51 protein-coding genes and 2 pseudogenes (1 of these 53 running past the window's edge) are annotated in these 56,107 nt (G+C 72.4%); 23 read left to right on the forward strand and 30 right to left on the reverse strand.

Going from position 1 to position 56,107, the window contains the following annotated elements; all coding sequences use genetic code 11:
- Positions 1-125 precede the first annotated feature (125 nt).
- Positions 126-383, reverse strand: coding sequence for a hypothetical protein (locus ACH4ZA_RS12995; protein WP_398429372.1), 258 nt, complete (start codon positions 381-383; stop codon positions 126-128).
- Positions 384-715: 332 nt separating this feature from the next.
- Between ACH4ZA_RS12995 and ACH4ZA_RS13000 the strand changes: the two genes are divergently transcribed.
- Positions 716-1,234 carry a hypothetical protein gene (locus ACH4ZA_RS13000; RefSeq protein WP_319282026.1) on the forward strand — a complete coding sequence of 173 codons (519 nt, stop codon included), beginning with the start codon at positions 716-718 and terminating at the stop codon, positions 1,232-1,234.
- Between the two features lie 268 nt (positions 1,235-1,502).
- On the opposite strand, the gene ACH4ZA_RS13005 is transcribed toward ACH4ZA_RS13000, so the two are convergent.
- Positions 1,503-2,075 (reverse strand): dihydrofolate reductase family protein, encoded by a 573-nt coding sequence (locus tag ACH4ZA_RS13005; RefSeq protein ID WP_319282024.1) that lies wholly within the window; start codon positions 2,073-2,075, stop codon positions 1,503-1,505.
- A gap of 120 nt (positions 2,076-2,195) precedes the next feature.
- On the opposite strand from ACH4ZA_RS13005, the pseudogene ACH4ZA_RS13010 reads away from it, so the two are divergent.
- Positions 2,196-2,369: pseudogene (locus tag ACH4ZA_RS13010) on the forward strand (IS5/IS1182 family transposase); the annotation flags it as partial.
- An 82-nt stretch (positions 2,370-2,451) separates the two neighbouring features.
- Here ACH4ZA_RS13010 and glnA read toward each other — a convergent pair.
- Positions 2,452-3,861, reverse strand: coding sequence for a type I glutamate--ammonia ligase (gene glnA, locus ACH4ZA_RS13015; RefSeq protein WP_319282022.1), 1,410 nt, complete (start codon positions 3,859-3,861; stop codon positions 2,452-2,454).
- A 197-nt stretch (positions 3,862-4,058) separates the two neighbouring features.
- On the opposite strand from glnA, the gene ACH4ZA_RS13020 reads away from it, so the two are divergent.
- On the forward strand, positions 4,059-4,529 hold the full coding sequence (locus ACH4ZA_RS13020; RefSeq protein ID WP_319282020.1) for an RDD family protein: 471 nt from the start codon (positions 4,059-4,061) through the stop codon (positions 4,527-4,529).
- A gap of 124 nt (positions 4,530-4,653) precedes the next feature.
- Here the strand turns inward: ACH4ZA_RS13020 and ACH4ZA_RS13025 are convergent, their stop codons facing one another.
- The 4 genes from ACH4ZA_RS13025 to lipB all read right to left on the reverse strand — a co-directional run bounded on the left by ACH4ZA_RS13025 (position 4,654) and on the right by lipB (position 7,774).
- A complete protein-coding gene (locus ACH4ZA_RS13025) occupies positions 4,654-5,358 on the reverse strand; it encodes a DUF4191 domain-containing protein (RefSeq protein WP_306952972.1) in 705 nt (234 codons plus the stop codon).
- 78 nt (positions 5,359-5,436) lie between these two features.
- Positions 5,437-5,646, reverse strand: coding sequence for a hypothetical protein (locus tag ACH4ZA_RS13030; protein ID WP_319282015.1), 210 nt, complete (start codon positions 5,644-5,646; stop codon positions 5,437-5,439).
- A 272-nt stretch (positions 5,647-5,918) separates the two neighbouring features.
- The gene (gene lipA, locus ACH4ZA_RS13035; RefSeq protein ID WP_319171038.1) at positions 5,919-6,884 is read right to left on the reverse strand and encodes a lipoyl synthase; all 966 of its coding nucleotides are present in this window, start codon (positions 6,882-6,884) and stop codon (positions 5,919-5,921) included.
- Positions 6,885-6,976: 92 nt separating this feature from the next.
- The gene (lipB, locus tag ACH4ZA_RS13040) at positions 6,977-7,774 is read right to left on the reverse strand and encodes a lipoyl(octanoyl) transferase LipB (RefSeq protein WP_319282012.1); all 798 of its coding nucleotides are present in this window, start codon (positions 7,772-7,774) and stop codon (positions 6,977-6,979) included.
- A 245-nt stretch (positions 7,775-8,019) separates the two neighbouring features.
- Between lipB and ACH4ZA_RS13045 the strand changes: the two genes are divergently transcribed.
- Positions 8,020-9,603: a regulator gene (locus tag ACH4ZA_RS13045; RefSeq protein ID WP_398429375.1), complete on the forward strand. Its 1,584-nt coding sequence runs from the start codon at positions 8,020-8,022 to the stop codon at positions 9,601-9,603.
- 519 nt (positions 9,604-10,122) lie between these two features.
- On the opposite strand, the gene ACH4ZA_RS13050 is transcribed toward ACH4ZA_RS13045, so the two are convergent.
- Positions 10,123-11,541: an NAD(P)/FAD-dependent oxidoreductase gene (locus ACH4ZA_RS13050; RefSeq protein ID WP_398429377.1), complete on the reverse strand. Its 1,419-nt coding sequence runs from the start codon at positions 11,539-11,541 to the stop codon at positions 10,123-10,125.
- Positions 11,542-11,702: 161 nt separating this feature from the next.
- Positions 11,703-12,596, reverse strand: coding sequence for a TIGR01777 family oxidoreductase (locus ACH4ZA_RS13055; RefSeq protein ID WP_319282006.1), 894 nt, complete (start codon positions 12,594-12,596; stop codon positions 11,703-11,705).
- 72 nt (positions 12,597-12,668) lie between these two features.
- Here ACH4ZA_RS13055 and ACH4ZA_RS13060 point away from each other — a divergent pair, with 72 nt between their 5' ends.
- Entirely contained in the window at positions 12,669-13,169 is a 501-nt protein-coding gene (locus ACH4ZA_RS13060) for a GNAT family N-acetyltransferase (RefSeq protein WP_319282004.1), read from the forward strand.
- A 101-nt stretch (positions 13,170-13,270) separates the two neighbouring features.
- On the opposite strand, the gene ACH4ZA_RS13065 is transcribed toward ACH4ZA_RS13060, so the two are convergent.
- A complete protein-coding gene (locus ACH4ZA_RS13065) occupies positions 13,271-14,455 on the reverse strand; it encodes a MarP family serine protease (RefSeq protein WP_319282002.1) in 1,185 nt (394 codons plus the stop codon).
- 221 nt (positions 14,456-14,676) lie between these two features.
- On the opposite strand from ACH4ZA_RS13065, the gene ACH4ZA_RS13070 reads away from it, so the two are divergent.
- Together ACH4ZA_RS13070 and ACH4ZA_RS13075 are read left to right on the forward strand one after the other, a co-directional pair.
- Positions 14,677-15,528: a peptidoglycan recognition protein gene (locus ACH4ZA_RS13070; protein WP_398429378.1), complete on the forward strand. Its 852-nt coding sequence runs from the start codon at positions 14,677-14,679 to the stop codon at positions 15,526-15,528.
- Between the two features lie 75 nt (positions 15,529-15,603).
- On the forward strand, positions 15,604-15,855 hold the full coding sequence (locus ACH4ZA_RS13075; RefSeq protein ID WP_319282434.1) for a hypothetical protein: 252 nt from the start codon (positions 15,604-15,606) through the stop codon (positions 15,853-15,855).
- A gap of 37 nt (positions 15,856-15,892) precedes the next feature.
- Here the strand turns inward: ACH4ZA_RS13075 and ACH4ZA_RS13080 are convergent, their stop codons facing one another.
- From ACH4ZA_RS13080 to ACH4ZA_RS13120, 9 genes are all read right to left on the reverse strand, one after another.
- Positions 15,893-16,414, reverse strand: coding sequence for a DUF4240 domain-containing protein (locus ACH4ZA_RS13080; RefSeq protein WP_319282443.1), 522 nt, complete (start codon positions 16,412-16,414; stop codon positions 15,893-15,895).
- Between the two features lie 78 nt (positions 16,415-16,492).
- On the reverse strand, positions 16,493-17,476 hold the full coding sequence (locus ACH4ZA_RS13085; RefSeq protein WP_398429380.1) for a helix-turn-helix transcriptional regulator: 984 nt from the start codon (positions 17,474-17,476) through the stop codon (positions 16,493-16,495).
- A gap of 81 nt (positions 17,477-17,557) precedes the next feature.
- On the reverse strand, positions 17,558-20,263 hold the full coding sequence (gene aceE / locus ACH4ZA_RS13090; protein WP_398429381.1) for a pyruvate dehydrogenase (acetyl-transferring), homodimeric type: 2,706 nt from the start codon (positions 20,261-20,263) through the stop codon (positions 17,558-17,560).
- Positions 20,264-20,590: 327 nt separating this feature from the next.
- Positions 20,591-21,214, reverse strand: a complete 624-nt coding sequence (locus tag ACH4ZA_RS13095; protein ID WP_319282437.1) for a GntR family transcriptional regulator — start codon at positions 21,212-21,214, stop codon at positions 20,591-20,593.
- A 120-nt stretch (positions 21,215-21,334) separates the two neighbouring features.
- A complete protein-coding gene (locus ACH4ZA_RS13100; RefSeq protein WP_319282439.1) occupies positions 21,335-21,490 on the reverse strand; it encodes a hypothetical protein in 156 nt (51 codons plus the stop codon).
- A gap of 141 nt (positions 21,491-21,631) precedes the next feature.
- Positions 21,632-23,401 carry a 2-oxoglutarate dehydrogenase, E2 component, dihydrolipoamide succinyltransferase gene (sucB, locus tag ACH4ZA_RS13105; protein WP_398429383.1) on the reverse strand — a complete coding sequence of 590 codons (1,770 nt, stop codon included), beginning with the start codon at positions 23,399-23,401 and terminating at the stop codon, positions 21,632-21,634.
- A 66-nt stretch (positions 23,402-23,467) separates the two neighbouring features.
- Positions 23,468-24,856, reverse strand: a complete 1,389-nt coding sequence (gene lpdA / locus ACH4ZA_RS13110) for a dihydrolipoyl dehydrogenase (RefSeq protein ID WP_319282584.1) — start codon at positions 24,854-24,856, stop codon at positions 23,468-23,470.
- Between the two features lie 300 nt (positions 24,857-25,156).
- Entirely contained in the window at positions 25,157-26,692 is a 1,536-nt protein-coding gene (locus tag ACH4ZA_RS13115; RefSeq protein WP_398429385.1) for a leucyl aminopeptidase, read from the reverse strand.
- A 313-nt stretch (positions 26,693-27,005) separates the two neighbouring features.
- The gene (locus ACH4ZA_RS13120) at positions 27,006-27,803 is read right to left on the reverse strand and encodes an adenosylcobinamide-GDP ribazoletransferase (protein ID WP_398429387.1); all 798 of its coding nucleotides are present in this window, start codon (positions 27,801-27,803) and stop codon (positions 27,006-27,008) included.
- Between the two features lie 180 nt (positions 27,804-27,983).
- On the opposite strand from ACH4ZA_RS13120, the gene ACH4ZA_RS13125 reads away from it, so the two are divergent.
- Entirely contained in the window at positions 27,984-28,748 is a 765-nt protein-coding gene (locus ACH4ZA_RS13125) for a hypothetical protein (RefSeq protein WP_319278897.1), read from the forward strand.
- Positions 28,749-29,002: 254 nt separating this feature from the next.
- On the opposite strand, the pseudogene ACH4ZA_RS13130 reads toward ACH4ZA_RS13125, so the two are convergent.
- The 3 genes and pseudogenes from ACH4ZA_RS13130 to cobT form a co-directional block, all read right to left on the reverse strand.
- Positions 29,003-29,674 (reverse strand): annotated as a pseudogene (locus ACH4ZA_RS13130) (hypothetical protein); the annotation flags it as partial.
- Complete coding sequence (locus ACH4ZA_RS13135; RefSeq protein WP_398429389.1) at positions 29,671-31,398, reverse strand: phosphatidylglycerol lysyltransferase domain-containing protein; 1,728 nt, start codon at positions 31,396-31,398, stop codon at positions 29,671-29,673. The pseudogene ACH4ZA_RS13130 and the gene ACH4ZA_RS13135, both read right to left, overlap by 4 nt.
- 60 nt (positions 31,399-31,458) lie before the next feature.
- Positions 31,459-32,655 (reverse strand): nicotinate-nucleotide--dimethylbenzimidazole phosphoribosyltransferase, encoded by a 1,197-nt coding sequence (cobT, locus tag ACH4ZA_RS13140; RefSeq protein WP_398429390.1) that lies wholly within the window; start codon positions 32,653-32,655, stop codon positions 31,459-31,461.
- Between the two features lie 148 nt (positions 32,656-32,803).
- Here cobT and ACH4ZA_RS13145 point away from each other — a divergent pair, with 148 nt between their 5' ends.
- The gene (locus tag ACH4ZA_RS13145) at positions 32,804-33,706 is read left to right on the forward strand and encodes a class I SAM-dependent methyltransferase (protein WP_319278893.1); all 903 of its coding nucleotides are present in this window, start codon (positions 32,804-32,806) and stop codon (positions 33,704-33,706) included.
- Positions 33,707-33,757: 51 nt separating this feature from the next.
- On the opposite strand, the gene ACH4ZA_RS13150 is transcribed toward ACH4ZA_RS13145, so the two are convergent.
- Complete coding sequence (locus ACH4ZA_RS13150; protein WP_398429391.1) at positions 33,758-34,966, reverse strand: bifunctional adenosylcobinamide kinase/adenosylcobinamide-phosphate guanylyltransferase; 1,209 nt, start codon at positions 34,964-34,966, stop codon at positions 33,758-33,760.
- Positions 34,967-35,139: 173 nt separating this feature from the next.
- Between ACH4ZA_RS13150 and ACH4ZA_RS13155 the strand changes: the two genes are divergently transcribed.
- Entirely contained in the window at positions 35,140-35,352 is a 213-nt protein-coding gene (locus ACH4ZA_RS13155; RefSeq protein WP_319278890.1) for a hypothetical protein, read from the forward strand.
- Between the two features lie 97 nt (positions 35,353-35,449).
- Here ACH4ZA_RS13155 and ACH4ZA_RS13160 read toward each other — a convergent pair whose 3' ends face one another.
- Entirely contained in the window at positions 35,450-36,151 is a 702-nt protein-coding gene (locus ACH4ZA_RS13160; protein ID WP_319278889.1) for a methyltransferase domain-containing protein, read from the reverse strand.
- 83 nt (positions 36,152-36,234) lie between these two features.
- Positions 36,235-36,828: a DUF3043 domain-containing protein gene (locus ACH4ZA_RS13165; RefSeq protein WP_319278888.1), complete on the reverse strand. Its 594-nt coding sequence runs from the start codon at positions 36,826-36,828 to the stop codon at positions 36,235-36,237.
- A 299-nt stretch (positions 36,829-37,127) separates the two neighbouring features.
- Between ACH4ZA_RS13165 and ACH4ZA_RS13170 the strand changes: the two genes are divergently transcribed.
- The 5 genes from ACH4ZA_RS13170 (at position 37,128) to ACH4ZA_RS13190 (ending at position 42,813) form a co-directional block, all read left to right on the forward strand.
- Positions 37,128-37,925 (forward strand): PspA/IM30 family protein, encoded by a 798-nt coding sequence (locus tag ACH4ZA_RS13170; protein ID WP_107444392.1) that lies wholly within the window; start codon positions 37,128-37,130, stop codon positions 37,923-37,925.
- A 34-nt stretch (positions 37,926-37,959) separates the two neighbouring features.
- Positions 37,960-38,238, forward strand: coding sequence for a hypothetical protein (locus ACH4ZA_RS13175; RefSeq protein WP_319278886.1), 279 nt, complete (start codon positions 37,960-37,962; stop codon positions 38,236-38,238).
- Positions 38,239-38,412: 174 nt separating this feature from the next.
- The gene (locus ACH4ZA_RS13180; RefSeq protein WP_398429394.1) at positions 38,413-39,792 is read left to right on the forward strand and encodes a histidine kinase; all 1,380 of its coding nucleotides are present in this window, start codon (positions 38,413-38,415) and stop codon (positions 39,790-39,792) included.
- Positions 39,789-40,469, forward strand: coding sequence for a response regulator transcription factor (locus ACH4ZA_RS13185; protein WP_319278883.1), 681 nt, complete (start codon positions 39,789-39,791; stop codon positions 40,467-40,469). Before ACH4ZA_RS13180 ends, ACH4ZA_RS13185 begins: the two co-directional genes overlap by 4 nt.
- A 112-nt stretch (positions 40,470-40,581) precedes the next feature.
- Positions 40,582-42,813, forward strand: coding sequence for a PQQ-binding-like beta-propeller repeat protein (locus tag ACH4ZA_RS13190; RefSeq protein WP_398429396.1), 2,232 nt, complete (start codon positions 40,582-40,584; stop codon positions 42,811-42,813).
- An 87-nt stretch (positions 42,814-42,900) separates the two neighbouring features.
- Here ACH4ZA_RS13190 and nadA read toward each other — a convergent pair whose 3' ends face one another.
- Positions 42,901-44,094: a quinolinate synthase NadA gene (gene nadA, locus ACH4ZA_RS13195; RefSeq protein ID WP_319278881.1), complete on the reverse strand. Its 1,194-nt coding sequence runs from the start codon at positions 44,092-44,094 to the stop codon at positions 42,901-42,903.
- A gap of 282 nt (positions 44,095-44,376) precedes the next feature.
- Between nadA and ACH4ZA_RS13200 the strand changes: the two genes are divergently transcribed.
- Positions 44,377-44,733, forward strand: a complete 357-nt coding sequence (locus tag ACH4ZA_RS13200; RefSeq protein ID WP_018848827.1) for an iron-sulfur cluster assembly accessory protein — start codon at positions 44,377-44,379, stop codon at positions 44,731-44,733.
- Positions 44,734-44,918: 185 nt separating this feature from the next.
- Here the strand turns inward: ACH4ZA_RS13200 and ACH4ZA_RS13205 are convergent, their stop codons facing one another.
- On the reverse strand, positions 44,919-46,979 hold the full coding sequence (locus ACH4ZA_RS13205) for a hypothetical protein (protein WP_398429398.1): 2,061 nt from the start codon (positions 46,977-46,979) through the stop codon (positions 44,919-44,921).
- 171 nt (positions 46,980-47,150) lie between these two features.
- The gene (locus tag ACH4ZA_RS13210) at positions 47,151-47,360 is read right to left on the reverse strand and encodes a hypothetical protein (RefSeq protein WP_319278879.1); all 210 of its coding nucleotides are present in this window, start codon (positions 47,358-47,360) and stop codon (positions 47,151-47,153) included.
- 130 nt (positions 47,361-47,490) lie between these two features.
- Here ACH4ZA_RS13210 and ACH4ZA_RS13215 point away from each other — a divergent pair, with 130 nt between their 5' ends.
- Positions 47,491-48,465 (forward strand): carbohydrate kinase family protein, encoded by a 975-nt coding sequence (locus ACH4ZA_RS13215; protein WP_319278878.1) that lies wholly within the window; start codon positions 47,491-47,493, stop codon positions 48,463-48,465.
- Between the two features lies 1 nt (position 48,466).
- On the opposite strand, the gene ACH4ZA_RS13220 is transcribed toward ACH4ZA_RS13215, so the two are convergent.
- Positions 48,467-49,921 (reverse strand): cysteine desulfurase/sulfurtransferase TusA family protein, encoded by a 1,455-nt coding sequence (locus ACH4ZA_RS13220; RefSeq protein ID WP_398429400.1) that lies wholly within the window; start codon positions 49,919-49,921, stop codon positions 48,467-48,469.
- Between the two features lie 296 nt (positions 49,922-50,217).
- On the opposite strand from ACH4ZA_RS13220, the gene coxB reads away from it, so the two are divergent.
- From coxB to ACH4ZA_RS13240, 4 genes are all read left to right on the forward strand, one after another.
- Positions 50,218-51,177 carry a cytochrome c oxidase subunit II gene (gene coxB / locus ACH4ZA_RS13225; RefSeq protein ID WP_319278876.1) on the forward strand — a complete coding sequence of 320 codons (960 nt, stop codon included), beginning with the start codon at positions 50,218-50,220 and terminating at the stop codon, positions 51,175-51,177.
- Positions 51,174-52,910: a cytochrome c oxidase subunit I gene (gene ctaD / locus ACH4ZA_RS13230; RefSeq protein ID WP_319278875.1), complete on the forward strand. Its 1,737-nt coding sequence runs from the start codon at positions 51,174-51,176 to the stop codon at positions 52,908-52,910. The genes coxB and ctaD overlap by 4 nt, the downstream gene beginning before the upstream one ends.
- Entirely contained in the window at positions 52,907-53,305 is a 399-nt protein-coding gene (locus ACH4ZA_RS13235; protein ID WP_319278874.1) for a cytochrome c oxidase subunit 4, read from the forward strand. Before ctaD ends, ACH4ZA_RS13235 begins: the two co-directional genes overlap by 4 nt.
- A 131-nt stretch (positions 53,306-53,436) precedes the next feature.
- A complete protein-coding gene (locus tag ACH4ZA_RS13240; RefSeq protein WP_319278873.1) occupies positions 53,437-54,687 on the forward strand; it encodes an Ig-like domain-containing protein in 1,251 nt (416 codons plus the stop codon).
- Between the two features lie 51 nt (positions 54,688-54,738).
- Here the strand turns inward: ACH4ZA_RS13240 and ACH4ZA_RS13245 are convergent, their stop codons facing one another.
- Positions 54,739-55,143 carry a hypothetical protein gene (locus ACH4ZA_RS13245; protein ID WP_319278872.1) on the reverse strand — a complete coding sequence of 135 codons (405 nt, stop codon included), beginning with the start codon at positions 55,141-55,143 and terminating at the stop codon, positions 54,739-54,741.
- Positions 55,144-55,321: 178 nt separating this feature from the next.
- Here ACH4ZA_RS13245 and ACH4ZA_RS13250 point away from each other — a divergent pair, with 178 nt between their 5' ends.
- A complete protein-coding gene (locus ACH4ZA_RS13250) occupies positions 55,322-55,942 on the forward strand; it encodes a heme-copper oxidase subunit III (protein ID WP_057579930.1) in 621 nt (206 codons plus the stop codon).
- A 62-nt stretch (positions 55,943-56,004) separates the two neighbouring features.
- Positions 56,005-56,107 carry the beginning of a c-type cytochrome gene (locus tag ACH4ZA_RS13255; protein WP_319278871.1) on the forward strand. Its footprint extends 710 nt past the window's final position, so the window shows 103 of its 813 coding nt (coding positions 1-103); its start codon is at positions 56,005-56,007; its stop codon lies off the right edge, out of view.

Consider the following 56,107-nt stretch of genomic DNA (forward strand, 5'->3'; position numbering starts at 1 on the left):
GATCGTCGAGCAGCGGCGACGGCCGGCGCCGCGCACCGCTCGCGGCATCGGGCGGCCGGGTCACCGCCGTGTCGCGGTACGACGCGGTGCGCGCACGCCCGCACCACAGCCGACCGTGTGCCGTATCAGTACGCAGCCCGGAAGCGCAGGTACCCCAGCAGCAGGAGCACGCCGATCACGCAGGCGAGGACGAGCGTCGTCGACAGCCAGGACGAACGGCGGCGCGCCGCCGGGCCGGGGTCGGCACGGAACGGCACCGGCTCCGGGGGGTTCTCCTTCCACCGGGCGGCCAGCATCCGGGCCCGCGCCGAGGGCTCCTTGTGCGTCGCGGCGTCCGCCCATCTGAGGTCGAACTCGCGCGCGGTGTCGTCCGGTTCGGGCATGCCCGCAACTCCCCCCGTCGAACAGCAGTGCCAGAAACCATACGACGACGCCCCCGCCCGGAAAAACCGGAAACAGGGGCGCCGCAGTCGGCCCGCCCGACGGGCCGGGGCCGTCCGACGGGGCAGGGCCGGTCGCACGTCCGTTGCATGGAGATCGTGTGGTGACGGTGGAGGGCGAGGACTTGGTGTGATGGCCGCCGGTGAATGCCAGCAGCCGGCAGCCGATTTCAGGCCGTTCCAGGGCCGCAATCCGGCCAAGCCTTGACCGTCGCGGCGTCCTCGTTGAAGATCTTTCCTGGCCCTCGACAGCGGGGGTGGAAAATGGGGGAAAAATGAATAGGTTTGGAAAGTCGATATTTTTCGGCATTTCGGGCGCCGTGCTTGCGGTTTCCGGTCTTGCCGCCCCGGCGGCGGCTTACGGCCCGCAGGGCGGAAGCGGCGCCGATACCGTGGTTGCGGCCACTGACGGCCTCGTGGTCGGGCAGCCCGTCGTCCACAAGAGGGGTGACGGCTTCGTCCCGCCGGCGGAACTGGGTAACCCCTCCGAGTGGGGCGTCGTCAAGCTGGAGATCAACGAGTCGGCCGTGCAGCTGAAGCGTCCGGCCGCGCTGAATGAGAATACCTGCAAGGACGTGACTCATGGCAGGTGGTGCTATGGGCAGGAGGTCACGTCGGCTGGAACCGGCAGGAAGTGCTACTCCAACTACAGTGCGGACGTGAAGCACAAGTCGACGGTCAGGGTCATCAACATCGACCATTCGAGTGGCTGGGTGAAGAAGGGCGAGGTTTCCTACGCCCACCACACGCAGGGTGCGGCGTACACCTGCTACGCATACTACGACAATGCATAAATCTGCCTGTGGCAACGAGGACTGACCTCCCTCGGGTGAGCCATTTGCTCCACCAGTGAGTTGCTTTCCCACCGTGCCGCACTCGACCTGCTCCTGGTCGAGTGCGGCATCGTGCTTCTTTCGTGTCTGTGAGCTTTTTCAGAGTGATCACTGATCGCATGACGGCTGGGCCGAAGCACGCTGGTTGTCACATCAGGCGGGCTTGCCGGTGCCGTTGGCGACGACGCACCTCGACCCGACACGGCCGAGCAGGTGCTCGTCGACCGGCTCAGCGACGGACGCGGTAGCGGATGTGAGTGGCCTCCGGCGTGTCGATCACCCGGATGATCTCCAGCTCGATCTGCGACGGCAAGACGTCGAACAGGCGACGGCCGGCACCGAGCAGCACGGGGATCTGATGGATCTGCACCTCATCCAGCACCCCGGCCTCCAGCGCCCGCTGCGCCGTGTACGCGCCACGCACCTGCACGTCCTTGTCCCCGGCGGCGGCCTTGGCCTGTGCCATCGCGCTTTCGATCCCGTCGGTCACATAGGTCACCAACGGATAGCCCCAACGGGCGGCGGGGCCGGGCGGGCGGTGACTGGGCACGAAGATCGGAAGACCACCGTGATCACCGCCCCAGTGATCCATGAGCTCGGCAGTGCGTCGTCCCGCGAGCACCGCACCGGCTGCGTTCCATTCGTCCTGGAATCGCGCGGCCGGGCCGGACGGCGGGCCGGACTCGTCCTCCGGGCCGGCCCACTTGTGCAGTCGCTCACCGTCGTCGCCGCCCAGGAAGTCGTTCGGATCGGCGATATACCCGTCGAGTGACATCGACATGTCGAGCACTGATACGGACACTGCGACCTCCTGTGGGTTCGATCCAGACCGGTTCACCTGTGCTGTAGACCCGGCACGGCGGCATTACTCATCGGGCGTCGCAGCGGCAACAGCTCACGTGAGCCTGCTCGCCTCTTGAGCCGCCATCGTCGTCCAGGTCTCGACCGGCCAGCCGGCCGGGTTCGGTGGCCTTCGCCCGCCCTGCCGGGCCGGGCCCACGCCCTGACCGCGGTCCGCACCCACCGGTTCACCCGCGTCTGCGAACGCCGGGGCGTCCCGATCCTCGCGGACCGGGACGAAACAGGCCGTCGGCCGTGCCCTTCCGGCGAGGAAGAGCACGGCCGACGGCCCACTCACGGCCCAGGGGAGCGGTAACCCGCTCTGACCTGGGGCTTTATCACACGTCGAAGTACAGCTCGAACTCGTGCGGGTGCGGGCGCAGCTGCAGCGGGGCGATCTCGTTCGTGCGCTTGTAGTCGATCCACGTCTCGATCAGGTCGGACGTGAAGACGTCGCCGGCGAGCAGGAACTCGTGGTCCGACTCGAGGCGGTCGAGGACGGCCGGAAGCGAGGTCGGAACCTGCGCGACGCCCGCGTGCTCCTCGGGAGCCAGCTCGTAGAGGTCCTTGTCGATCGGCTCGGCCGGCTCGATCTTGTTCTTGATGCCGTCCAGACCCGCGAGGAGCAGCGCCGAGAAGGCGAGGTACGGGTTGCCGGAGGAGTCGGGCGCGCGGAACTCGACGCGCTTGGCCTTCGGGTTGGAGCCCGTGATCGGGATGCGCATGGCCGCGGAGCGGTTGCGCTGCGAGTACACCAGGTTGACCGGAGCCTCGAAGCCCGGCACCAGACGGTGGTAGGAGTTCACCGTCGGGTTGGTGAATGCCAGCAGCGACGGCGCGTGCTTGAGGATGCCGCCGATGTAGTAGCGGGCCATGTCCGACAGACCCGCGTAGCCGGTCTCGTCGTAGAACAGCGGGGAGCCGCCGCTCCACAGCGACTGGTGGACGTGCATGCCCGAGCCGTTGTCGCCGAAGATCGGCTTCGGCATGAAGGTCGCGGTCTTGCCGTTGCGCCAGGCGACGTTCTTCACGATGTACTTGAAGAGCTGGAGGTCGTCGGCCGCGGCGAGCAGCGTGTTGAACTTGTAGTTGATCTCGGCCTGGCCGGCGGTGCCCACCTCGTGGTGCTGGCGCTCGACCTGGAGGCCGGACGCGGCCAGCTCCAGGGAGATCTCCGCGCGCAGGTCGGCGAAGTGGTCGACCGGCGGGGTCGGGAAGTAACCGCCCTTGTAACGGACCTTGTAACCGCGGTTGTCCTCGAGCGCACCGGTGTTCCAGGCGCCGGCCTCGGAGTCGATGTGGTAGAAGGACTCGTTCTCCGAGGTCTTGAAGCGCACGCTGTCGAAGACGTAGAACTCGGCCTCGGGACCGAAGTAGGCGGTGTCGGCGATACCGGTCGACGCCAGGTAGGCCTCGGCCTTCTTCGCCACGTTGCGCGGGTCACGGGAGTACTGCTCGCCCGTGATCGGGTCGTGGATGAAGAAGTTGATGTTGAGCGTCTTGTCGCGGCGGAAGGGGTCCACGCGCGCGGTCGACAGGTCGGCGCGCAGCGCCATGTCGGACTCGTGGATGGCCTGGAAGCCGCGGATCGACGAACCGTCGAAGGCGAGCTCCTCGTCCGGGTCGAACGCCTCGACGGGCAGCGAGAAGTGCTGCATGACGCCCGGCAGGTCGCAGAAGCGGACGTCGACGAACTTGACGTCCTCGTCCGCGATGAACTTCTTGGCCTCGTCGGCGTTCTGGAACATCCAGCTCCTCCTACTCCCGGCCGTCGAGCCGGGGTGGTAGTTCGTTCGTGCTGCCAGTGCGGTGGCACACGCTGTCGTCGACCCTAGGGACGGGTGATTTCTCGGGCGTGACCCGTTTGTTTCGCACAAGTTAACCGGACCTCGCCCGGTCCACCCCACCTGTCCGCATCACGAAACGCTGGCAGTACCGTGGACGCGTGGACAACAGGCAAGCACTCGGATCGTGGCTCTCCGGACCCCGTTCGGCCATGGAGGACGCCGGCGCCGACTTCGGATACCGGGGCGAGCGGCTCGGTCTGCCGGAGGAAGGCCCGGGCTCGATCGCCCGTCCCGGCCGGCGGCTCGGCGCGCTGGCCCTGGACTGGGGGCTCGGCCTCCTGATCGCATACAGCTTGATCACGGACGGCTATCGGCCGCCCGCCACGGGCAACTGGGCGCTGCTCGTCTTCTTCGTGATGAGCGCCCTGACGGTCGGCACGGTCGGTTTCACCCCGGGCAAGCGCCTCTTCGGCCTGCGCGTGGTCTCCGTCGACACCGGCGCCGTCAGCCCGCTGCGTTCCGTGGCGCGCACGGTCCTGCTCTGCCTGGCCGTGCCGGCGCTGGTCTGGGACCGTGACGGCCGCGGTCTGCACGACCGGCTGGCCCGCACGGTCGAGGTCCGCCTCTGAGGCGTCGCCCGCACGCGGCGGCACGGCACACGAGCAGAGCGCTGAAGCGGTACGAGGAAGGGGCGCCCGGATCATCCGGGCGCCCCTTCCTCGTAGCGTCGTGCGGGCGCGGGGCCGGCGGGGCTCAGCGGGCCTTGCCGCCGCCGCCCTTCGGCAGCCGCATGCCCTTGGGCATCGGGCCCTTCGGCAGCGGCATGTTGCTCATCAGGTCGCCCATCGCGCGCAGCCGGTCGTTGGTGGCGGTGACCTGGGGTCCGGCGAGCACGCGGGGGTACTTCAGCAGGGTGGTGCGGAGCTTCTTCAGCTCGACCTGGCCCTCGCCGGCGCCGACGATCACGTCGTGCACGGGGACGTCCGCGACGATGCGGTTCATCTTCTTCTTCTCGGCGGCCAGGAGGCTCTTCACCCGGTTCGGGTTGCCCTCGGCGACCAGGACGATGCCGGCCTTGCCGACGGCCCGGTGCACCACGTCCTGGCTGCGGTTCATCGCGACGGCGGGAGTGGTCGTCCAGCCCCGGCCGATGTTGTCGAGGACGGCCGCGGCGGCGCCCGGCTGGCCCTCCATCTGACCGAAGGCGGCCCGCTCCGCCCGGCGTCCGAACACGATCGCCGTCGCCAGGAAGGCGAGCAGGAAGCCCAGGATGCCCAGGTAGACCGGGTGGCCGAGCAGGAAGCCGATCGCGAGAAAGACGCCGAAAGTGAGGAGGAAGACGCCCGCGAGCACCAGGCCGATCGTCTTGTCGGCCTTGCGGGTCATCTTGTACGTCAGGGCGATCTGCTTCAGTCGCCCGGGGTTAGCGGCGTCCGCCGCGCTGTCACTTCTCGCCATGCCACGAAGTCTACGTGCCCCCACGAGCGCCTACGACGGCAGGAGGCGGGTGTGGGCGCGGGGACCGCGGGCAGGAGCTCAGGAGCGGACGGAGGTGACGGACGTGACGGTGTCGAGGATGCGCTGCGCCTCGACGCGGTCCTTGGCGCGACGGCGGTCCTCCAGTACGGAGGTCCAGGCGTTGCGGCGGGCCGTGCGCTGTCCGCTGCTCATGAGCAGCGACTCGACGGCGCGCAGTGCGGTGGTGAAGGACGGGATGGCGGTGGCGCTAACGGGCGCGGCCTGCATGGTGGAGGTTCCCCCTCGTACGGCTCGGACTCGGGTCTACGTGGTGTGATACCAGCGTCACTGATTGGTGTTACCAGGGCGTGACCGGCCGGTCAAACGCGAATGAAGCCTCGGGGCGGGGGGCCGAAACGCTGACGCGGCCCCGGCGTACGCCCTCATCTGCGAGGACGGCCGGGACCGCGTCAAATCGGTCACTACTGGCGAGTAGGCTCTTGTGCGCGAATTCACACACTCGGCTTGCGCCCGTACGGCGCAAGAGAGGTGACGTCGCGTCAGACCGCCTGGGTGGCGATGAAGGAACCGCGCTTCTCGACGGCCATCTGGTAAAGGCGTCCGGCACGGTAGGAGGACCGTACCAGCGGACCCGACATCACGCCGGAGAAGCCGATCTGGTCGGCCTCCTCCTTCAGCTCCACGAACTCGTGCGGCTTGACCCAGCGCTCGACGGGATGGTGGCGCACCGAGGGCCGCAGGTACTGCGTGATGGTGACCAGCTCGCAGCCCGCGTCGTGCAGCTGCCGCAGCGCCTCGCTCACCTCCTCGCGGGTCTCGCCCATGCCGAGGATCAGGTTCGACTTCGTGACCAGCCCGTGGTCGCGGGCCGCCGTGATGACGCCCAGCGAACGCTCGTAACGGAAGCCCGGCCGGATCCGCTTGAAGATCCGCGGGACGGTCTCGACGTTGTGCGCGAAGACCTCGGGACGCGCGGAGAAGACCTCGGCGAGCTGCTCCGGGACGGCGTTGAAGTCCGGGGCCAGCAGCTCGACCTTGGTGCGCCCCGCCTCCCGCTCGGCCGTCTGCAGGTGGATCTGCCGCACGGTCTCGGCGTAGAGCCACGCCCCGCCGTCCGCCAGGTCGTCACGCGCGACGCCGGTGATGGTGGCGTAGTTCAGGTCCATGGTGACGACGGACTCGCCCACGCGCCGCGGCTCGTCGCGGTCCAGCGCCTCGGGCTTGCCGGTGTCGATCTGGCAGAAGTCGCAGCGCCGGGTGCACTGGTCGCCGCCGATGAGGAAGGTGGCCTCGCGGTCCTCCCAGCACTCGTAGATGTTGGGACAGCCGGCTTCCTGGCACACCGTGTGCAGGCCCTCGCTCTTCACGAGATTCTGCATCTTCGTGTACTCGGGACCCATTTTCGCCCGGGTCTTGATCCACTCGGGCTTGCGCTCGATGGGGGTCTGGCTGTTACGGACCTCCAGGCGCAGCATCTTGCGTCCGTCGGGTGCGACTGCGGACACGTCGGCTCCCTGCCTGTCTGCTTAGACTTTCGATTCTTCGGCGTACACCAGGGTACGCCCGTGCTTTTCGAGCCCCGCCGGGCCCCGTGGGGTCAGGCGGTCGCCTTCTCGATCTCGCGCGGTTTCAGCTCGGCGTTCTCCAGGACGTCCCGCAGATGCCGCTCCACCACGGGCAGCACCTCCTCGATCGTCACGTCACGGCCCAGTTCGCCGGCGAGCGAGGCGACGCCCGCGTCCCGGATGCCGCACGGGATGATCCGGTCGAACCACTTGTTGTCCGGGTTCACGTTGAGCGCGAAGCCGTGCATGGTGACGCCCTTGGCGACCCGGATGCCGATCGCCGCGATCTTGCGGTCCTCGCGCCGCTGGCCGGCGTTGGACGGGGCGTACTCCGGCCCGTTCAGCCGCGGGTCGAACTCCTCGTCCGTGAGCCGGGGGTCGAAGTCCAGCGACAGGCCGCCGAGCGAGGGGCGGGTCTCCACCGGGTCGCCCAGCACCCACACCCCGCTGCGGCCCTCGACCCGGGTGGTCTCCAGCCCGAACTCGGCGCAGACGCGGATCAGGGCGTCCTCGAGGCGGCGTACGTGCGCGACGACGTCCACCGGACGCGGCAGCTTCAGGATCGGGTAGCCCACCAGCTGGCCCGGGCCGTGCCAGGTGATCTTGCCGCCGCGGTCCACGTCGACGACCGGGGTGCCGTCGAGGGGGCGTTCGGCGGCGGCCGTGCGCCGGCCGGCGGTGTACACGGCCGGGTGCTCCAGGAGCAGGACGGTGTCCGGGACCTCGTCGGTGAAGCGCGCCGCGTGCACGCGGCGTTGCTCGTCCCACGCCTCCTGGTACTCGACGGCGTCCTCGCCGAACCCCATCCGGACGAACCGCAACTCGCTCACGGCAAGCGCCTCCCTGAAAGTCGTCAGGCGCGTGACGCGCCCAAGCCACTGTACGACCGCGCGCCACCCGTCAGCCGCAGGGCCAATCCTCACACGATCGGATGAATGAACCTCGAGATGTGCGATCGCCTGCTTACGCTCCGCTACATTCGCGCCGTTCGCGAGGCCAAAAGGGCTGATCACACGCATCAGCGCACTTCATCCGGGCACGTCGGAGGCCCGGAAGGCAGGAGACCGCACCGCAGATGACGGAACGACCCGCGCAGCGCACGCCCAACCGACAGCTCGCCGCGCTCATCGCAGAAGCGGGATTCTCCAACGCGGGACTGGCCCGTCGCGTCGATCAGCTCGGGCTCGAGCACGGGCTGGACCTGAGATACGACAAGACGTCCGTCACCCGGTGGCTGCGCGGGCAGCAGCCCCGCGGCACCACCCCCGCCCTGATCGCCGAGGTCTTCACCCGGCGTCTGGGCCGCCGCCTGACCGCCCAGGATCTCGGTCTGGACGCCTGCGCCCCCGTCTACGCGGGTCTGGAGTTCGCCGGCACGCCCGACGAGGCCGTCGACATCGTCGGCGGGCTGTGGCGCAAGGACTCCGGCAGCCACGCCGAGCTGCGCAAGATCGCCTTCACCCCGGCGGGGCTCGTCGTGCCGAGCCGGGACTGGCTGATCGGGCGGGCCGACGAGAAGGTCGCCCGCAGCGAGCCGATCGCCCGGGTGCCCGTCCAGGGCCGCCCGGCCGCGCGGCCCGCCACCGCACCGCAGCACCCCTCCCAGCACCCTTCCCAGCAGCTCTCCCCACCCCTCTCGGCGCCGCTCGCCTCGCCGCATCCGCCGCTGCGGACCCCGGCGGCGGCCGTCCCGCCGGCGTCCGGACCGTCCGCCGTGCCGCGCCGGCGCGGCCAGGGCGCCGAGCGCGGCCCCGGCCAGCGGGTCACCGGCGGCGACATCTCCGCGCTGCGCTCGGTCGGCGAGCTCTTCCGCTCCCTCGACGACCGGTACGGCGGCGGCCACGCCCGGCAGGCCCTCGTGCGCTACCTGGAGCACGAGTGCGAGCCCATGCTGCGCGGCACGTACGGCGAGCAGACCGGCAGGCGCCTCTTCGCCGCCGCCGCCGACCTGACCCGTCTCGCCGGCTGGACCTCCTTCGACATCGCCGCGCACGGCCTGGCCCAGCGCTACTTCGTGCAGGCCCTGCGCCTCTCGCAGGTGGCCGGGGACCGGGCCTACGGCTCCTTCGTCCTCGTCACCATGAGCCGCCAGGCCGTCTACCTCGGCCACGGCCGGGAGGCGGTGCAGCTGGCGCGGGTGGCCCAGCAGGGCGTGGGCTCGGGGGCCCCGCCCGTCGTGCAGGCGCTGCTGCACGCGGCGGAGGCGCGCGGACACGCGGTGCTGGGCGAGGTGCGCGCCTCCACCGCGGCCCTCGTGCGGGCCGAGCGGGCGCTGGAGGCGGCCAAGTCCGGTGACGAGACGCCGTACTGGGCGCGCTTCTTCGACGAGGCGCAGCTGGCCGACGAGTTCGGTCACTGCCATCGCGACCTGCAGCAGTTCCGGGCGGCCGCCCAGCACGCCGAACGCTCCCTGCAGCTGCGTCCGGCCGCCCACGCCCGCAGCCGGCTGTTCTGCCGCGTCGTCCTCGCCTCCGCCCGCCTCGGCCTCGGCGAACTCGACCAGGCCTGCCAGTTGGCGGCGGAGGCCGCCGGTCAGGCGGCGGAGATGCGGTCGGTCCGGGCACTGGAGTACGTCAGGGACTTCGAGCGGCGGCTGGAGCCGTACAAGGACGCCTCTCCGGCGCGGACGTACCGTGACAAGGTGGCGGCGCTGGGCTGACCACCCCCGGGGGCTCTGCCCCCGGCCCCCGTTTCGGGCCTGGACGGCCCTCGTCCTCAAACGCCGGACGGGCTGGGGATGTGCGCCCGGCCGGGGCTGGGGTGGGCGGAGCCGCGGGGTCGAGCGCCCGGGGGCTCTGCCCCCCGGCCCCCGGGCCCCCGGTTCGGTCTGGACGGCCTTCGTCCTCAAACGCCGGACGGGCTGGGGATGTGCGCCCGGCCGGGGCAGGGGGTGGGGTGCGCGGCCGGGGCAGGGGGTGGGTGGGAGGAGGGAGGTGGGTGGAGCCGCCTGGGTCGAGCGTCCAGGGGCTCCCCCTGGGGGCCCTGCTCGGGGGGTCTCTCCCCGGGGGTCCCTGGGATTCCCGGGCTCCTCCGGGGGCCCTGGGCGGGCCTTTCACCGGGGGCCCTGGGCCCCCGGGTCCCGGTCGGTGGGCCGGGGGGCTTGGGCAGGGGCTTTGTGTTGGTCGCGCGGTGGGTGTGCGGGGTTGGATGGAGGTGGGAGCCCTCGGGGGCCGGGTGTTCAGGCTGCTGCCTGCTCCTCGGGGGCTGTGGGGCGCGGGTCGGCCAGGGGCAGTGAACCTGCGGCGCGCAGGTCGGAGACGATCGCGGACGCCGCCCGGCGCGCCGAGTGCAGCGCTCCCTGCACGGTGCTGGTGTCCCGGTGGTCGCCGCACACGTACAGGCCCGCCAGCAGCCGTACCGGACGCCGCAGATCGTGCGGCGCGCGCATCGCGGGCACCGCCTCGGCGGTGTGGTGCACGGCCAACGTCTCCCAGCGTGCGGTGGAGACGCCGTACAGCCGGGCCAGATGCATGCGCACGGCGGTGTCGACGCCCGGCGGGGGCGTGCCGAGGACGGTGGACGAGATCAGCGTGCGGCCGGCGGGCGCGCGGCTCGGGTCGATCCGGCTGACCACCGCCGTGTGCGCGACCGGCCCGCCGCGGTCGGCGTCCAGGAGCAGTGAGGCGCCGGTGCCGGGCGGCTCGTCCGTCGTGTGGTGGACGATGGTCACCGGGTGGAAGTCGGGCACCCGCAGCCCGGGCAGCAGCTGTGCCGCGCTGCGCGCGTCGGTGGCGATCAGGACCGCACGGCAGCGGAGTTCGCCGTGCGCGGCGGTGGTCACCGAGGTCGTGGAGACGGAGGTGACCCGCACCCCGGTGCGCACGGAGCCGGGCGGCAGGGTCCGCGCGAGCAGGTCGGGCAGCGCCTCGGCCCCGCCCTCCGGCAGCGCCAGCCGGCCGGCCGCGAAGGCGCGCAGCGCGAGGTCAGCGCACCGGCTGGACGTGGTGAGGTCCGGGTCGCACAGCAGCGCGGCGAGCAGCGGGCGTACGAAGCCGTCCACCGTGCGGGCGGGCAGCCCGCGGGCGGCGAGGGCCTGGGCGGCGGGCAGTTCGGGACGGCGCAGCAGCCGCTCGGCGGGGGTGGCCGCGAGCCGGGTGAGCGCGGCGCCGAGTCGCGCCTGGTCCACGGCGGTGCCCAGCGGCGCGCCCGCCCGGACCCTGGGCGAGGCGGGCGGCCGTCCTCCCGAGGGCACGGAGCCGCCGGCGCGCGGCCGGGGCAGCGCCCCCGGGCGCGGAGCGCTCGCCAGAGCGCGTACCGCGTGGAGTGCGCCCCTTGCGCTCCCCGCGCCCGCCTGTGCGCCCGCGCGGTGGTGGCGTCCGTCGCTGTGCAGCAGGACCCCCGGCGCGAACGGACGCAGGACGAGCGCGTCGAGCCCCGGTGTCAGGGCCAGTTCGGGATACGCCGTGGACAGCAGCTGCCCGATGCGGTCGAGCCGGAACCCGTCGACCTTCTCCGTCGCCATGCGGCCGCCCACGCAGGGGGCGGCCTCCAGGACTACGGTTCTTACTCCTGCGCTGGTCAGCCGGTGTGCGGCGGAGAGTCCGGAGACTCCGGCTCCCACCACGACGACGTCTGCCTGGTACGCGGGCTCAAGCACGTGCCCCTCCTCGAGGTTGCGCGGCCGGTGGAGACGTCATGCCCCCAACGGGCGTCTGGGATACCCGAGTTCGGGTCGAGGGTAGGGCCGTGATCGGTCAAGAACAGTCGCGCATGGACAGGGCACGGTCGCACGCCGGTCGCATACGGTCGCGTGGCGGATCAGGCGGCTCGGATGGCGTCCTCGATCCCGGGGAACGCGAAGGTGAAACCGGACTCCAGCAGCCGCTTCGGCACCACGCGCACGCTGCCCAGCACGTCCCCGGCCATCTCGCCGAGCACCGTCCGCAGCACCGGCGCCGGCACCGCGAAGAGCGTCGGCCGGTGCAGCACCCGCCCCATCGCCGCGGTGATCTCACGGTTCGTCAGCGGCTCGGGCGCCGTCAGGTTGAACGGGCCCGACAGGTCGTCACGGGCCAGGAGGTGCCGGATCGCCGCCACCTCGTCGTGCAGCGCGATGTAGGACCAGTACTGGCGTCCGTCGCCCATCCGCCCCCCGAGCCCGGCCGCGAAGAGCGGGAACAGCTTGCCCCAGGCCCCGCCGCCGCGCGCCACGACCAGCCCGGTGCGGGTGAACGCCGTGCGCACGCCCGCCTCCTGGGCTGGACCCGCGGCCGCCTCCCACTCCACGCACAGCTCCGGCAGGAAGCCGCTGCCGGCCGGCGCGCCCTCGTCCACGGTCCGCTCGCCCGTCTCGCCGTAGAAGCCCATCGCGCTGCCGTTGACGAACACCCGCGGCGGTCGGTCGAGCGAGGCGACGGCCCGCGCCAGCGCCGCCGTGCCGTGCACCCGGCTGTCGTGGATGCGCTTCTTGTAGGCCTCGCTCCAGCGCCGGTCGCCGACCCCCGCGCCCGCGAGGTTGACCACGGCGTCGCATCCGGCGAGCCCGGCCGTGTCCACCTGCCCCTTCTCGGGGTCCCAGCGCAGCTCCAGCGGCCCCCGGGGCGCACGGCGCACCAACCGGACCACCTCGTGCCCGTCCGCGGTCAGGGACCGCACCAGTGCGCTGCCGATCAGTCCGGACGCCCCGGCCACCGCGATTCGCGTACGTTCCATACCGCCATCCTGCCCTCCGGACCGGGAAAACCCCGGCCGGGTCGCCGTTTGGACCGGACTAGGGTGATGGCCATGTCCGCGCCGTCCGCACCCCTCATACGCGCCGCGTCGCCCGCCGACGACCCGGCTCTCGGTCTCGTCGACCGGCTGACCTGGTCCCCGCTGCACGCCGTCATGCCCGAGCCGCAGCCGCCGTACGACTCGTTCTTCGACGAGCGGCACCGGCCCGAGGACTTCCTCGTCGCCGAACTGGACGGCCGTGTCGTCGGATACGTGCGCCTCGTCCCGCCCACGCCGCTCGCCGCCAACGCGCACGTCCGGCAGATCCAGGGCCTCGCCGTGCTCGACGAGGCACGCGGCAACGGCGTCGGACGGGCGCTGGTCCGCGCCGCCGTCGAGGAGACCCGCCGGCAGGGCGCCCGCCGCATCACCCTGCGCGTCCTCGGCCACAACGCACCGGCCCGCAAGCTCTACGAGGCCGAGGGGTTCACCGTGGAGGGCGTCCTCCCCGAGGAGTTCCTGCTGGACGGCGCGTACGTGGACGACGTCCTCATGGGCCGGCCGGTGCAGTGACGCGCCGGGTCAGCGGGAGCGTGCCGCCCGGGTCGGGCGATGTGGTCGTGCCGTGGTCGGGCGGTGCGGTCGCGCCGGCGGGCGGGGAACCGCGCCGCGGCTCAGGAAGGGGCCAGGTCGCCCGTGTCCACGGGCCGGGTGGCGGTCGCCGCGCGCTTCGCGTCGCCGGCGACCTCGTCCGCCGTCAGCACGTAGCCCGTCTCGTCGTCGGAGGTGGAGCGGGCGAAGACCACGCCGTAGACCCGGCCGGTCGTGGTCAGCAGCGGGCCGCCGGAGTTGCCGGGGCGCACGGTGGAGCGGATCGAGTAGATCTCCCGGGTGACGATCTCGTCGTTGTAGATGTTGCGGCCGGTCGCCTTCACCCGGCCCGCGACCGTGGCCGCCTGGAGGTTCAGGTCGCCGTCCTGCGGATAGCCGGCGACGACCGCCGGATTCCCGCGCGCGGCCTCGTCGTCGAAGACCAGCACCGGCGCCTTCAGGTACGGCACGTACAGCACCGCCACGTCCCTGTCCGGGTCGAAGAGCACCACGCGCGCGTCGTACGACGGCCCGACGCCGCCGATCCGCACGGTCGGGCTGTCGATGCCCGCCACCACGTGCGCGTTGGTCATCACGTGCTCGTTCGCGTACACGAAGCCGCTGCCCTCGCGGCCCTGGTCGCCCGCCACGCCCTCGATCTTCACCGTGCTGCGCTTGGCCGCCTCGGTGGCGCTCGCCGTGACGCTGTCCCCGGTGGGCTTGGCGACCTCGGCCGTCGACTCGTTCTCGAAGGGGTTGAAGACCTGCGGGAAGCCCGCCTGGGTCAGCGCCGACGTGGCCCGCGCGAACCAGGTGGGCGTGGTGTCCGGCATGACGTCCTGCACGGCCCCCAGCAGCCGTGAGTCCCGTATCGACGACGTGACCACCGGCGACGAGGACGCGCCCAGCACGCTCGCCGCCACCCACGCCACGATCAGCACCGCGACCACGTTGGCCGCCGCGCCGCCGATCCCGTCCGCCACCCGCAGCGGCCCGCGGTCCAGCTCCCGGCGCAGCCGTAACGCCAGCCGCCCCGCCAGCTCGTGCCCCACCGCCGCCGGTACGAGCACCGTCAGCACGGCCGTCACGGTGGCGGCGGTGGTCCCCGGAGTCACCGGATCCATCAGCCAGGGCAGGACCCACACGCCGATCACCGCACCGCCCACGAAGCCCGCCAGCGACACACAGCCGGCCACCAGGCCCCGGCGGTAGCCGGAACCGGCGTAGGCCAGGATCACCAGCACCAGCAGAATGTCGAGCAGGTCCACCGGCCCCCCTTTTTTTCTCTTGGATCCCCCAGGTCGTGTCCTAGTACGCGCGGGAGGGTCCCAGTGATCAGCCGTGCGTCCGTCGCCGCCGTCACACGCGCGGGCGGCCCGCCCGGCCACACATGCGTGTACCCCGGGAAACGTCGCGGACCGGGACGATGGTTCCACCGGGTGGCACACTCCACATCGCGGACGGAGCGGATTCGTCGGACAGTGGGGTCATGTGTGCCCTCCGACCGGCGTCGCACGGTCCGCGGGGAACGCGCCGGCCGCGCCGTACGCGGATACCGGGCCCGCTCCTCGTGCTCCTGGGCTGTCTGCCCGGGCTCGCCGCCGTCGCCGCCCTGGGGGCGTGCGCGGGCGACGTCGGCGACGCCTCCTCCGCCGACCGGACCCCCCGGCACGCCGCCGCCCGGCCCGCCGCCGGGCACCGGGCGGCCCGGCCGCCCGTCGTGCCGCGCACCGCCTGGCTGGACGCCCTCGCCCGGCACGCACAGCCGCCGCCGCGCTACGACGACAAGGCCGTCGCCGTGTTCGTCCACCACACCGACTCGCCCAACGGCTACGACTGCGCCGACGCGCCCCGCATCATCCGCTCCCTGTACACCGGCCAGACCGCCGCCCGGGGCTGGGACGACATCGGGTACAACTTCCTCGTCGACCGCTGCGGCACCGTCTACGAGGGCCGCGCGGGCGGCGTCGACCGCGCCGTCACCGGGGCGCACACCCAGGGCTTCAACCACCGCACGGTGGGCATCGCGGCGCTCGGCACGTTCACCTCCGGCGTCCCGGTGCCGCAGGCCATGGTCGACGCGATCGCCGCCCTCGCCGCCTGGAAACTGGGGCTGGCCGACATCGATCCACGGGCGCACGTGCGGCTCACCTCCAGCAACAGCCACAGCCGGTACGCGGCCGGGACCACCGCCACCCTGCCCGCCCTGGCCGGCCACCGGGACGGCTTCATGACGAGCTGCCCCGGCGCCGCCCTCGCCGCCCGCCTCCCGGAGATCCGCGAGAAGGCCGCCCGCCTCCAGGGCAGGACGGCCGCGCACGCTCTCACAGGAACGTCTTAGGCGGCGTTCAGGGGCCTCCCATGCCACCGTCCTACGGTCGTGCCCGACACGAAGAACCGACCGGAGGTGGGGATCATGAGCAGCAGCCGTGCCGGGGCCGCGCAGACCACGCAGCAGGGCCCCCGGACCAGGGCCGCCCGGACCAGGGCCGTCCGCAACTCCTGGACCCTGCTGTGCGCCGCCGCAGCCGTCGTCCTGGGGCCGGCGGCGGCCACCGCCTCCGCCCTGGAACAGGCCAACAGGGCGCCGCTGCACCACGCGGTGCGGGTCGACCAGGCGCAGGCCTACCTCCCCGCCGACAGCACCCGGCGCAGGTCGGGGGCGTGAGGGCGGCCCACGGGACGACGGGTCCGCCCCGCCGGGCTCATTCCTTGAAGCGCTGCCACAGCCGGGGATACCGCTCGGCCAGCGCCCCCTCGTTCTCGAAGTCGACCGGCGTCCCCTCGGGTTCCGCGGCGGCCGGCGGAATGCCGAGATCCGGGGCGACCATCCCGGTGAGCTGCTCGTAGGCCTCGTCGGCCGCGTAACCGAGTTCCTCGCCGTCGCCGTCGATCTCCTCGTCGAAGTCGTCCAGCAGGTCGGCGAGCGAGTCCGGGTCGCCGTGCAGGGCGCCCTCGAAGACCTCGCGGCCCTGACCGATCAGCCAGCACCGGAAGAAGTCGAAGGCGTCGTCGCTCGCCCCGTCCATCAGCAGCCAGGCAGCGCCCCACAGATCCCAGCGGTAGGCGCGGTTGTAGCGCGACTCGAAGTGCCGGGCGAAGTCGAGCACGGCCTCCGGGTCCAGCCGCAGCAGTCGCTCCACGAGCTGGTCGGCCTGCTCCTCGGGATCGCCCTCGGCGGCCTCGCGGGAGGCGTCCACCAGCTCCCAGAACTCCGTCTCGTCCATCACGCGTCCAGCATCGTGCCTGGAGATGCGGGACGCACCCCGGAGTGCGCGGGATTCCCGGCGTGTTCGGGCGCCGCGTCAGCTTTCGCGGGTCCCGTAGCGCGCCGCGAGCCGCAGGGAGTCCGCGGCGAACCACTCCCGCAGCGCGGCCGGCGCGAGCACTTCCGCCTCCGGTCCCAGCGCCGTGAGCTGGGTGTGCGCCACCTCCAGCGACTCGACCCGCAGGGCGACCGTCGCCCAGCCCCGCCCGTCCGGCTCCCCGGCGCCGGCCAGCGCGTCCCGCGCCGCCACCGGATCGACGGCGTACGGCAGCCGGCGCATCCCCGCCTCCGACAGCCGCACGACGACCTCGGTCCGCAGGAGCGAGCGCGCGAACTGCTCGGCCCGCGCGTCCCAGAAGCCCGGCAGATCGAAGTCCTCATCCCTGAGGAAACGATCCTGCGCAGGCTCGACCGCCGTGAACCGGTCGATACGGTACGTCCGGAACGCGCCGCCCTCCCGGACCCGGGCGCACAGGTACCAGACCCCCGCCTTCAGCACGAGCCCGTACGGCTCCAGCTCCCGCTCGGCCTCGTCCTCCCCGCGCCGGTAACGCGCCCGCACGCACCGGTCGTCCCACACCGCGTCCGCGACCACCGGAAGCAGCGCCGGCGTCTCGGGCTCCCGGAACCAGGCCGGCGCGTCCAGATGGAACCGCTGCGCCGCCGTGCGCGGGGCGTCCCGCAGCGACGGCAGCAGAGCCGCCGACACCTTCAGCCGGGCGGCCGACGCCACGTCCTCCAGACCCATCTCCCGCAGCGCCCCCGGCACCCCGCTCAGGAACAGCGCCTCGGCCTCGCCGCGCCCCAGCCCCGTCAGCCGCGTCCGGTACCCGCCGACCAGCCGGTAGCCCCCCGCGCGCCCGCGCTCCGCGTACACCGGCACACCCGCCTCGGAGAGCGCCTGCGCGTCCCGGGTGACGGTCCGCTCCGACACCTGAAGCTCCCGCGCCAGCTCGGACGCGGTCATGGTCGGCCGGGACTGCAGGAGGAGCACCATCTTGATGAGGCGGGCAGCACGCATGGGGACATGATGCCGGGACCCGCTGACAGCGAAGGGGGGCACGGCCGCAGCCGCACCCCCCTTCGTCGAACCGTGACCTGCCTACAGGCCGTAGCGCTCGCGCGCCTCCTTCACCGAGGCCGCCTTGACCTCACCGCGCCGGGCGAGCTGCGCCAGGGCCGCGACGACGATCGACTCGGCGTCCACGCCGAAGTGGCGGCGGGCCGCGTCACGGGTGTCGGAGAGGCCGAAGCCGTCCGCGCCCAGCGACGACCAGTCCTGCTCGACCCACTGCGCGATCTGGTCCGGGACCTGGCGCATGTAGTCGGAGACCGCGAGGACCGGGCCCTCGGCGCCCTGCAGCGCCCGGCGGACGTACGGCTGGCGCTCCTCGCCGCGCAGCAGGGCCGCGTCGGCGTCCAGGGCGTCACGGCGCAGCTCGGTCCAGGAGGTCGCGGACCACACGTCGGCGGCCACGCCCCACTCCTCGGCGAGCAGCTTCTGCGCCTTCAGGGCCCAGTGGATCGCGGTGCCCGAGGCCAGCAGCTGGATGCGCGGCGCGTTGGCCGCCGCGACCTGCACGCCCGCCGACTCCGCCGTGTTGAAGCGGTACAGGCCCTTGAGGATGCCCTCGTCGACGCCGGGCGCCGACGGCTTCGCCGGCTGCGGCATCGGCTCGTTGTAGACGGTGAGGTAGTAGAAGACGTCCTGGTCCTCGCCCGGGGCCGCCTCGCCGTACATCCGGCGCAGACCGTCCTTGACGATCGTCGCGATCTCGTACGCGAACGCCGGGTCGTAGCTGAGGGCGGCAGGGTTGGTCGCGGCGATGACCGGGGAGTGGCCGTCGGCGTGCTGCAGGCCCTCGCCCGTCAGCGTCGTGCGGCCCGCGGTGGCGCCGACCAGGAAGCCGCGGCCGAGCTGGTCGCCGAGCTGCCACATCTGGTCGGCCGTGCGCTGCCAGCCGAACATCGAGTAGAAGATGTAGAACGGGATCATCGCCTCGCCGTGCGTCGCGTACGACGACGATGCGGCGATGAAGTCGGCCATCGAGCCGGCCTCGGTGATCCCCTCGTTGAGGATCTGGCCGTTCTCGGCCTCCTTGTAGTACATCAGCTGGTCGCGGTCGACCGGCTCGTACGTCTGGCCCTTGGGGGAGTAGATCCCGAGCGAGGGGAACAGGCTCTCCATGCCGAAGGTGCGCGCCTCGTCGGGGACGATCGGCACCCAGCGCCTGCCCGTCTCCTTGTCGCGGACCAGGTCCTTGACGAGGCGGACGAAGGCCATCGTGGTCGCCACGTTCTGCGAGCCGGAGCCCTTGTCGAACGAGGCGAACGTCTTGTCGGCGGGGGCCGGCAGCGGGGCGACGGCGTGCGTACGGCGGGCCGGGGCCGGGCCGCCGAGGGCTGCGCGGCGTTCCTGGAGGTAGCGGACCTCGGGGGAGTCGGCGCCCGGATGTCCGTAGGGGACGACCCCGTCGACGAACTGCGCGTCGGAGATCGGCAGCTCCAGCAGGTCGCGCATCGCCTTGAACTCGTCCACCGAGAGCTTCTTCATCTGGTGGTTGGCGTTCTTCGAGGCGAAGCCCTCGCCGAGCGTGTGGCCCTTGACCGTCTGGGCCAGGATGACCGTCGGCGCGCCCTTGAACTCGACGGCGGCCTTGTAGGCGGCGTACACCTTGCGCGCCTCGTGGCCGCCTCGGGAGAGGTGGAAGCACTCGAGGATCTTGTCGTCGCTGAGCAGCTTCGCCATCTCGGCGAGCGCCGGGTCCTTGCCGAAGAAGTCCTCGCGGATGTAGGCGGCGCCGCGCGTCTGGTACGTCTGCACCTGGGCGTCCGGCACCTCGCGCAGCCGGCGGACCAGCGCGCCCGTGGTGTCCAGCTGGAACAGCTCGTCCCAGGCGGAGCCCCACAGCGACTTGATCACGTTCCAGCCGGCGCCGCGGAACTGGGCCTCCAGCTCCTGCACGATCTTGAAGTTGGCGCGCACCGGACCGTCGAGTCGCTGCAGGTTGCAGTTGATGACGAAGGTCAGGTTGTCGAGGCCCTCGCGGGAGGCGAGTGCGAGTGCCGCCGTCGACTCGGGCTCGTCCATCTCGCCGTCGCCGAGGAACGCCCACACGTGGGACGCCGAGACGTCCTTGATGCCGCGGTTGGTGAGGTAGCGGTTGAAGCGGGCCTGGTAGATGGCGGAGAGCGGGCCGAGGCCCATCGAGACCGTCGGGAACTCCCACAGCCAGGGCAGCCGGCGCGGGTGCGGGTACGACGGGAGGCCCTCGCCGCCCGACTCCTGGCGGAAGTTGTCGAGGTGGCGCTCGGTCAGCCGGCCGTCGAGGAAGGCGCGGGCGTAGATGCCGGGGGAGGCGTGGCCCTGGATGTAGAGCTGGTCGCCCGAACCGTCGGCCTCCTTGCCCTGGAAGAAGTGGTTGAAGCCGGTCTCGTACAGCCAGGCGGCGGAGGCGAAGGTGGCGATGTGGCCGCCGACGCCGTGCTTGCTGCCACGGGTCACCATCGCGGCCGCGTTCCAGCGGTTCCACGCGGTGATCCTGCGCTCCATCTCCGGGTCGCCGGGCGCGGACAGCTCGGCGGCGGTGGGGATGGTGTTGACGTAGTCCGTCTCGAGCAGCTTGGGCAGCGCGATGCCGTTGCCCTCGGCGCGCTCCAGCGTGCGGCGCATCAGGTACGCGGCACGGTGCGGCCCGGCCGCCTTGGCGACCGCGTCCAGCGAGGCCTGCCATTCGGCGGTCTCCTCCGGGTCCCGGTCGGGGAGCTGGTCGAGCGCGCTGGGCTGGATGGCCTGGGGGTCGGTCATGTCGCCGCCTTCCTCAGTCGAAGGGGGTTCCCTCATCGGCAAGGGTTCGGGGTTGCCCTAGGTCTTTGGCAGGACAGGGCGTGGAGCCCGGGTGCGGTGTCGTTGTGCGGCCCCGCGCGAGGTCCGTCGGCGACAATAACCCGCTGATCGATGATCGATCAAAGGGTTCCGGGAGAAAACCTCTTGATCACGAGAAAGTAGGCACCCGGTGCCTGTCGGACAGGCACCGCGTGCCGTACATTTCGACCGTTTTCGCAGGTCGGAGCCCACGTATGAGCGTGGGCACGCTCCCCTGGACACACCGGGCGGCCGCCCCGGCACCCGGCCCTACGGGCGGGGAGCGCACCCGAGGACGTGCGCCTTCACCAGCTCCGCGATCCGGGGATCGCGCCGCTTGAACGCGGCCACCAGTTCCTCGTGCTCCTCCGCGTACGACTGCTGCACGGTCCCCAGCCAGCGGATGGACAGCGCCGTGAACACCTCGATGCCGAGGCCCTCCCAGGTGTGCAGCAGCACCGAGTTCCCGGCCGCCCGCACCAGCTCCCGGTGGAAGCCCACGGTGTGCCGCACCTGCCCGGTGCCGTCGCTGGCGCGGTCGGCCTCGTAGAGCGCGGCGACGTGCGGTTCGAGCGCCGAGCAGTCCTCGGCCAGCCTCTGGGCGGCCAGTTCCGCGGCGATCGCCTCCAGGCCCGCCCGGACCGGGTAGCTCTCCTCCAGGTCGGCCGCCGTCAGGTTGCGCACCCGCACGCCCTTGTTCGGCGCGGACTCGATCAGCCGCAGCGACTCCAGCTCGCGCAGCGCCTCCCGCACCGGCGTCTGGCTGACCTCCAGCTCGGTGGCGATCCGCCGCTCCACGATCCGCTCGCCCGGCTGCCAGCGCCCGCTGACGATCCCCTCCACGATGTGCTCGCGGATCTGTTCGCGCAGCGAGTGGACGACGGGCGCGGTCATGGGAGCTCCTTTGAGGAGAGGCCGCACGGGCCCCCGGGGGCGTTTGACGTTTAGACAATACGGCCGTGAGCGCTTTCCAGAAGGGCGCGCGGGGATGCTTTTACGCAGGTGAGACGAGACTTACACGAGCGTGACCGGGGCCGGCCCGCAGGTCGGCCCCGAGCGGACCCGGAGCGCGCCGCAGGCGCCGGCGAGCGCGTCGAGGCCCACGCCGAGGACCGTGCGGACGCCGTTGCCCGCGTCGACGTCCCACACGTCCCCTATGCGGACGGTCACAGGGCGTCGCTCCCCCTGGAGATCGAGCGGTGTGAATGCAGTGGCGCACCCGGCGTCAGGGGAGTGGTGGGCGGAACCGGGACGAAAGCGCCCCCGCCCGGAGAACCGGACGAGGGCGCCTTGGCTGCCGGACCGACGGGATCAGAGGCCGAGCTCGACCTCGAACTCGCCTGCCTCGAGGATCGCCTTGACCGCGGTCAGGTAACGGGCCGCGTCGGCGCCGTCCACCAGACGGTGGTCGTAGGACAGGGTCAGGTACGTCATGTCGCGGACGCCGATGACCGTGCCCTCGTCCGTCTCGATGACGGCCGGACGCTTGACCGTGGCGCCGATGCCGAGGATCGCGACCTGGTTCGGGGGCACGATGATCGTGTCGAACAGCGCGCCGCGCGAGCCGGTGTTGCTGATGGTGAAGGTCGCACCGGACAGCTCGTCCGGGGTGATCTTGTTCGCGCGGACCTTGCCCGCCAGGTCGGCCGTGGCCTTGGCGATGCCGGCGATGTTCAGGTCGCCCGCGTGCTTGATGACCGGGGTCATCAGGCCCTTCTCCGAGTCCACCGCGATACCGATGCTCTCGGTGTCGAAGTAGGTGATCGTGCCCTCTTCGACGTTGATCCGGGCGTTGACGGCCGGGTGGGCCTTCAGTGCCTGGGCCGCCGCCTTCACGAAGAACGGCATCGGGGAGAGCTTGACGCCCTCGCGGGCCGCGAAGGAGTCCTTCGCCTGCGCGCGGAGCTTCATCAGCCGGGTGATGTCGACCTCGACGACCGAGGACAGCTGCGCCTGCTCGTGCAGCGCCTTGACCATGTTGTCGCCGATGACCTTGCGGATGCGGGGCATCTTCACGGTCTGGCCGCGCAGCGGGGAGGCCTCGAGCTTCGGGGCCTTCTTCGCGGCGGGTGCGGCCTGCGCGGCTGCGGCCGGAGCCGCGGCGGCCTTCGCAGCCTCGGCGGCGGCGATGACGTCCTGCTTGCGGATGCGACCGCCGACGCCGGTGCCCTTGACGGAGCCCAGGTCGACGCCGTTCTCCGCGGCGAGCTTGCGCACCAGCGGGGTCACGTACGCACCCTCGTCGGCGGGCTGCGCCGGAGCCGCGGCCGGAGCCGGGGCGACCGGGGCCGCAGCGGCCGGCGCGGGCGCCGGAGCGGCCGGGGCCGGGGCGGTGGCGACCGGGGCGGGCGCCGGGGCTGGAGCGGCGGGGGCCGGGGCCGGAGCGGCGGGGGCGGCCGGGGCCTCGGCGGCGGGCGCCGGAGCGGGCGCGGCCGGAGCCGGAGCCGCGGCCGGAGCTGCACCCGGGGCGCCGATGACGGCGAGCTTGGCGCCGACCTCGGCGGTCTCGTCCTCGGCGACCGTGATCTCGAGCAGCACACCGGAGGTGGGCGCCGGGATCTCCGTGTCGACCTTGTCGGTGGAGACCTCGAGCAGCGGCTCGTCGGCCTCGACCGAGTCGCCGACCGACTTCAGCCAGCGGGTGACGGTGCCCTCGGTGACGGACTCGCCGAGCGCGGGCAGGACGACGTCCGTGCCCTCGGCGGAGCCGCCGCCGGAAGCGGCCTCGGCGGTGGGAGCCGGGGCGGGAGCCGCCTGCTCGGTGGAGGGCTGGGCGGCCGCGGCCGGCTCGGGGGCCGGCTCGGCGACCTCAGCCGCAGGCGGGCTGGCGTCAGCCGCACCGGTGCCGTCGTCGATGACGGCCAGTTCGGCGCCGACCTCGACGGTCTCGTCCTCGGCGACCTTGATGGACGCCAGGACGCCGGCTGCGGGGGAGGGGATCTCGGTGTCGACCTTGTCGGTCGACACCTCGAGCAGGGGCTCGTCGGCCTCTACGCGCTCACCCTCGGCCTTCAGCCAGCGGGTGACAGTGCCCTCGGTGACGCTCTCGCCGAGCGCCGGAAGGGTTACGGAAACCGCCATGGTTTCGGTTGCTCCTTAACGATTGCGGAAGTCTGGGTCGTCGCTTCGACGTGGTACGACCGAGGGTCAGTCGTGCGAGTGCAGCGGCTTGCCCGCCAGGGCCAGGTGGGCCTCGCCGAGCGCCTCGTTCTGCGTCGGGTGGGCGTGGATGAGCTGCGCGACCTCGGCGGGCAGCGCCTCCCAGTTGTAGATCAGCTGGGCTTCGCCGACCTGCTCGCCCATGCGGTCGCCGACCATGTGGACGCCGACCACGGCGCCGTCCTTCACCTGGACGAGCTTGATCTCGCCCGCGGTGCCCAGGATCTTGCTCTTGCCGTTGCCCGCGAGGTTGTACTTCAGAGCGACGACCTTGTCCGCGCCGTAGATCTCCTTGGCCTTGGCCTCGGTGATGCCCACGGAGGCGACCTCGGGGTGGCAGTACGTCACCCGGGGGACGCCGTCGTAGTCGATCGGAACGACCTTCTGGCCGGCCAGACGCTCCGCGACCAGCATGCCCTCGGCGAAGCCGACGTGCGCGAGCTGGAGCGTCGGGACCAGGTCGCCGACCGCGGAGATGGTCGGGACGTTGGTGCGCATGTACTCGTCGACCAGGACGTAGCCGCGGTCCGTCGCGACGCCCTGCTCCTCGTAGCCGAGACCGGCGGAGACGGGCCCGCGGCCCACCGCGACCAGCAGGACCTCGGCCTCGAACTCCTTGCCGTCGGCCAGGATGACCTTGACGCCGTCGGCGGTGTACTCGGCCTTCGAGAAGAAGGTGCCCAGGTTGAACTTGATGCCGCGCTTGCGGAACGCGCGCTCGAGCAGCTTGGAGGAGTTCTCGTCCTCGACCGGCACCAGGTGCTTGAGGCCCTCGATGACCGTCACGTCGGCGCCGAAGGACTTCCACGCCGAGGCGAACTCGACGCCGATGACGCCGCCGCCCAGGATGATCGCGGACTTCGGCACGCGGTCCAGGACGAGGGCGTGGTCGGAGGAGATGATCCGGTCGCCGTCGATCTCCAGACCCGGCAGCGACTTGGGCACCGAGCCGGTCGCGAGCAGCACGTGGCGGCCCTGGACGCGCTGTCCGTTCACGTCGACGGAGGTCGGGGAGGACAGGCGGCCCTCACCCTCGATGTACGTCACCTTGCGGGAGGCGATGAGTCCCTGGAGGCCCTTGTACAGGCCCGAGATGACGCCGTCCTTGTACTTGTGGACGGCGGGGACGTCGATGCCCTCGAAGGTCGCCTTGACGCCGAACTGCTCGCTCTCGCGGGCCTGGTCGGCGATCTCGCCCGCGTGCAGCAGGGCCTTGGTGGGGATGCACCCCCGGTGCAGGCAGGTACCGCCGACCTTGTCCTTCTCGATCAGGGCGACGTCCAGGCCCAGCTGCGCCCCGCGCAGGGCCGCGGCGTAACCACCGCTACCACCGCCGAGGATCACTAGGTCGAAAACGGTGCTGGCGTCGTTCGCCACGTCACGTCCTCCATGCATGTGCGCCACGCCGGTCTCCAGTGACCGGTCGGCGGCTGGTGTCCGGCCGCTGAAGTCTCGGCCCTGTGGTGGGGGCCCTGTCCTGCCGAGCCCCATCCTCGCACTTGTCGGACCCCGACGAGACACGGGGCCGGGGTGTGAGACACCCCACGCTCACTTGTGACATGGGTGACCGGCCCCACCCGGGGCGCGGGAACTGCGCGACCGGCCGCATTCGGGCCGCTCCCGTCACATGACGGGAGCACCCGAGTGACCAGGCGCACAGTTCCCTTCCCGGATCGACTAGCCGAGGTCGCCGGCGGCGGTCAGCTCCGCCAGCCGCACCAGCGTCCGCACCGCGGTGCCGGTGCCGCCCTTAGGCGTGTAGCCGAACGGGCCGCCCTCGTTGAACGCCGGTCCGGCGATGTCCAGGTGCGCCCAGGTGATCCCCTCGCCCACGAACTCGCGCAGGAAGAGACCGGCCACCAGCCCGCCGCCCATCCGCTCACCCATGTTCGCGATGTCCGCGACGGTGGAGTCCATGCCCTTGCGCAGGTGCTCCGGCAGCGGCATCGGCCACGCCGGCTCGCCGACCTCCTCGGCCGCCTCGTGCACCGCCGAGCGGAACGCGTCGTCGTTCGCCATGATCCCGAAGGTGCGGCTGCCGAGCGCCAGCATCATCGCGCCGGTCAGGGTCGCGACGTCGACGATCGCGTCCGGCTTCTCCGCGGAGGCCGCCCACAGCGCGTCCGCGAGGACCAGCCGGCCCTCGGCGTCGGTGTTGAGGACCTCGACGGTCTTGCCGCTGTACATGCGCAGCACGTCGCCCGGCCGGGTGGCCGAGCCGGAGGGCATGTTCTCGGCGAGCGCCAGCCATCCGGTGACGTTCACCTCGAGACCGAGTCGCGCGGCGGCGACGACCGCGGCGAAGACCGCCGCGGCCCCGCTCATGTCGCACTTCATCGTCTCGTTGTGCCCGGCCGGCTTGAGCGAGATGCCGCCCGAGTCGTAGGTGATGCCCTTGCCGACGAACGCGAGGTGCTTCGTCGCCTTGCCGGACGTGTACGACAGCTTGACCAGGCGCGGCGCAGCCGCCGAGCCGGCGCCGACGCCCAGGATGCCGCCGTAGCCGCCCTTGGCGAGCGCCTTCTCGTCGAGGACCTGCACCTTGATGCCGTGTTCCTTCGCCGCGGCCTGCGCGATGCCGGCGAACGCCTGCGGGTCGAGGTCGTTCGGCGGCATGTTGATCAGGTCGCGCGCCCGGTTGAGCTCCTCGCCGACGGCGACGGCGCGCAGCAGCGCGGCCTTGTGGGCGGCGTCGCGCGGCTTCCCGCCGAGCAGGGCGGCCTCGGCCAGCGGCGCCTTGGCGTTCTTGGCCTTGGCGTCGCTGTTCGAGCGCGCGGTCTGCTTGTACGCGTCGAAGGAGTAGGCGCCGAGCACCACGCCCTCGCCGATCGCGCCGATGTCGCCGGCGTCGGTCACCGGCAGCGCGAACGCGGCCTTCCTGGCGCCGACGAGGATGCGGGCGGCGGCGCCGGCGGCCCGGCGCAGCGCCTCGGCCTCGTAGCCGGCGTCCTTCTCGGGCTCGGAGCCGAGCCCCACCGCGAGCACGAGCGGCGTCCTGAAGCCGGCCGGGGCGGGCAGCTTCGTCACCTCGCCCTCGGCGCCGGAAGCCCCGAGGGTCTCCAGAACGCCGGCGAGCCGGCCGTCGAACGCCGTGTCGACGGCTTCGGCGCCTGGGGCAACGATCGGGCCCTTTGCGCCCTTGGCGACACCGATCACGATCGCGTCGGCCCGCAGGCCGGGCGCCGCGGCGGTGCTGAGAGTGAGAGCAGTCACGGTGGTGAAATCTCGCTTCCGATGTGGAGTTGCTGTGGCCGGAGTGCGGGTCGACCGGGCCCGACAGCCGACCCCGGACGAGGGGTTGTCGGGTGCGGTCGTGTCCGGGGTTGCGTCCCACCGGCGCGGCGAACCGGCGTGGCGAATCCCGGGACGAGCGTACGCGTGCCTGTGCGTTCGCTCATGCACGCGAGTCTTCGCCCCTGTCGGTGGCGTCGTCTCCGCCGGACGATCCTCGCACTACCGTGACCGGCGCACACCCCTCGGGTTCCCCGCCCGCCACGGCAGCCCCGCGCACGACGCCGAACACGCCCTACCCGCCCAGGGCCAGCACCGTCAGCGCGGTCGTCGCCGCCGTCTCCGCCAGCCCGCCGAACACGTCCCCGGTCACTCCGCCGAAGCGGCGCGTGCAGTGGCGCAGCAGGAGTTCGGCGGCGACGAGCGCGAGGACGACCGCGGCGGCCGTGCGCACCCCGTCGGCCACGCCGGACAGCCCGCCGCCGAGGGCCGCGACGACGACGCAGACCGCCGCCACACACACCGCGCCCGCGACCGGGACCACCCCGGCGACCGCCGCGCCCAGCCCCTCCGGCCGGGCCGCCGGGACCCCGGCGCGGGCGGCCAGGGTGAGCGCCAGGCGCGCGGCGACCGCCGAGGCGACGGCGGCCACCGCGCCCCGCGCCCAGGTGTCGCCGTACGCCTGTGCCAGCGCGGCCGTCTGGGCGAGCAGCACCAGGACGAGTGTGAGCACGCCGAACGGGCCGATGTCCGACTGCTTCATGATCCGCAGCGCGTCCTCGGCGGGCTTGCCGCTGCCCAGGCCGTCCGCGGTGTCGGCCAGCCCGTCGAGGTGCAGTCCCCGGGTGAGCACCGCGGGCACGGCGGCCGACGCGACGGCGGCGAGCAGCGGGCTCGCGCCCAGCCGCAGCAGCAGCAGCCCGAGCCCCGCCGCACAGCCGCCGACGACCAGCCCGACCAGGGGCGCGCTCAGCATCCCGCCGCGTGCGGCCGGGCGGTCCCAGCGGGTCACCCGCACCGGCAGCACGGTGAGGGTGCCGAAGGCGAAGCGCAGACCGTCGAGGGGCGAGGCGGGGGGCGCGGCATTGGACATCGCCGCAGACTATGGCCTGGCCGTCGGGCGGCTCATGCCGGGGACCACCGCCGGCGCGGGTCCCGGACGGCGGGTTCCGGACGGCGGGTTCCGGACGGCGGGTTCCGGACGGCGGGTTCCGGATAGCCCGGACGCGCCGCCCGCGAGGCAGCGCGCCCCGCTCCCCGTGAGACTGGAGGCATGGGCGACTGGCTGCAGCGCAACATCGTCGAACCGGGCAAGCTCCCACTGCTCCTCGCCCTGATCGCGTTCGTGGCCACCTTCCTGATCACCCGGGTCATCACCCGCCTCATCCGGGCCGGCAAGGGCCCGTTCGGGAACGTCAGCTCCGGCGGGGTGCACATCCACCACGTGGTCCCGGGCGTCGTGCTGACCGTCGCGGGCGGGTTCGGCTCCGTGGCGAGCGGCCGGCACGGCTTCGGGGCGGGAGCCTTCGCGGTGGTCTTCGGCATCGGCACGGGCCTGGTCCTCGACGAGTTCGCGCTGATCCTGCACCTGGACGACGTGTACTGGACGGAGGCGGGCCGCAAGAGCGTGGAGGCCGTGGTCCTCACGGCGGCGCTGGGCGGACTGCTGCTCGTGGGCTTCTCGCCGTTCGGCGTCGACGGGATGAGCGAGGAGGAGCTCCAGGACCGGGGAAGCGTCCTCGCTACCGTCGGCGCCAACGTCCTGTTCTCGCTGGCCGTACTCACCAAAGGCAAGATCAAGACGGCCGTCTTCAGTGTGTTCGTCCCGCTCGTCGGGTTGGTCGGCCTGGTCCGGGTCGCCCGGCCCGCTTCCCCGTGGGCCCGCCGCTTCTACCGGCGGCGGCCGCGGGCCCGCGCGAAGGCGATGCTGCGCGCCTACCGCCACGACCGGCGCTGGGCCGGGCCCCGACGGCTGGTGGGGGACTGGCTCGGCGGGAAGACGGACGCGGAGCTGGCTCAGTCCGGCGAACGGAAGTGAGAGGGCCGGTCCGCCGCACGCGGGCGACCGCGCCGGTCCGTCGCGTGCGAACGCCGGGGCCCGTACGCGTGGCCCCCGCGCCCGCCGTCCGGCGGCGGACCGGGGGACTGCGGGTCCGGCGGTGGGCCCGGGGGCTGCGGGTCCGGCGGTGGGCCGGGGGACTGCGGGTCGGGTGACGCCCGGGGGGCGGGGGCCGGTTCCGGGCCGGCCCACCGGGGCCCCGGGTGGATCCGCCTGCGGCGCCATGGGCCGCGCGGGCGGGACCGGGCCGCCCCGTCGGACCGGTCCCGCCGGCGCAGGCACACGTACAGGACCGCGGTGGCCGCGATCGCGGCGAGGTGCTCCCTGCCGGCCAGGTTGTTCTTCAGCAGCACCTCCACCGCCATCGCGACGATCACCGCGGCCGCCGTCGCGTACGCGCGAAGGCGCCAGCCCAGGAACACCGCGAGGCCCACCACCGCCGCCGAAGGGCCGGTGTCCACCACCAGTGCGTCGGACGCGGGCAGGCCGAACGGGCCGCCGGGGCCGAGGGCCAGCCCCACGCGGGCGTACAGCGTGCCGGCGAGTGTGGCGGTGTACGCGACGAGGAGGGTGCGCGGCCGGCCCAGACAGAGCTCCGCGATCCCGAACACCAGCAGGATCTGCGCCAGCGCGCCCCAGACCGGCAGGTCGAGAGCGGGCACGAACAGCGACAGCGGTGTGCGCGACAGGGCGAGCCACAGCGGGTCCTCGGCCCGCACCGCGCCGAGGTCCTGCACAGGCCGGTAGCCCCAGGACTGGTTCTGCACGATCTGCGTCAGGGACGTCAGACACACCGCCGCCAGCGTCATCGGGGCCGCCCGCCACCGCCGCCGGGCCAGCGGGCCGCGCACGGCCCGGCACAGCGGCCCCCACTCGGCGCGGGCCCAGCGGGCGACCCGCCTCACCGCCGCGTCTCCAGGCGTCCGCGACGCGGGAGCCCCGGCAGCGCGGGCAGCCCGGGCGCTTCCAGGAACCCCTCGGCGCGCACCGACGCCACGGCGATGCGCGGCAGGTCCGCGCTCTTCTCGAACAGCAGGAAACGCGGCTCCCAGACCGGCCGGTACTTGGCGTTTGCGCGGTAGAGGGACTCGATCTGCCACCAGCGGGAGAAGAAGCACAGCAGCGACCGCCACAGCCGCAGCACCGGCCCGGCGCCCAGCCGGTCGCCCCGTTCGAAGACCGAGCGGAACACCGCGAAGTTCAGCGAGACCTGGACGATCCCCGTCTCCCGGGCCCGCCGCAGCAGTTCGACGACCATGAACTCGGTCAGCCCGTTGTCGCCCTGGCGGTCGCGCCGCATCAGATCGAGGGACAGCCCGTGCGGTCCCCACGGCACGAACGAGAGCAGGGCGCGCAGTTCACCGTCGGCGTCGGTGCACTCCAGCATCACGCAGCGCCCGTCCCGCGGGTCCCCGAGCCGGCCGAGCGCCATGCTGAACCCGCGCTCGGCGGCCCCGTCGCGCCAGTCGTCGGCCCGTCGCAGCAGGTACGCCATCTCGTCGGCCGGGATGTCCTCGTGACGCCGCACGCGCACGGTGTACCCGGCCCGGCGGACCCGGTTGCACGCCTGCCGCACCGTCCGCATGGCGCGTCCTTCGAGGGTGAACTCGGCGACCTCGACGACGGCCTCGTCCCCGAGCTCCAGCGCGTCCAGCCCGTGCCGGGCGTACACCGTCCCGGCCTCCTCGCTCGCGCCCGTCACCGCCGGGATCCATCCGTGCGCCCGCGCCTCGGCCAGCCACGGCTCGATCGCCCCCGGCCAGGCCTCCGGGTCGCCCAGCGGATCCCCCGAGGCCAGCGACACCCCGCCGACGACGCGGTAGGCGACGGCGGCCTTCCCGGTCGGGGACCAGCACACGCTCTTCTCCCGGCGCAGCGCGAAGTAGCCGAGCGAGTCCCGCTCGCCGTGCCGGTCGAGCAGCTCCCGCAGCCGCTTCTCGTCGTCCTCGGTGAGCGGGTCGACGGCCCGCCGGGAGCGGAAGGCGGCGTACAGGACGGCCAGCAGAAGCGCCGTGCTCAGCACGTTGACGGCGATGTCGACCCAGGTGGGCGGCGCGATCCCGGGGGCGCCGGGGCCGTCCGCCGCGACGGAGACCAGCCGCAGGGCGCCGTACCGCCAGCGTTCGAGGAACGTGGACGGCGTGGACGCCCGGTCGGTGACCGTCACCAGCAGCGCGGCCAGCAGCGAGGCGCCGAGCAGCCCGCCCGCGCCGACGGCCGCGGCGAGCCGCGGGTTGGACCGGTCGCCCTTGGCGTAGAACGCGCGCCGCCCGGCCAGCAGCGCGGCGACGAACGCGGCGGTCAGCGCGAGCGAGACCCAGTTCTGGGGATGGCGCCGGATCTCCGGGAGCGCCATGGCCAGGGCGAACAGCCCGAGGAAGGCTCCGCTCAGGACCAGGTTCAGGATCCATGCGGCCCGTTTGCGCCGCCCCATGGTGACGGCGAGGAACGCGGTGAACAGTCCGGACGCGAACCCGGCCGTCAGCAGGTACGGGGTGAAGAAGTCCGCCTGGTTGTGCCGCCGCACGTCCTGCCCCAGGGTGACCCACACCGCGCTGAGGAAGTTGACGGACGCGACGGCGCGCAGGTACCAGACGACGAAGGCGGCGGCGCCCCGGGTGTTGCCCATGAGCGGTGATCATATGGGTGCACTTGTGGAAAACCGCTCTTTTGGTGACGCCTGTCCCCTTTAGAGGCCTTCGGCCCCTTCCTGCGTCTGCCCCCGGGTCTCCTCCTGGGCCTCTTCCCGTCCGTCCTCCTGCGTGTCCTCCCTCGTCTCCTCGGGCTTCGGCTCCTCGAGCTTCGTCTCCTCGAGCTTCGGCTCCTCGGGCTTCGCCTCGTCCGGCTTCTCCGGAAGCTCGGCGGCCAGGGCCGCGGCCGCCCGCACCAACGGCAGGGCGAGCAGCGCGCCGGCGCCCTCACCGACCCTCACGCCCTGGTCGAGCAGCGGCTCCAGGGCCATCCGATCGAGCGCCTTGGCCTGTCCCGGTTCGCCGCTGGCATGCCCGGCCAGCCACCAGTCCGGCGCCCGGAACGCGACCCGCTGCCCGACGAGGGCGCAGGCGGCCGCCACGACGCCGTCGAGCACGACCGGCAACTTCCTTACGGCGCACTGGAGCAGAAAGCCCGTCATGGCGGCGAGGTCGGCCCCGCCCACCGTCGCCAACAGCTGCAACTGGTCGCCGAGCACCGGCCGCGCCCGCCGGAGCGCGTCCCGGACGGCGGCGCACTTGCGCATCCACGCCAGGTCGTCGATCGCCTCGCCGCCCCGCCCGGTCACCACGGACGCGTCGGTCCCGCACAGCGCCGCCACCAGCACGCCCGCGGCCGTCGTCCCGCCGACGCTGACGTCGCCCAGCACGACCAGGTCCGTCCCCGAGTCGGCCTCCTCGTCGGCGACGGCCACGCCGGCCGAGAAGGCCGCCTCGGCCTCTTCCGCCGTCAACGCGTCCTCGACGTCGATACGGCCGCTGCCGCGCCGCACCCGGTGCCGTACGACGTCCTCCGGGAAGGCGCCCGGATCGCAGTCGAGCGCCATGTCCACGACCCGCACGGGGACGTCGAGGCGGCGGGCGAGCACGGAGACCGGCCGGCCGCCCTCCAGGACCGCCCGCACCAACTCCGCGGCGCTGCCCGCCGGCCGGGCGGAGACACCGAGCCCGGCCACCCCGTGGTCGCCGGCGAACAGCACCACCCGCGGCCGCAGGATCGGCCGCACGGGCGACGAGCCCTGCGCCGCCGCCAGCCACTCACCCAGGTCGTCCAGACGCCCCAGCGAACCGGGCGGCACGATCTGGCGTTCCCGGCGGGTCTCCGCGTCACGGCGCACACCGCCGTCGGGACGCTCGATCAGATCGGTGAAGTCGTCGAGATTAAGCGAGCTCATTCGCCGAACAGTACCGGCACCGGTCGAACGGCTCCGCTCCCCGTCGTCACCACGCCCGCACGGCGTCATTGCACCGGCGGTCGCTATCCCATACGTTCCGTTTTGCCGTATATCGTCCCTCGTCCGCCTCGCGCTCCCGGAGCCGCTCATGCCCCCCAGGCCCGTCCACGAGCCGCGCCGCGACGACTGCCCCTGGTGCGGCTCGGAGAGCCTGCGCACCCGGCTGCGCGCACCGGACCTGCGCCACCCCAGGCCGGGCACGTTCGTGGTCGACGAGTGCCGGGACTGCCGGCACGCCTTCCAGAACCCGCGACTGACCGCCGAGGGCCTGGAGCTCTACGCCGCACGCGAGGACCACCGGCGGCCCACCCGCGAACGCCTGCGGGCGACGGCGCGCACCATGCTGCCCTTCCCCGAGCCGGAGAGCTGGCTGGACGTCGGGACGGGGGACGCGGCCTTCCCGGACGCGGCGAGGGACGTGTTCGCCTACACGGCGTTCGACGGGGTGGACCCGGCCCCCGTGGTGCGCTGGGCGCACGCGGCGGGACGGCTCGACGAGGCCCACACGGGACTCCTGACGAACCCTGAGACGCTGTCCCGGCTGCGCGGCCGCTACGACGTCGTCAGCATGCTCCACCACCTGGAACACACCCGCGACCCGCGGCAGGAGCTCGCCGCGGCGCTGACGGCCCTGCGCCCCGGCGGCCATCTGCTCCTCGAACTCCCGGACCCGGCCAGCGCCTTCGCCGCGGTGCTCGGCAAGTGGTGGCCCGACCACGACCAGCCCCGCCACCTCCACCTGATCCCGCAGGCCAACCTGCGGGCCGAACTCGAGGCCCGGGGCTGCGAGATCGTCGTGGCGGACCGCGCCGGCCCGCACACGCCGGGAGACCTGGCGGCCGCGGCCTCGCTCTCCCTGCGCAGGACCCGGCTGCGCGCGGCGGCCGGCCCGCTGATCGCCCTGGCCGCCGCACTCGACCACCTCCTCGCCCCGGCCCTGCGCCGCACCCGCTTCTCGAACGCCTACCGGATCGTCGCCCGCAGAGCCTGACCGACCCGGCCGGGGACCGCGGAACACGAGCCGAACGCGCCGTGCGGCGGCTCAGCCGCGGAGCACCAGCGCCTGGCCCGCCACCACCAGCACGACCTGCTCGCACTCCGCCGCGACCGCCGCGTTCAGCCGCCCCAGCTCGTCGCGGTAGCGCCGTCCCGACGCCGTCGCCGGCACGATGCCCGAGCCGACCTCGTTGGACACCAGGACGACGGTCCGCCGCGCCGAGCGCACGGCGTCCGCCAGCTCCCGCACCCGCGCCCGCAGCGCCTTCTCGCCGCCGTCCGCCCACACCGCGTCGTCCCACGCCCCGACCGCGTCCATCACGTCCGTCAGCCACAGCGACAGACAGTCGATCAGCAGCGGCGCCCCGTCCTGCGACAGCAACGGGACGAGGTCGCAGGTCTCCGTCGTCCGCCAGGAGCCCGGCCGCCGCTCCCGGTGCACGGACACCCGGGACGCCCACTCGGTGTCGCCGCCCCGGGTCCCCCCGGTGGCCACGTACCACACGCCGGGAAAGGCCTCCAGCCGCCGTTCGGCCTCCACCGACTTGCCCGACCGGGCCCCGCCCAGCACCAGAGTCCGGCGCGGCACGTCCGGCACGTCCTCGTACACGCCCACCGTCAGCGTCGTGCCGTCCGGGACCGCCCGCGCCCCCGCCGCCGCGAGCCGGCGGCCGAGCTCCGCGCCCGGCGGCACGTCGTGGTCCAGGTGGACGGCGACCACGTCCGTCGTCGGCCCCACCGCCCCGACCGCCCGCAGCTTCGCCAGCGCGTCCGGCCGCCCGACCACGTCCAGCAGGACCATGTCGTAGCGCCCGGCGTGCTCCGACCCCTCCTCCAGGCCGGCCGGCGCGCCCCGCGGCGGCAGATACAGCAGGCGCTGCCCGTCGGGCCCGGTCACCGCGTACCCGGTGCCCGGCGCGTCCATCGCCACCGCCCGCACTTGATGCCCCGTCGCCGTCGTGGACTCCCGCCCGTCCGGGACCCGGCCGGGCTGCGGCAGGCCGACCGGCACCTCCACCGGCGGACCGTCGTGCGGATGCGTCAGCAGCACCCGGCCCACCCCGGCCAGCGAGTGCCCCGCCCGCGCGGCGGCGAAGGCCGCGCCCGGCGTGAGGTCGAGCAGCAGGGCGCCGTCCACGAGCAGCGCGGTCGCGGCCCGCGCGTGCGCCCCCAGCGAGATCGCGCACACGGCGCAGGAGCATTCGGGGCGGGGCAGTCCCGCGGGGGCGCCGGTACCGAGCAGAGTGACTTCCACGGAGCTGATTTTCGCGCGTCCGACCTGGTCCCGCGCCTTTGGCCCGGCACTGTCCCGAACGGGCGAGATCCCGCGTCTGCGGCACGGGCCGCCGGACAGGCCCTAGGCTCAGGGCAGAAGCCGGACCTGGATCCGGCTTCTGCTCTGCACGTGGTCACAGCTGGGAGGCGTACATGGCGGCATGGACGTGGCGGTTCGAGAAGGCCGACGGGACGGAGGTCCAACCCGCGGTGCAGCCCGACGAGTTCACCACGCAGGGGGACGCCGAGTCCTGGATCGGGGAGGTCTGGAAGGACCTTCTCGAAGGCGGCGCGGACCAGGTGCGGCTCTTCGAGGAGTCCACCGAGATCTACGGACCGATGAGCCTGCGCGCGAACGAGGCGTAGCCGTACGGCGGGACGGCCGGACCCCGGCCGTCCCGCCCCCGTCCACCCTCGTCGTGCGGCGAGGGGCCGTTCACCCGAACGAGCGGATCCGGTCCGCTCAGCCGCGCACCCCGCACAGATGCAGCAGCGCCGCGACCTGCCGGTAGGGGTCGGTCCGCCCGGCCCGCTCCTCGGCACCGAGCAGCTTCTCGAGGTCGCCCGGAATCTCCGCGTCGTCCGCGGCCGTGTCCGTGAAGACCCGCACCCCGTACCAGGCCTGAAGCGGCGCCCCGATCCCGGCGAGCGCGTCGGTCAGCGTCGCCAGCCGGTCCGCCCGCACGTCCAGTCCCAGCCGGTTGCGGTACGAGACGGTGTCGAAGGATCCCAGCGCGCCCGCCCAGTCCCCGGCCAGGCCCGAGCGCATGGCCAGCGCGTCCGCGTTGCGCACCAGCAGCGACAGCAGCCCGCCGGGAGCCAGCATCCGCCCGAGCCCCGCCAGCAGGGCGTCCGGCGCCTCCACGTACATCAGCACGCCGTGGCACAGCACCACGTCGAAACTGCCGGGCAGGAAGTGCACCCCGGTGTCCCGGCCGTCGCCCTCGATGATCCGCATCCGCTCCCGGATGCCCTCGGGCTCGCCCTTGAGCGCCTCGCGGGCCACGGCGACCATGGTCGCGTCCTGCTCCAGCCCGGTCACCTGGTGACCGAGCCGGGCCAGCCGCAGCGCCTGCGTGCCCTGCCCCATCCCGACGTCGAGGACCCGCAGCCGCTGTCCCACGGGATAGCGCCCCGCCATCTGCTCGTCGAGCTGCCGGGCCACCAGCTCCTGACGTACGACGTCACGCAGCCCGCCCAGCTTGCTCAGCCAGGCCTCGGCCGCTCCCCCGGAGAAAGCCGCAGTGCTCAGAGCTGCGCTCCACGCTTGACCTGCGGCTTGGGCAGCCGCAGCCGGCGCATCTGCAGCGAGCGCATCAGCGCGTAGGCGACCGCGCCCCGCCGGTTCTGGTCGGGGAAGCGCTCGGCCAGCCGCTTGCGCAGCCGGAAGCCGGTCATGAGCGAGTCCAGCACGATCAGGACGATCACGACCAGCCACAGCAGCAGCGCGATGGTCTGCAGCGAGCCCACCCGCACCATGCTGAGCACGAGGATGACCACGGCCATCGGCAGGAAGAACTCCGCCACGTTGAACCGCGCGTCGATGAAGTCGCGCGCGAACTTGCGGACCGGCCCCTTGTCGCGGACCGGCAGATAGCGCTCGTCGCCGCCGGCCAGCGCCTTGCGCTGCCGTTCCATCTGGGCGCGGCGCTCGTCGCGCTGCCGCTTGGCGGCGTCCTTGCGCGACGTCGAGGTGTTGGCGACGCTGCGGCGCTGGGTCTGGGCCTCACTGCGCTTGGGCGTGGGCCTGCCCTTCTTCGCCTGAGGGTCACGGGGCTGCTTGGAGTCGGTCACCACCGCGTCGACGGGGGCCTTCTCTTCCTTGGCACGGCTACGGAACACAAAACCCAAGGGTAAGCGCTCCTGGGCATGGACCCCAGCCCGGACGGGAACGATCCGGCAACACCAGTCGTCTGTAGAAGGGACAGACCGGGCGAGAACGAGGAAGAGGGGCGAAGGGCGGCGCGTCGCGCACCCTGACCGTCACCTACTCCTCACGCCGGAGCCCGGGCCCCGTCAGTCGTCCTTGGGGAGGAGCGCATCCGCCCCCGAACAGTGCGTCAATGGAGGCAGGGCCCGTACTGTGGGTTCTGTCGCAGACCTGAGAGCCGGAGTCCGTCAGAAGGGGGCGCGCGAAGCCCATGAGCGGTGTCATGAAGCGTATGGGGATGATCTTCCGCGCGAAGGCGAACAAGGCCCTTGACCGGGCCGAGGACCCGCGCGAAACCCTCGACTACTCGTACCAGAAGCAGCTGGAGCTCCTGCAGAAGGTCCGCCGCGGCGTCGCCGACGTCGCCACCTCGCGCAAGCGCCTGGAGCTGCAGCTGAACCAGCTCCAGTCGCAGTCCTCCAAGCTGGAGGACCAGGGCCGCAAGGCGCTCGCGCTCGGCCGCGAGGACCTCGCCCGCGAGGCGCTCTCCCGCCGCGCCGCCCTCCAGCAGCAGGTCACCGACCTGGAGACGCAGCACGCCACGCTCCAGGGCGAGGAGGAGAAGCTCACTCTCGCGGCCCAGCGGCTGCAGGCCAAGGTGGACGCCTTCCGCACGAAGAAGGAGACCATCAAGGCCACCTACACCGCCGCCCAGGCCCAGACCCGCATCGGCGAGGCCTTCTCCGGCATCTCCGAGGAGATGGGCGACGTCGGCCTGGCCATCCAGCGTGCCGAGGACAAGACCGCCCAGCTCCAGGCCCGGGCCGGGGCTCTCGACGAGCTCCTCGCCTCCGGCGCCCTGGACGACCCGACGGGCATCGCCAGGGACGACATCCAGACCGAGCTGGACCGGCTCTCCGGTGGTACGGATGTAGAGCTGGAGCTGCAGCGCATGAAGGCCGAGCTGGCCGGCGGCCCGTCCGCGGGCCAGCAGGCCATCGAGGGCGGCACGGGCCGGCCGCAGTCCCAGCAGCAGCCGCAGGACACCCCGCGCTTCGACAAGCAGTAGCCCGGCGCCGGGGCCCGGAGCCGAGGAGGGCGACGTGATCGTACGGATCATGGGGGAGGGCCAGTGGCAACTGGCCGACTCCCACTTCGTCGAACTGAACAAGCTGGACGACGACCTCCTCGCGGAGATGGAGAGCGGCGACGAGGACGGCTTCCACCGCACCCTCGGCGCCCTCCTGGACGCCGTACGCCGCCTCGGCGCCCCCCTGCCGGACGAGGCACTGGAACCCTCCGAGCTCATCCTCCCGTCGCCGGACGCGAGCCTGGAGGAGGTCCGGGAGATGCTGAGCGACGACGGCCTGATCCCCGGGTGACGTCCGCGTCCTCCCGGTGACGCCCACGGCGCCTCGGACCCGTCGGGGCGCCTCGGTCCGGGCACGGTGACACAGCCCGTCCGGCGACCGGGGACGAGGCCCGTTCAGGGCCGACAGCGGGGTCCGGGGGCGCCGGCCCCCGGCTACGGCGAGGAAAGCGACGGCAACCAGAAAGTGACCCTCCTTTCCCGGGCCGAGTGCCGGCTCAAGGCCCACCCCCTGACCCTCGACGCCTTCCTCGCCGCGGGCGTCCTCCTCTGCATGCTCGCCGGCTCGCTCGTCGACCCGCACGGCGAGCGGAGCGTCAGCTGGAGCATCCGCACGCCGGACCCGCTCAGCCTCCTGCTCATGACCCTCGGCGCCGCGGCCCTCGTCCTGCGCCGCCGCGCCCCCATGACGGTCCTCGTCCTCACCGGCGCGGTGTCCGTGGCCGAGTCCGTCACCGGCGACCCCCGCGCCCCCGTGGCGATGTCCGCCGTCGTCGCCCTGTTCACCGTCGCCTCCGCCACCGACCGCCCCACCACCCTGCGGGCCGGCCTGCTCACCATGACGGTCCTCACCGGCGCGGCCATGCTCGCCGGACCGCTCCCGTGGTACGCCCAGGACAACCTCGGGATCCTCGCCTGGACCGGCATCGGCGCCACCGCGGGCGACGCGGTCCGCAGCCGCCGGGCGGTCGTCCAGGCCATCCGGGACCGTGCCGAACGGGCGGAGCTCACCCGGGAGGAGGAGGCCCGCCGCAGGGTCGCCGAGGAGCGGCTGCGCATCGCCCGCGACCTGCACGACGTCGTCGCCCACCACATCGCCCTGGTCAACGTCCAGGCCGGGGTCGCCGCGCACGTCATGGACAAGCGGCCCGACCAGGCCAAGGAGGCCCTCGCGCACGTCCGTGAGGCCAGCCGCTCCGCGCTCAACGAACTGCGGGCGACGGTGGGGCTGCTGCGCCAGTCCGGCGACCCGGAGGCCCCCACCGAGCCCGCTCCCGGCCTGGACCGCCTCGACGAGCTCGCCGGTACCTTCCGCAGCGCCGGACTCCCGGTCGAGGTGGCCCGCGCCGACCACGGGACCACGCTCCCCGCCGCCGTCGGCCTGGCCGCCTACCGGGTCATCCAGGAAGCCCTCACCAACGTCCAAAAGCATGCCGGACCGGCGGCGAAGGCCGAGGTCAGCGTCGTACGGGTGGGGCCGAACATCGAGGTCACGGTCCTCGACGACGGGCAGCAGGCGGACGACGCCCCGCCGGCGGCGGGCAGCGGCCACGGGCTGCTGGGCATGCGGGAACGCGTCACGGCCCTGCGCGGCACCCTCACCACCGGCCCCCGCTACGGCGGCGGTTACCGCGTCCACGTCATCCTGCCGGTCAAGCCCCGTACCGGCGCCGCCGAGGCGGAGACCCGCGCTGCCGGGAGCCGTGCCCCGCAGTCCGGCGCCGGGCAGCCCCCGCCCGGCCGGCTCCCCGCCGCGCGGTGCCGCCCCGCCCAGCCCGGCACGGACGCGCCCCGTACCGAGCCGCCCCGTAACGCCGAGCCCCGTACCGCAGAGGATCCCGCATGACCATCCGCGTCCTGCTCGCCGACGACCAGGCGCTGCTGCGCAGCGCCTTTCGCGTGCTCGTCGACTCCGAGCCCGACATGGAGGTGGTCGGTGAGGCGTCCGACGGCGCGGAGGCGGTGCGGCTGGCCAAGGAGAGGCCCGTCGACGTGGTCCTGATGGACATCCGCATGCCCGGCACGGACGGTCTCGCCGCGACCCGTCTGATCAGCGCAGACCCGGCCCTCGGCCACGTCAGGGTGGTCATCCTGACGACCTTCGAGGTGGACGACTACGTCGTGCAGTCGCTGCGGGCCGGCGCCTCCGGCTTCCTCGGCAAGGGCAGCGAGCCCGAGGAGCTGCTGAGCGCCATCCGGATCGCCGCGGGCGGCGACGCGCTGCTCTCGCCGACCGCGACCAAGGGGCTGATCGCCCGCTTCCTCGCCCAGGGCGGCGCGGACGACGACCACGACCCCGCCCGTTCCGCCCGGCTCGGCGCGCTCACCGTGCGCGAGCGCGAGGTCCTCGTGCTGGTCGCCGGAGGCCACTCCAACGACGAGATCGCCGAACGGCTGGAGGTCAGCCCGCTCACGGTCAAGACGCACGTGAACCGGGCCATGGCGAAGCTGGGCGCACGCGACCGGGCGCAACTCGTCGTCATCGCCTACGAGTCGGGCCTGGTGCGCCCCAGGGCGGAGTGAGGACGGCTGCTCCGGTGCGCGGTGGGTGAAGCCCTTTCCCTCGGGTCTGCGACCCCCGAAGGCTTTCCCTATGCTGGCATCTCAATGATCTGCGCAAGAGGGGGCGGGCGCGGTGGGGCTGCACAAGGACGACCCGAAGGCGCTCGGCGGATACCGGATCGTCGACCGGCTCGGGGCCGGCGGCATGGGCGTCGTCTACCGCGGGCGGTCCCGCTCGGGGCGTGAGGTAGCCGTCAAGGTGGTTCACGCCCAGTACGCGGAGGATCCGGTCTTCCGCGCCCGCTTCCGGCAGGAGATCGCGGTGGTCCGCAAGGTGAGCGGCGCCTTCACCGCCCCGGTCGTGGACGCCGACCCGGAGGCCGTCCGGCCCTGGATGGCCACGCAGTACGTGTCGGGTCCCGCGCTCTCCGCCCGCATCCGCGACCACGGCCCGCTGCGGGGCGCGGAACTGCGCCGGCTCGCCCTCGGCCTGGTGGAGGCGCTGCGGGAGATCCACCGGGCCGGCGTCGTCCATCGCGACCTCAAGCCCGGCAACGTCCTGATGGCCCACGACGGGCCGCGCGTCATCGACTTCGGGATCTCCCGGGCGGCGGAGAACCAGACGCTCACCGAGACCGGCAAGATGATCGGCACCCCGCCGTTCATGTCGCCCGAGCAGTTCACCGACGCCCGCTCGGTCGGCCCCGCCTCGGACGTGTTCTCCCTCGGCGCGCTGCTGGTGTTCGCCGCGACCGGGCGAGGCCCCTTCGACGCGGACAGCCCGTATCTGACGGCGTGGCGGGTGATGCAGGAGGAACCGAAGGTGGAGGCGGTGGCCGAGCCGCTGCGCTCGGTCCTCACCCGCTGTCTGGCCAAGGACGCCGACGGCCGGCCCGGGCTCGAGGAGCTGGCCGAGGAGTTCGCCCGGGTGCTGCCCGGGCCCGCGGCGGGCGACCAGGAGACGGTGTCCCTGCGTCTGCCACCGCCTGCGCCGGGCGACGAACCGGGCCGTCCGGCCGCGGAGTCCCGCCCCGGCCGCCGCTCCCTGCTGCGCCGGTGGCCGGTCCTGGCCGGGACGGCGGGTGTCCTCGCCCTGGCCGTCACCGGCTACCTGCTGCTCGACGTGACCCCCTTCAGCAGGGTCGAGGAGTCGAGTGACAGCAGCGGCGACGCACCCTCCGTCAGCCGGGACCCCCTGCCGAAGGGCTGGAGGCCCTGGCAGGCCTCGGTGTACGGCGTCGCCGCGACCGGGGTGAAGAAGCCGCTGGGCGGCGGGGCACCCGACAACGCCTCCCTGACCTGCGTGATGGGAAAGAGCGCCCTGTTCTGCGGCGGCGACGGCACCCTCCCGGTCCGGATCGACGGGGCGACCGGCCGGATCGCCTGGCGCGCCGAGTCCCTGCCGCCCGGCCTGTCGCAGGTGCGGTTCAACAGCGGGCTCATCGGGGTGCACGACGGCGTGCTGCTGGTGCGGGAAGTCGTGATGAACAAGGCGGGCAACGACCAGAGCGCCGCCCTCCTCGCCCTCGACGCCGCCACCGGCAAGCTGGTCTGGTCGCGCCCGATGCCGGGGACGGGCGCCGTCGACCCCGCTGTCGTCGGCGGCCTCCTGCTGACCTCGGACGGTTACCACGTCACTGCCCGCGACGTGCGCGACGGCGCCGTGCGCTGGACGGCCACAGTGCCCGCCGGGCCCACGTACCACTGTGAGTTCCAGGAGGCGGACGGCGTCCCGTACGCCGACTGCACCGACGCCGGCACACCGTCGCGCAACGTGTTCTACGCCGTGGATCCCGCCGACGGCTCGACCCGGAAGGTGAGCGTGCCGGACGGCGACCTCGACTACGTCGGCGCCGTCGGCGGCGACCTGGTCTTCGCCGCGCAGGTCCCGCGGGCCCAGCGGACGTTCGACGAGCCGGCGTACGGCGAGGTTCTGCTGATCGACCCCGGCACCGGCGCCGTGCGGAAGGCGAAGCTGAGCGGCAGCCCGCGCGGGCAGGCGGCGCTGGTGGGCGGGGTGCTCTGCTTCGCCAACTCCCGAGGGCAGCTGGTCGCCCACTCGCCCGGGACGGGCAAGCAGCTGTGGCAGACCTCGACGACGCTTCAGCAGCCCGGCAGGCCCGCCGCCGACGGACGGGGACAGGCGGTGTTCGCGGCCAGTGCCTCCGGACGGGTCGCCGCCGTCGACATCGAGACGGGCGAACTGCTGTGGGAGTCCGCCGCGCGGGCCGAGCAGGTCGTCGACTCCGGCTATGCCGCGCCGCGCGTGTTCTTCGACGGGCGCGCCCTGGTCGTGCTCAGCCCCGACGGGACCGTCTTCACGGTGGACCCCGAGCACCCCGACCTGGAACCCCGGTCGGGGTGACCCGGTGACCCGGTGACCGGGTGATCCGGCCATCCGGCCATCCGGCCGTCGGGGCGATCGTGCGATCGGGGCCCGGCGGCGGTCAGGCTACGGCAGGGCCAGCATCCGCTCCAGCGCCAGCTTGGCGAACTCCTCGGTCTCCCGGTCGACCTCGATCCGGTTGACCAGCTTGCCCTCGGCCAGCGACTCCAGGGTCCACACCAGGTGGGGGAGGTCGATGCGGTTCATGGTCGAGCAGAAGCACACCGTCTTGTCCAGGAAGACGATCTCCTTGCCCTCGGCCGCGAAGCGGTTCGCCAGCCGGCGGACCAGGTTCAGCTCGGTGCCGATGGCCCACTTGGAGCCGGCCGGGGCAGCCTCCAGCGCCTTGATGATGTACTCGGTCGAGCCGACGTGGTCGGCCGCGGCGACGACCTCGTGCCGGCACTCGGGGTGCACGAGCACGTTGACGCCGGGTATCCGGGCGCGCACGTCCTCGACCGACTCCAGGCTGAAGCGGCCGTGCACCGAGCAGTGGCCCCGCCACAGGATCATCTTCGCGTCGCGCAGCTGCTCGGCGGTCAGCCCGCCGTTCGGCTTGTGCGGGTTGTAGAGGACGCAGTCGTCCAGGGACATGCCCATGTCGCGGACGGCGGTGTTGCGGCCGAGGTGCTGGTCCGGCAGGAAGAGCACCTTCTCGCCCTGCTCGAACGCCCACTCCAGGGCGCGCTGGGCGTTGGAGGAGGTGCAGATCGTGCCGCCGTGCCTGCCCGTGAACGCCTTGATGTCCGCGGACGAGTTCATGTACGAGACGGGCACGACCTGCTCGGCTATGCCGGCCTCGGTCAGCACGTCCCAGCACTCGGCGACCTGCTCGGCGGTGGCCATGTCGGCCATCGAGCAGCCGGCGGCGAGGTCGGGCAGGACGACCTTCTGGTCGTCGGAGGTCAGGATGTCGGCCGACTCGGCCATGAAGTGCACACCGCAGAAGACGATGTACTCGGCCTCCGGACGGGCGGCCGCGTCCTTCGCCAGCTTGAAGGAGTCGCCCGTGACGTCGGCGAACTGGATGACCTCGTCGCGCTGGTAGTGGTGGCCGAGCACGAAGACCTTGTCACCGAGCTTCTCCTTGGCCGCGCGGGCGCGCTCGACCAGGTCCGGGTCGGAGGGCGAGGGCAGGTCGCCGGGGCACTCGACGCCCCGCTCGCTCTTCGGGTCGGCCTCACGGCCGAGCAGCAACAGGGCGAGCGGAGTCGGCTGTACGTCGAGCTCCTTGGGCTGGGCGGTGGTCACGACACGCACCCTTTCTACTTTTCGTCGAATTGACGTTATCTATCATAACCCGCTTCGCGGCACTTTCACGATGGTCATTGCGTCGATGTGACGTGAATCCCGAAACACGGACCGCCCGCCGGACCGGTGTCGGACCGGAGGGCGCTGTCCGCTCCACCGCGGGTGTGCGAGCATGAAAGACAAGAAGAGGAAAGAAACGGAAACGCGAGTCCTCGGCCCCGGAATGAATCCGCGGTCCCGGCGGTTGGAAACGTCGGCAAGCAGTCTCCGTACAACCCGGGAGAGATGTAGATGTCCGTATCGGACGAGAAGACCACTGTCAGCGACGGCATCCTCCTGTCCGACGCCGCTGCGGCGAAGGTCAAGGCCCTGCTCGACCAGGAAGGCCGCGACGACCTGGCCCTGCGCGTCGCCGTTCAGCCCGGCGGCTGCTCCGGCCTGCGCTACCAGCTCTTCTTCGACGAGCGTTCGCTCGACGGCGACGTGGTCAAGGACTTCGACGGCGTCAAGGTGGTCACCGACCGCATGAGCGCCCCGTACCTGGGCGGCGCCTCCATCGACTTCGTCGACACCATCGAGAAGCAGGGCTTCACGATCGACAACCCGAACGCGACGGGTTCCTGCGCCTGCGGCGACTCCTTCAGCTAGGACTCGCCGGTTCCCCCGCGAACCGCAGCCGGCACATGAAGGCGGCGGCCCCCCTCCGAGGGGACCGCCGCCTTCGTCGTCCGCTCCACCAGGGACGTCCCGTCCGGGACATTCCCTCCGGGCCCGCTCCGGGTCCGCTCAGGGGTGGCTCCGGAGCCTGTCCGTACCGGGCCGCCCCCGAAGGGTCACCGGGTCTCAGGGAGCCGGGCCCCCGGCTTCTCCAGCGGCACGCCCGCGCCGTCCGAGCCGACCACCTTCCGGGCGCCCAGCGGTGCGTCCAGCTGCACGACCTGGTGGTACTCCTTGGCGATCATGATGCAGACCTTGTCCGGCCAGGGCGTCTGCGTCACGGTGACCTTCACCTCGTCCTTGCTCTCCGTCGCCGTCGCCTTGTAGTCGGCGCACACCCCGCCGGTGAAGCCGACGGTCAGCTCCCTGCCCTCGGCGGTGTAGCCGTCCACCCGCACGTCACGGGTGTCCGTGGAGCCGGACGGCCGCGGCGTGGGGGCCGACGTCGTGGCGGACGTGAGGTACGCCGGTTCGACGGCCGGCTGCGCCACGGTGTACCCGTCCGCATCCCCCGCCGCCTGCACGGCGAACAGCCAGGACGGCACGAGGACCTGCCGGCCGCCGGAGGTGTGCGGGGCCAGCCCGAGCACCGCGTCCTCGACGGTCGCCGTCTGCCGCTTCGGAGCGGACGTCGACGTGCCGCACGGGCTCTCCAGCCGGTCCTTCAGCGGTACCGGGCTGGCGCAGCCGCCGATGCCCATCCGATGGTCGGACCCCGGCGCGGCGTTCAGCGCGTCCAGCGCCTCCTGCGCGCTGACCAGGGGGTACGTGTCGCCCTTGGCGGGCGGCTTCAGCTGGCCGTTCCCGGCGACGACCTCGCCCTGCGCGTTGACGCCGAGGCCGGTCGTCCAGCTGTAGGTCGGCAGCCCGCCGACCACGGGGTCGGCGTTCACCATGCGCTGCGCGCCCATGGTCAGGCTCGCGTCCACCTTGGCGTCGTCCTGCCCGAGGGCCTTCAGGACCGGTGCGGCCGCCTTCTTCGCGGCCGCCTCGCTCACCGGTTCGTCGGTGGCAGGCGTCGGGGTCCCGGTGCACTTGTCGCTGAACGAGGTGCAGTTGTCGGCGCCCGGGGCGTACCGGGTGAAGGTCCACATGCCCGGCGCCTGGCGGTTCACCCGCAGCGCAGGCCCGGAGCTGTCGCCGGCGCCGATCCGCCAGGCCTCGCCGTCGGCCACCGGCGTGCCGTCGACCCCCAGCGCCTTCGCCAGCCGGGCCGCCTCGTCCGCCGTGACCGCGCCCTTCGCCCAGTACACGGGCGCGGAGTCGGGACCGTCGGGCAGGGTTCCGGCGGCCTTGTAGGTCACCCCGTGGGGGTCGGGCTCGCCGGGGGCGATGCCGTTCGAGGAGCCCTGGGAGGCGCCCGTGCCCCTGGCATGGTCGTCCAGGAGGAGCGCGGCGGGGGAGCCGTCGTCCGAGGGCGATCCCGAACCGGCGCCCCCACCCGAGCCGCCCGCCGCGCCCGCGGTCAGATACGCGCCGCCGCCGCCCACCAGCAGCACGGCCGCCGCGACGGAGGCGATGAGCAGGGGGGAACGGCGCCGGGGGCCGGGGACCGGCCATCCGCCGCCCACCGCGCCGACGACGGGCTCCGTGCGACCGGGGCCGCGTCCGGCGTCCGCCGCCGCGGGCTCGTCCGCGACGCCCGCCTCGTCCCGGGCCGCCCCGACCGGTTCGGCGGCCGTCGCGGTCTCGGCGTCGTCCGGGACGGCGGCCTGCGCCGCGGCGCCGGCCTTCTCCCGGGGCCCGTCGGACGCGACCGGCTCACCAGGGGCGGCGGCGCCCTTCCCGACGCTGACCCCGTCGGCCCTGTCCGGGCCGTCGACCGTGTCCGAGCCGCAGGTTTCGCCCGAACCCTCGACCTCGCCCGAACCCTCGACCTCGCCCGAGCCACCGGCCTTGTCGGAGCCGCCGACCTCGTCGGGACCGCCGGCCGGGGCGGAGCCGCCCGCTTCCCGCACGGCCCCGGCCTCCGCCGCGCCCTCGCCCGGAGCGGCGGGCTCGGCATCCGCCGGCCCGGCCTCCTCGGCCTCGTCGACCGCTTCGTCCTCGGCGCGCGCGTTCTCGGCGCGCGCCTCCCCGGGCTCGGCTTCCGCCGGCCCGGCGTCCTGCGCCTCGGCGGAAGACGTGTTCTCCGGCTCGCGCGCGGCGTCGTCGTTCTCGGGTCGCTCGGTGTTCACCGCATCGCTCCTTCGGCTGCCCTGCTGTCGTACCCCGCATCCCCTTCACGAGGGACGCCGATGGGACGCGACAGGGGAGCGCGCGGTTCCCTTCCGCGCGCCCTACCGAAGGAAATACCGGGGGACTTCCCCGGGAGCCACCCGGAGTGATCCGAACGGCAGGTCCCAGCCCTAGTTGCCGTAGTCCGGCATCGCCTCCAGCAGCCGCGCCGACGTCGCGGGAACGTTCACGCCGTGGATGAGCGACGGGGAGACCGGGCGGGAAGCGACCTTCTCCGGGGCGGTCCAGTGCGGAGCCATCCGGGCGCAGTCACCGCGCAGCGACGCCAGGTCGCCGTCGAGGTCGGCCGGAACGGGGGCGTGGACCTTGAGGTTCGTCATACTCGAACGGTAGGCACGACGTGGCCCGCGAAGAAAGATCTACTATCGGGTAGTTTCCGCTGCTGCAGTGGCGCGAGCCGACCGGGTAGCGTGAACTGTCAATCCCCCTCCCCTCAGGAGAGTCCACGCCGTGCGCATCGCAGTCACCGGCTCCATCGCGACAGACCACCTCATGACGTTCCCCGGCCGCTTCGCCGACCAGCTCGTCGCGGACCGCCTCCACACGGTCTCGCTCTCCTTCCTGGTCGACAACCTGGACGTGCGCCGGGGCGGCGTGGGCGCGAACGTCGCCTTCGGCATGGGACAGCTCGGCACCGGCCCGATCCTGGTCGGCGCCGCGGGCGCGGACTTCGACGAGTACCGGGCCTGGCTCGACCGGCACGGCGTCGACACGGCCTCGGTCCGCATCTCGGAGACCCTGCACACCGCCCGCTTCGTGTGCACCACCGACGCCGACCACAACCAGATCGGCTCCTTCTACACGGGCGCGATGAGCGAGGCCCGGCTGATCGAGCTGAAGACGGTCGCCGACCGCGTGGGCGGCCTCGACCTGGTCCTGATCGGCGCCGACGACCCGGAGGCCATGCTCCGGCACACCGAGGAGTGCCGGTCCCGGGGGATCCCCTTCGCCGCCGACTTCTCCCAGCAGATCGCCCGCATGAACGGCGACGAGATCCGGATACTGCTGGAAGGCGCCTCGTACCTCTTCTCCAACGAGTACGAGAAGGGACTCATCGAGTCCAAGACGGGCTGGTCGGACGCCGAGATCCTGGCCAAGGTCGGCCACCGCGTCACCACCCTCGGCGCGCGCGGCGTCCGCATCGAGCGCGCCGGCGAGGACCCGATCGAGGTCGGCTGCCCGCAGGAGGAGGCCAAGGTCGAGCCCACCGGGGTCGGCGACGCCTTCCGCGCCGGCTTCCTCTCCGGCCTGGCCTGGGGCGTCTCCCACGAGCGGGCCGCACAGATCGGCTGCATGCTCGCCACTCTCGTGATCGAGACGGTCGGCACCCAGGAGTACCAGCTGCGCCGCGCCCACTTCATGGAGCGCTTCACCAAGGCCTACGGCGACGAGGCGGGCGCCGAGGTCCGCAAGCACCTGGCCTGACTCAGGACAGCCGGCGGACCACGTAGGCGACGCCTCGGTCCGCCGGCTCCTCACCGGCGTACTCCTGCCCCCGCATCTCGCACCACGCGGGGATGTCGAGCCGGGCCGCCTCGTCGTCGGACAGCACCCGCACCGTGCCGCCCACCGGCACGTCCCCGATGACCTTGGCCAGCTCGATGACCGGGATAGGGCACCGCCGCCCCAGCGCGTCCACCACGAGCGGGTCCGCCACGCGTGCGTCCGCCACCGGTGCCTCCGCCACCGGTGCCTCCGCCGCCGGTGCGTCCCCGGCGGGCGGGACCTCGCGCGGCTGCGCAGGACCGGGCTGCGGCGCGCCGAGTTTCTCCCGCACCGCCGCCACCGCTCCCGGCAGCACGTCGAGGAACCGCTCCACGTCGTCCGAGGCCGTTCCCGCCGGCAACGAGACCCGCACGTTTCCCTCACTCAGCACCCCCATCGCCCGCAGCACGTGGCTGGGCGTCAGCGTGCTGCTGGTGCAGGACGATCCGGACGACACGGAGAAGCCCGCCCGGTCCAGCTCGTGCAGCAGCGCCTCCCCGTCCACGTACAGACAGGAGAAGGTGACGATGCCGGGCAGCCGCCGACGCGGGTCCCCGACCACCTCGACGTCCGGGACGAGGTCCGCCACCCGCGCGCGGATCCGCCCCGTCAGCTCCCGCAGCCGGTCCGCCTCGGCCGCCGCCTCGGCCCGCACCGCACGCAGCGAGGCCGCCGCGGCCACGATCGCCGGAAGGTTCTCGAACCCGGCCGCCCGCCCCGACTCCCGCTCGTCCAGGGGACCCTGCGGCGCGAACCGGACGCCCTTGCGCACGACGAGCAGCCCGACGCCCGACGGCCCGCCCCACTTGTGCGCGCTGGCCGCCAGCAGCGACCAGGGGCCCTCCACGGCCGCCCACCCCAGCGACTGGGCGGCGTCCACCAGCAACGGCACCCCCGCCTCCCGGCACAGCTCGGCCACCGCCGCCACCGGCTGCTCGGTGCCCACCTCGTGGTTGGCCGACTGCAGGCAGGCCAGCGCGGTGTCGGAGCGCAGCGCGTCGGCGTACGACTCGACGGCCGCCGCGCCGGTCCGCGTCACCGGCGTCCGGGTCACCGCCCCGCCCTCCGCCTCGAACACCTCGGCCGAATGGAGTACCGAGGAGTGTTCGACGGCAGACACGATCAGGTGACGTCCGACCCGCCGGCGACCCGCCAGCGCGCCCGCGATCCCGGAATGCACGGCCCGCGTCCCGGAGGACGTGAACACCAGCTCGTCCGGCCGGCAGCCGACGGACTCGGCCGCCGCCTCCCGCGCCGCGTCCAGCAGCATGCGGGCCCGCCGTCCCTCCCGGTACAGCCGGGCGGGATCCGCCCACCCCTCGTCGAGCGAGGCCGACAGGGCCTGACGGGCGACGGGATGCAGGGGAGCGGCGGATGCGGCGTCGAAGTAGGACACACCCCAACCGTAGAACGTACGGGAGCTGAGAAGGGGCGCGGGGAACTGCGCGAACGGCCCCCACCGGCCCGAAGTCGCCATACAACCCGCATTGACGACCTATTAGGCGCCCGTCCCCACCCCTTCGGGGTGACCGGCGGCGCGTATGCCACCCTCCCCGCGACCCCCCGGAGGGCGTCGGCTAGGGTTTGGTCCGCATAAACATCCAAACCCCTGCCCGACGCAGGGCGGCGACCGACCAGCGAGAAGGCAGGCCGCAGCCAACCGCGCGGGCGAGACTCTCGGGAAGGCGCTACGTGAGTCCCAACGGCTCCGACCGCTCGCCGCGGCGCCCGATGCGGCGGAAGCTGCTGCAGGCAATGACCGCGGGCCTGGTCCTGGCGACCGCCACCGGTTGCACATACAAGGACTTCCCCCGCCTTGGTATGCCCACCCCGGTCACAGAAGAGGCTCCGCGGATCCTCTCCCTGTGGCAGGGCTCCTGGGCTGCCGCGCTGGCCACCGGCGTGCTGGTGTGGGGCCTGATCCTGTGGAGTGCTTTCTTCCACCGGCGCAGCCGCACAAAGGTCGAAGTTCCTCCGCAGACCAGGTACAACATGCCGATCGAGGCGCTGTACACGGTCGTCCCCATCATCATCGTCTCGGTGCTGTTCTACTTCACGGCGCGCGACGAGTCGAAGCTGCTGAGCCTCGAGAAGAAGCCCGACGTCACGGTCAACGTGGTGGGCTTCCAGTGGAGCTGGTGCTTCAACTACATCGAGAACGTCGCCGGTTCCAGCGGGGACGCGAAGACCGACGAGAACCTGGCCGCGATCCCGGACCGGTACAAGAAGGACTTCCCGGCCGACGCGGGCGGCGTCTACACCTGCGGCACCCCCGGTGAGCGGAACCCGCAGACCAACAACCCGGGCCCGACCCTCTGGCTCCCCAAGGGCAAGACGGTCCGCTTCGTCCTCACCTCCCGGGACGTCATCCACTCCTTCTGGGTGGTGCCGTTCCTCATGAAGCAGGACGTCATCCCGGGTCACACCAACTCCTTCCAGGTGACCCCCAACCGCGAGGGCACCTTCCTGGGCAAGTGCGCCGAGCTGTGCGGCGTCGACCACTCCCGGATGCTGTTCAACGTGAAGGTCGTCTCTCCGGAGCGCTACGAGCAGCACCTGAAGGACATCGCCAAGAACGGGCAGACCGGTTACGTTCCGGCCGGCATCGAGCAAACGAGCCCCGAGAAGAACCGGGAGTCGAACGTCCTGTGAGCATCCTCAACGAACCCCAGGGTGCCTCCGCAGCTGAGGACTCGTACGAGAACGAGCTGCCGGTCAGGCGCAGGCAGCCCGGCAACGTCGTGGTGAAGTGGCTGACGACCACCGACCACAAGACCATCGGTACGTTGTACCTGGTCACGTCGTTCGCGTTCTTCTGCATCGGCGGCGTCATGGCGCTCCTCATGCGCGCCGAGCTCGCCCGTCCGGGCCTGCAGATCATGTCGAACGAGCAGTTCAACCAGGCGTTCACGATGCACGGCACGATCATGCTGCTGATGTTCGCGACGCCGCTGTTCGCCGGCTTCACGAACTGGATCATGCCGCTGCAGATCGGCGCGCCCGACGTGGCGTTCCCGCGGCTGAACATGTTCGCCTACTGGCTCTACCTGTTCGGCTCGACCATCGCCGTGGGCGGCTTCCTCACCCCGCAGGGTGCGGCCGACTTCGGCTGGTTCGCCTACTCCCCGCTGTCGGACGCGGTCCGCTCGCCGGGCATCGGCGCCGACCTGTGGATCATGGGTCTGGCCTTCTCCGGCTTCGGCACCATCCTCGGCGCGGTCAACTTCATCACCACGATCATCTGCATGCGCGCACCCGGCATGACGATGTTCCGCATGCCGATCTTCACCTGGAACGTGCTGCTGACCGCGGTCCTGGTCCTGCTGGCCTTCCCCGTTCTCGCCGCCGCGCTGTTCGCGCTGGAGGCGGATCGGAAATTCGGGGCACATGTCTTCGACGCGGCCAACGGCGGCGCGTTGCTCTGGCAGCACCTCTTCTGGTTCTTCGGCCATCCAGAGGTGTACATCATCGCCCTGCCGTTCTTCGGCATCATCTCCGAGGTCATCCCGGTCTTCTCCCGCAAGCCGATGTTCGGCTACATGGGCCTGATCGCCGCGACGATCTCGATCGCCGGCCTCTCCGTGACGGTGTGGGCGCACCACATGTACGTCACCGGCGGCGTGCTGCTCCCGTTCTTCTCCTTCATGACGTTCCTCATCGCCGTCCCGACCGGCGTGAAGTTCTTCAACTGGATCGGAACGATGTGGAAGGGCTCGCTGTCCTTCGAGACGCCGATGCTGTGGGCGACGGGCTTCCTCATCACCTTCACCTTCGGTGGTCTGACCGGCGTCATCCTGGCCTCGCCGCCGATGGACTTCCACGTCTCCGACTCGTACTTCGTGGTGGCGCACTTCCACTACGTCGTCTTCGGCACGGTCGTCTTCGCGATGTTCTCCGGCTTCCACTTCTGGTGGCCGAAGATGACGGGCAAGATGCTCGACGAGCGGCTCGGCAAGGTCACCTTCTGGACGCTGTTCATCGGCTTCCACGGCACCTTCCTGGTCCAGCACTGGCTGGGCGCCGAGGGCATGCCGCGTCGTTACGCGGACTACCTCGCCGCCGACGGGTTCACCGCTCTGAACACGATCTCGACGATCAGCTCGTTCGTCCTCGGTCTGTCCGTGCTGCCGTTCTTCTACAACGTGTGGAAGACCGCCAAGTACGGCAAGCCGGTCGGCGTCGACGACCCGTGGGGCTACGGCCGCTCCCTGGAGTGGGCCACCTCCTGCCCGCCGCCGCGCCACAACTTCCTCACCCTGCCGCGGATCCGCAGCGAATCCCCGGCGTTCGACCTGCACCACCCGGAGATCGCCGCGCTCGAGCAGCTGGAGCACAGCGGCCACGGCGCCAGCGCCATCGCGGGCAGCAAGGAGGCCGGCAAGTGAAGATCCAGGGCAAGATGTTCGTCTGGCTGAGCGTCTTCGTCCTCGCCATGGCGGTCGTCTATGGCGTGTGGTCGAAGGAGCCGGCCGGCACCACGGCGCTCTTCCTGGCCTTCGGCCTGTGCATCATGATCGGCTTCTACCTGGGCTTCACCGCCCGGCGGGTCGACGCGGGCGCACAGGACAACAAGGAGGCGGACGTCGCCGACGACGCCGGTGAGCTGGGCTTCTTCAGCCCGCACAGCTGGCAGCCGCTGTCGCTCGCCATCGGCGGCGCCCTGGCCTTCCTCGGTGTCGCGGTCGGCTGGTGGCTGCTCTACTTCTCCGTCCCGATGATCATGATCGGTCTCTGGGGCTGGGTCTTCGAGTACTACCGCGGTGAGAGCCGCACCCAGTAGCACGCGCTGAACGCGGCGAGAGCCCGGACACTCCGTCAGGAGGGTCCGGGCTCACGCTTTTGCCGCAGCCGGCGTGCTCCGTCCGTGTCACTCAGCGCGCCGCCGCGGGGGCGGCTCCCTAGCGTGAAGCCATGAGCCACCAACCCCGCCCCCGCACCGTCGTCGGCTGCACCCTGCTGGTGATCGCCCTGGGCGCGGTCGCCACCGGCTGCGGCTCCGACGGCAACCCGCTCTCCGCGCGCCCCTACGACGCGACGGACCAGATCTCCTTCAACGCGCCCGACGGCGACGGCAGGAAGGCCGACCCGGACAAGCCCCTCGAGGTCACCGCCGACGACGACCGCATCACGGACGTCACCGCCGTCGACTCCACAGGCCGCTACGTCGCGGGCCGACTCTCCGCCGACGGCAGCCGCTGGCACAGCACCGAGCCGCTGGCCGCAGGAGCCCACTACACGGTCAGGGTGAGCACCGAGGACGACGACGGGGCGCCCGGCCGCCGGGTCCTCACCTTCGACACCGGCAAGCCCACCGTCAAGAAGCGGCTGGCAGTGGAGTTCGGCCCCGAGGCGGGCGAGTACGGCGTCGGCCAGCCCGTCGTCGCCAAACTCGACCAGCCGGTCAAGGACCCCGCCCAGCGGGCCGTCGTCGAACGGGGCCTGAAGGTCGACTCGACGCCCTTCGCACAGGGCGGCTGGCACTGGGTGGACGACAAGGAGCTGCACTACCGCCCCAAGGAGTACTGGCCCGCCCACGCCACCGTCCGCGCCCACAGCAACCTGGACGGCATCAAGATCAGCGACCGGCTGTGGGGCGGCCCGGTGAAGGAGCTCAAACTGACCACCGGCGACCGGGTCGTCGCCGTGACGGACGCGTCGACGCACTCCATGACGGTGTCCAGGAACGGCCAGGAGATCAAGCAGATCCCCGTCACCACCGGCAAGCCCGGCTTCGACACCCGCAACGGCGTCAAGGTCGTCCTGGGCAAGGAGTACTACGTACGTATGCGCGGGACCACCGTCGGCATCGCCGAGGGCTCCGCGGACTCGTACGACCTGCCCGTCTACTACGCCACCCGCGTCACCTGGAGCGGCGAGTACGTCCACGCCGCCCCCTGGTCCGTGGGCTCCCAGGGCTACGCGAACGTCAGCCACGGCTGCACCGGCATGAGCACGGCCAACGCCCAGTGGTTCTTCGACAACATCCGTCAGGGCGACGTCGTCCAGGTCGTCAACAGCAACGGCGACACCATGGAGACGTTCGGCAACGGGTTCGGCGACTGGAACCTGGACTGGGCCCGCTGGACCAAGGGCAGCGCGCTGACGGGCGCCAAGCAGAAGACACAGGCGGAGACGGCGCGGCTGAGCCCGGCGGCGGTGTGACCCGCCCGGGGCGCGGGGCCGACGGCGAACCGCGCCCCGCCCCCCGAGCCGCTACGCGCTCTGCTGGAGGGCCTTCGTGCGCAGCAGGGCAGCCAGCGACCCCGCGAACTCCACGGGCTCCACGGGCAGCGTCACAGCCGCGTCAGCGCGGCTCCAGGTCGCGAGCCACGCGTCCTGGGGCCGCCCGATGAGCAGCAGCACCGGCGGACACCGGAAGATCTCGTCCTTGAGCTGACGGCACAGACCCATGCCGCCCATGGGAGCGGTCTCCCCGTCGAGGACGACGACGTCGATGCCGCCCTTCTCGAGCTCCCGCAGCACCGCAGGCGCCGTCGCGCACTCCACGAACTCCACCAGGGGGGCGTCCGGCGCGGGCCTGCGGCCGGTCGCGAGCCGCACCTGCTCCCGCGTGTTGGCGTCGTCGCTGTAGACCAGCACCGTGGCGGTCGCCTGCATGCTTCCTCCGTGACATCAGCGTCGTACGGACAGAACCGATGCCGCGGATGCTACTCCCTCACCCACCTCGTCCACACCGCCTGGAACACCACTTCGATGGGCCATCCGGGCAGTACACACGGGGCGATCACTCCGAACGGCACCCCCCGGAGTGAGGGCGGGATAAGGGACCGACATAATGTCGGTCGTGGCGACAGCAACGACAGTAGAAACCGGGCACGCGCACCCGTCGGTCAATCGGCCGAACCTCACCAGCGTCGGAACCATCATCTGGCTGAGCTCCGAGCTGATGTTCTTCGCGGCCCTCTTCGCGATGTACTTCACCCTGCGATCGGTGACGGGTCCCGATCACTGGAAGGAGATGGCCGAGGCCCTGAACCTCCCGTTCTCGGCCACCAACACCACCATCCTGGTGCTCTCCTCCCTCACCTGCCAGCTCGGCGTCTTCGCCGCCGAGCGCGGTGACGTGAAGAAGCTCAGAATGTGGTTCATCGTCACCTTCATCATGGGTGCGATCTTCATCGGCGGTCAGATCTACGAGTACACGGAGTTGGTCAAGAAGGACGGGCTCTCGCTCTCCTCCGACCCGTACGGCTCGGTGTTCTACCTGACCACCGGCTTCCACGGCATGCACGTGACGGGCGGCCTCATCGCCTTCCTGTTCGTCCTCGGGCGCACCTACGCGGCCAAGAGGTTCACCCACGAGCAGGCGACCGCGGCCATCGTCGTGTCCTACTACTGGCACTTCGTCGATGTCGTCTGGATCGGCCTCTTCGCCACGATCTACCTGATCAAGTAGCCGGGCCCGCTCCCGCACCTCCACAAGCATCGACGCAGAAGATCCTGACACCGGGGTAATCCGTGAAAAAGCTCTCCGCACGACGACGCCATCCGCTGGCGGCGCTCGTCGTCCTAGTCCTCTCGCTGGCGTGCACAGGGTGGCTGTTCTCCGCGCTCGCGCCCG

The sequence above is a fragment of the Streptomyces sp. NPDC020597 genome, from assembly GCF_044335095.1.
In the GTDB taxonomy this organism is placed as follows: Bacteria; Actinomycetota; Actinomycetes; order Streptomycetales; family Streptomycetaceae; genus Streptomyces.

Excerpts from the sequence above, each read along its gene's own strand:
- ACH4ZA_RS12995 (WP_398429372.1), bottom strand. The coding sequence starts at position 383 with ATGCCCGAACCGGACGACACCGCGCGCGAGTTCGACCTCAGATGGGCG.
- ACH4ZA_RS13000 (WP_319282026.1), top strand. The coding sequence starts at position 716 with ATGAATAGGTTTGGAAAGTCGATATTTTTCGGCATTTCGGGCGCCGTG.
- glnA (WP_319282022.1), bottom strand. The coding sequence starts at position 3,861 with ATGTTCCAGAACGCCGACGAGGCCAAGAAGTTCATCGCGGACGAGGAC.
- ACH4ZA_RS13025 (WP_306952972.1), bottom strand. The coding sequence starts at position 5,358 with ATGGCGAGAAGTGACAGCGCGGCGGACGCCGCTAACCCCGGGCGACTG.
- ACH4ZA_RS13030 (WP_319282015.1), bottom strand. The coding sequence starts at position 5,646 with ATGCAGGCCGCGCCCGTTAGCGCCACCGCCATCCCGTCCTTCACCACC.
- ACH4ZA_RS13045 (WP_398429375.1), top strand. The coding sequence starts at position 8,020 with ATGACGGAACGACCCGCGCAGCGCACGCCCAACCGACAGCTCGCCGCG.
- ACH4ZA_RS13055 (WP_319282006.1), bottom strand. The coding sequence starts at position 12,596 with ATGGAACGTACGCGAATCGCGGTGGCCGGGGCGTCCGGACTGATCGGC.
- ACH4ZA_RS13060 (WP_319282004.1), top strand. The coding sequence starts at position 12,669 with ATGTCCGCGCCGTCCGCACCCCTCATACGCGCCGCGTCGCCCGCCGAC.
- ACH4ZA_RS13070 (WP_398429378.1), top strand. The coding sequence starts at position 14,677 with ATGTGTGCCCTCCGACCGGCGTCGCACGGTCCGCGGGGAACGCGCCGG.
- ACH4ZA_RS13075 (WP_319282434.1), top strand. The coding sequence starts at position 15,604 with ATGAGCAGCAGCCGTGCCGGGGCCGCGCAGACCACGCAGCAGGGCCCC.
- ACH4ZA_RS13080 (WP_319282443.1), bottom strand. The coding sequence starts at position 16,414 with ATGGACGAGACGGAGTTCTGGGAGCTGGTGGACGCCTCCCGCGAGGCC.
- ACH4ZA_RS13085 (WP_398429380.1), bottom strand. The coding sequence starts at position 17,476 with ATGCGTGCTGCCCGCCTCATCAAGATGGTGCTCCTCCTGCAGTCCCGG.
- aceE (WP_398429381.1), bottom strand. The coding sequence starts at position 20,263 with ATGACCGACCCCCAGGCCATCCAGCCCAGCGCGCTCGACCAGCTCCCC.
- ACH4ZA_RS13095 (WP_319282437.1), bottom strand. The coding sequence starts at position 21,214 with ATGACCGCGCCCGTCGTCCACTCGCTGCGCGAACAGATCCGCGAGCAC.
- sucB (WP_398429383.1), bottom strand. The coding sequence starts at position 23,401 with ATGGCGGTTTCCGTAACCCTTCCGGCGCTCGGCGAGAGCGTCACCGAG.
- ACH4ZA_RS13120 (WP_398429387.1), bottom strand. The coding sequence starts at position 27,803 with ATGTCCAATGCCGCGCCCCCCGCCTCGCCCCTCGACGGTCTGCGCTTC.
- ACH4ZA_RS13125 (WP_319278897.1), top strand. The coding sequence starts at position 27,984 with ATGGGCGACTGGCTGCAGCGCAACATCGTCGAACCGGGCAAGCTCCCA.
- ACH4ZA_RS13135 (WP_398429389.1), bottom strand. The coding sequence starts at position 31,398 with ATGGGCAACACCCGGGGCGCCGCCGCCTTCGTCGTCTGGTACCTGCGC.
- cobT (WP_398429390.1), bottom strand. The coding sequence starts at position 32,655 with ATGAGCTCGCTTAATCTCGACGACTTCACCGATCTGATCGAGCGTCCC.
- ACH4ZA_RS13145 (WP_319278893.1), top strand. The coding sequence starts at position 32,804 with ATGCCCCCCAGGCCCGTCCACGAGCCGCGCCGCGACGACTGCCCCTGG.
- ACH4ZA_RS13155 (WP_319278890.1), top strand. The coding sequence starts at position 35,140 with ATGGCGGCATGGACGTGGCGGTTCGAGAAGGCCGACGGGACGGAGGTC.
- ACH4ZA_RS13170 (WP_107444392.1), top strand. The coding sequence starts at position 37,128 with ATGAGCGGTGTCATGAAGCGTATGGGGATGATCTTCCGCGCGAAGGCG.
- ACH4ZA_RS13185 (WP_319278883.1), top strand. The coding sequence starts at position 39,789 with ATGACCATCCGCGTCCTGCTCGCCGACGACCAGGCGCTGCTGCGCAGC.
- ACH4ZA_RS13200 (WP_018848827.1), top strand. The coding sequence starts at position 44,377 with ATGTCCGTATCGGACGAGAAGACCACTGTCAGCGACGGCATCCTCCTG.
- ACH4ZA_RS13210 (WP_319278879.1), bottom strand. The coding sequence starts at position 47,360 with ATGACGAACCTCAAGGTCCACGCCCCCGTTCCGGCCGACCTCGACGGC.
- ACH4ZA_RS13240 (WP_319278873.1), top strand. The coding sequence starts at position 53,437 with ATGAGCCACCAACCCCGCCCCCGCACCGTCGTCGGCTGCACCCTGCTG.
- ACH4ZA_RS13245 (WP_319278872.1), bottom strand. The coding sequence starts at position 55,143 with ATGCAGGCGACCGCCACGGTGCTGGTCTACAGCGACGACGCCAACACG.
- ACH4ZA_RS13250 (WP_057579930.1), top strand. The coding sequence starts at position 55,322 with ATGTCGGTCGTGGCGACAGCAACGACAGTAGAAACCGGGCACGCGCAC.